Here is a 57229-nt window from a genome sequence, read left to right as displayed (position 1 = left end):
AAGTGGTACCACTGCGCGGCACCCCCACTACGAACAGCGGCTCGCGAACCGTCACCCTGCGAAAATCGGGAAACAGCACATGATCCAGCAACAGACCAATCCCGTTAATTGACTGCACCAGCAGGAACAACGGCCAGAAAAGCGCCATCAGCAGTAGCCGCTGCAGCGACACCCCCGATGTGGAGCCCTGATAATCAGGAAACCAGCTCTTCAAAAAAAACTGCCCATAGCGTGCCAGCATGCTCAAACCCATCTCCTCAATGCCCGGTTACGGGATGACAATCAGGTTACCGTGACCACAAGTCATAAAAATGACACCTTCCCTCTTGCCTGAAGGTCACAGCGCTGTCATCTTTCTCGCCAAGAATAACCAGTATGAATATTGCGATGACCCAGCCCATTTCAGTCAGCCATTCCCCAGCTCTGGTCGGCCACCGTGGCGCCCGCGGTGAAGCACCAGAGAACACTCTGGCCAGCTTTCAGGTCGCGATAGAGGCTGGTGTTACCGAGATGGAGCTGGATGTGCGGCTGTCCTCTGATGGGCAGCTGATCGTGCTGCACGACAGCGATATCACCCGCACCACAGGCATGAAAGGCAATGCCCGTCAGTACACACGAGCACAACTGGGCGTAATGGATGCCCGTCGCAACACGCCTGGCTGGCACAGTCCTACCGGTATTCCATCCTTGCAGGAAGTGGTGGATCTGTGCGGCCCGGACATGCGCTTTCAGTTCGAAGTCAAAGGCGCTGATCGGATCGTACTGCACCAACTGGCACATCACCTCACGCACATGATCCATGAGCAACAGCTGCAATCACGAGTGGTGGTGACTTCAAGCCACACCGGTTTTCTGCGCATGATGGGCACCATGGCTCCAGATATAGAGCGTGGTTATGTCTGCCAGTATCGCTACTTGCAACCCACACGAAGAGCCCAAGGGCTGGGCTGCAACTGGCTGATCGGACACTATTCGTTGATTACCCCGTCATTGATGCGCAGAGCACGTAAACGGGGGCTTAAGGTTTCAGTCTGGACGGTGAATGACCTGACTGAAGCAGACCGTCTTACCCGGCTGGGCGTCGACAGCATCATTACCGACTACCCCACCAGCTTCGTCAGCCACTTCCGACGCAAGCATCGCTATGAGGCCTCAACGCCCTCCTGATCGTTTTCTTTTTCCACGTCCAGCAGCGAATCGTGGCTGAAGAAGGCTTCAATTTCCTGCTTGCGCCCCATGGCATCCTTGTAGCCCATCTCGATCAGCGCACGGGTAAAGCCCGGCTCAAACAACAAATAGCTCATGGCGCTCGCACCAGGCGAACGCGTGGCTCCAGAGCCGCGCAGGAAAAAACGCAGAGTGCGAGGGAGCTCCTTGAGATGCTCGGCTGCGATTTCATCAATGGGGCGTGACGGGTAGATTTTCAGCACATCGACCTCCCGCAGGGTAATTCCATGCTTGCGCCGTGCCCGCTCGCCCAATGCCGCCAGGGTATGGTTGATCCGCTCCAGGCGCTCAACATCCCCTTCCAGGGTATCCACAAAAACACTATTGAGCACATGCCCCAACACCTGAGCCATGGAAGGATAACCACTCAGCACACGCTGCCGGCCGGCACTGACGTTGCCAGACACCCCGATCACCAACAGGCGCGACGCGCCGAGATGCACCGCAGGGCTTAATGGTGCCAACTGCCGCAAGGCACCATCGCCATAGTAACCACCATCCACCTTGCCAGCAGGAAACAGGATAGGGATGGCAGCTGAAGCCAAAAGATGCTCTACCCCGATGATGGATCGTTTTCCCTTTCTGCGGGCACGAACCCAATCCGCCAAGTCCCGGTCTCCCTGGAAAAAGCTTTCTGATTCACCGGTAGCATAGTTGGAAGCGGTAATCGACAAGGCGCGCAGGTGGCCCAGATCAATATTTTGCTGGATACGCTGAAAGTTCACGACCAGCGTCAACAGTCGCTGTAATGGCAGGTTATCCAGCAGCGCACTGCGCTCAGGCGTGCGCCCGGTCGTGAACCCGGAAAAGAGCCAGCGGACAATCCCTCTCAGACACGCATAGAGGTCCGTGCGATAAACCTGTTCAGCTGTCAGGTTGGACCAGACTCGCTCCAGACCACGCACCGCAGTGCGGTAATTACCCGCGTTCGCCGCCAGAGCCGCCGCGTTGATCGCACCAGCAGATGTTCCGCAGATAATGGGAAACGGGTTTGGGGTTCCTCGATCCAGCAACTCTGCAATCGCCGACAGCACTCCCACCTGATAGGCCCCACGCGCCCCACCACCCGAAAGCACCAACCCCCTGACCGGATCCTGTTGCGGCATTACGTCCCTCCTTGATGATGAGTTCAGTATGCCGTGGGGAAACGTTCGCCGCCACAGTCAGGTAAAAACGCTCGGTCTCGCAGATGCAAGTTACAACGCGGATTAAAGTCCTCAGTGACTGCCATGCCGTGCCCGCGCTCACAACATATTTCACACCGTAGCATCGTTCAGATACTCTGCAGGCACCCTTCCTGTTCATGGCAACATGGCTTCCATCCACAAATTCTCGCAAAGTCTAGGCGCAGGCATGGGCTAACAACCCCCGGAACCTCCGCCGCGTTGTAACTTGAAACTTGTCTCTTGCAACTCAAACATTCCGCTAGCCCACCATACTGCTGGTGCCTTATGCTGGGCTACTCTCAAGGAACAAGGACCATGTGCTCCGTCACCCTCCGCCCCGCCCTCCCCGCCGATCTGGATGCGCTCAGCGCATTGGAGCAACGTTGTTTCGATTCAGACCGGTTATCACGCCGCAGCTTCAAGAAATGGATCAAACGTCAGCATGACGGTCTCATCGTGGCGGAGACCCCGGAGCGGGAACTGGCCGGCTATGCGCTGGTGCTACTACAACCCGGCACCCGTCTGGCGCGCCTGTATTCCATCGCCGTGGACCCTTCCCGACGCGGCCAGAAACTGGGAGAACAGTTGATGGATGCCGCTGAAGACTATGCTCATGAGGAACGTCGCCTGTACCTTCGGCTGGAAGTGCGCAAGGACAACGCCGGGGCTATTGCGCTCTACGAAAAGCGAGGCTACCGCTTATTCGGCCTGACTCCGGACTACTACGAAGACCACGAAGATGCCCTGCGCTATCAGAAAAGACTGCATTACCAACCCGCGGATGCAGCTCGCCTGCATCTTCCCTGGGTGCAACAGAGCACCCCTTTCACCTGCGGCCCAGCCTGTTTGCTAATGGCGCTCGCCGCCCTGAAAAAACAAACACCGAACACGACCGAGGAATTACTGTTGTGGCGCGAAGCCACCACCATTTTCATGACCGCTGGCCATGGTGGCTGTCACCCCATGGGCCTGGCTATCGCCGCCAAACAGCGAGGCCTGAGTGCAGCAGTCTGGAGTAATCAGAAAGGTGCCCTGTTTGTCGATTCCGTACGTGATCCTGACAAGAAAGCCGTGATCTGTGCTCTTCACGAGCACTTTGTCAAAACCTGCAGACAGGAAAGCATTGCGGTCCACTATCAGGACTTCACCGCTACGGACTTGGACCGTGCTATCAGTAACGGCAAAATCGTACTGGTACTGATCAGCACCTGGCGACTTGATGGACGCAAGGCGCCACACTGGGTAGCCATTAGCGGCAGCGACGAAGAGTGTTTTTACATCCACGACCCTGACCCTGGTGAAGATCAGGCCCCCCTTGATTGCCAACACGTTCCCATTACCCGGGAGAAATTCGAGCAGATGCGTAAATACGGCCAGGCCAAGCTGCGCACGGCGGTGGTGCTCGGGGCATAGCACCATTCAGCGGCGCCAGGCATTCCAGAAAAAATGTCGTCCTATCCAGCAAGGTCAGCGAGTTTCGAAGAGCAAACCCGAAGTCCCGAGAGGTATCAAAGATTTTGCCTTTCGAAACTCGCACCTCGAAACTCGCCACTCCGCTGTCAGTCAACAACACCCACAAAAAAACCCGCTCAAGGCGGGCTTTTTTTGGCAAGGCGCTGAGCCTCACATCTTCATTACATCTTTACCCAGCGCGGCCGCTTTTTCGCTATTCACCTTCTTGGTGTTCTCTTCACATTTTCCACGGTCACCGCCACAGATTTCACAGCCCTCTTTCAGTCCGAGGTTTGCCAAGCCACCACAGGAGCCCTGCAGCGGTTTATTGGACAGGATCACGCCGATTGCCATGCCAGCGAAGAGCAGACCCAGAAAAATCACCGCCGCCATAATCGTCATCAACATGTCATTTCTCCTGCAAAATTGCGTCGAAGGCGGGAGTAGATATCTCCTTTACGCCCTCATCTGTTCTGACAATGAAAAATACGGCCAGTTCATGGGCCTTCGCAAAGTCCATACCCTCTTTCGGCCCCAACACACTCATCGCAGTGGCCAGGCCATCCGCCATCATTGCACTTTTATGCAGTACTGAAACGGACGCGAGAGCATGATCGACCGGATACCCGGTACGCGGGTCAATGGTATGGGAGAACAGTTTACCATCTACCTCGAAGAAATTCCGGTAATCGCCGCTGGTGGCCACTGCCATATCCTTGAGAGCCACCACCTGCTCGACCTCACGAACGCCCGGAATCGGGCGCTCAACGGCGATACGCCAGGGTTTACCGTAAGGCTTGGTTCCACGGGCACGCAGTTCACCGCCCACCTCTACCAACCAGGAACTCAAACCATGCTTGTCCATCAAACCCGCCACCTTGTCCACCGCAAACCCCTTGGCAATGGAAGACAGGTCCACATAAACCTCTCCAGGCTGGAGTAATTGTTGATCACTCAACAGCAACGCCTGCCAGCCCACCCGGCTTCTGGCGGCGTCTATATCCAACGCAAGGGGAGCTTCAAACCGATCCGGTTCCGGACCAAATCCCCACAGGTTCACCAGCGGGCCCACGGTGACATCGTAGGCCCCATCCGTCATCTCGGAAATGCGGAACGCCGCCTTGATGACCGTCAAGGCATCCTCGGGCAATTCAACCAGGGTTCCAGCGGGCGCCTGATTGAACTGACTGAGAATGGAATCTGGCCGATAGGTGCTCATCTCGGCATTCACCTGCTCCAGCGACGCTTCGATGTCCGCCTTCAACGCCTCAACACTTTCATCTGGAGTACCAGTGAACTTTACGCTCCAGGTGGTACCCATGGTCGGGCCACTAAGCACGGACAAGCGATTCTTGCTGTCATCGCAGGCGCTCAACAGCAGGGTCAGGGAAAGCACCAGCAGGGAAAGGATGCGGGTCATGGTTCAGTACCGGTGATTAAACACAGAGGTGCAAGTTTCAAGTTGCAAGTTTCAACGCGGAAGAGGCATCCGTTTTTGATACTCCGTACCCGCGACAACCTGTTATCGCGGGCAGAGACTTGCCGAACAGGGTCTCTCGTACGCGTTGCAACTTGTCACTTGTAACTTGTCACTCAAAAACAAAAACGCCGGCCCGAGGGCCGGCGTTCAGGATCAGCCGCCGAAATCATCCAGCAGGATGTTTTCAGGCTCAACGCCAAGGTCCTCAAGCATCTTGATGACCGACGCATTCATCATCGGCGGTCCACACATGTAGAACTCGCAATCTTCAGGGGCCGGATGGTCCTTGAGGTACTGCTCGTACAGCACGTTGTGGATGAAACCGGTGAGACCAGTCCAGTTATCTTCCGGTTGCGGATCTGACAATGCCAGATGCCACTCGAAGTTATCATTCTCTTCGGCCAGCTGGTCGTATTCTTCGGTGTAGAAACACTCGCGAACACTACGCGCACCGTACCAGAAGCTCATCTTGCGATCAGAGTTGAGACGCTTGAGCTGATCGAAGATGTGGCTGCGCATGGGAGCCATACCGGCGCCGCCACCGATGAACACCATCTCCGCATCGGTCTTCTTGGCGAAGAACTCACCGAAGGGCCCGAATACAGTGATCTTGTCACCCGGCTTCAGGTTGAACACATAGGAGCTCATAATACCAGGCTGGATACCCTGAGAACCCGGGGGCGGTGTGGCAATCCGGATGTTGAACTTGAGAATGCCCTTCTCTTCCGGATAGTTGGCCATGGAGTAGGCACGGATTACGGTTTCAGTATTCTTCGTTTTCAGGTCGAAGAACTTGAAACGCTCCCAGTCACCACGGTACTCGTCGGCAATATCAAAGTTGGAAAAGTTGATATCGAACGGCGGCGCTTCCAGCTGAACGTAACCACCCGCGCGGAAGTCTACGTTCTCACCTTCCGGCAGCTTCAGGGTCAGTTCCTTGATGAAAGTGGCCACATTGTCATTGGAGACAACCTCACACTCCCACTTCTTCACCCCGAAGAATTCTTCCGGCACCTGAATCTTCATGTCCTGCTTCACGTTGACCTGGCAGCTCAGGCGCCAGCCATCGCGAATTTCACCCTTGGTGAAGTGGCCTTCTTCGGTGGGCAGGATATCGCCGCCACCGTCCAGCACCTGACAGCGACACTGCGCACAGGTACCGCCACCACCACAGGCAGAAGACAAGAAGATGCCCTGATCAGCCAGGGTACCCAGCAGCTTGCCGCCAGCCGGAGCGTCAATGCCCTTGTCCGCCTCACCGTTGATATCGATGTGTACATCACCGGTGCTAACCAGGCGGGAACGTGCAGTCAGAATCACCGCCACCAGCGCCAGCACGATGGCAGTGAACATGACCACACTGAGAATAATCTCGATACTCATGATTCCACTCTCCCCTTACAGCTGCACGCCGGAAAATGACATAAAGCCCAGCGACATCAGACCTACAGTAATGAAGGTGATGCCCAACCCTTTCAGGCCGTCCGGTACATCGCTGTACTTGAGCTTTTCACGGATACCCGCCAGCAGCGTAATCGCCAGTGCCCAGCCAGTACCGGCACCCAGGCCATACACAACCGATTCACCAAAGTTGTAATCACGTTCCACCATGAACAGGGAAGCCCCCATGATGGCGCAGTTTACGGTGATCAACGGCAGGAAGATGCCCAGCGCGTTGTAGAGGCTCGGGACATACTTGTCCAGGGTCATTTCCAGGATCTGAACCAGTGCGGCGATCACACCGATATAGCTCAGCAGACCCAGGAAACGCAGATCCAGCTTGGCCAGCTCAGGAATGCCGGTCCAAGACAGAGCGCCTTCGTTGAGCAGGTAGGTCAGCAGCAGATTGTTGACCGGTACCGTAATGGTCAACACCACCACTACCGCCACGCCCAAACCAATTGCAGTAGAAATCTTCTTGGATACGGCGATAAACGTACACATACCCAGGAAGAAGGCCAGCGCCATGTTTTCAACAAAGACGGCGCGGACGAACAGGCTTAGATAATGTTCAAACATTCCTCGTCTCCGTTAAAACGCGTCGCTGACACGGGTGTTGGGCTTCATCTTGAAGTCGTCGGCTTCCACCTGGGCCGGTTTCCAGGCACGAATAGCCCAGATAAACAGACCAATCAGGAAGAAGGCACTCGGCGGCAACAGCATCATGCCGTTGGTGAGGTACCAGCCACCGTCGGACACCTTGGGAAGAATCTGGTGACCAAACAGGCTGCCTGCACCCAGCAGTTCGCGGGTGAAGCCCAGGCCCAGCAGGATCACGGAGTAACCCAGGCCGTTACCGATACCATCGATGAAAGACGGCAGTGGCGGGTTCTTCATGGCGAAGGCTTCGGCACGGCCCATCACAATACAGTTGGTGATGATCAGCCCCACAAACACCGACAGCTGCTTGGAGATGCTGTAGGCATAGGCTTTCAGGAACTGGTCTACCACGATTACCAGCGAGGCAATAATGGTCATCTGTACGATGATACGGATGCTGGACGGAATGCTGTTACGGATGGAGCTCACGAACAGATTCGAGAACGCCGTTACCGCGGTCAGCGCGATACACATGGTAACCGTGGTGCTCAGGTTACTGGTCACCGCCAACGCAGAACAGATACCCAGGATCTGCAGCGCGATGGGGTTATTGTCGAAAATCGGACCTAACAGAATGTCCTTGGTTTTCTCCGCCATTACGCGTCTCCTTCCGGCTGCTCGCTGGATTCCACAGTCTCACTGACGGCAGCTGCTTCACTGCTTTCTTCAGTGACATTGGTCGCTTGCTGCATGCGCTCCAGGTAGGGACCAAAACCATTCTCGCCAACCCAGAACCGCAGCAGGTTATTCACCCCGTTGCTGGTCAGGGTCGCGCCGGCCAGTCCATCCACCTTGTGTTCCGCATTCGGGGTGCTGGACTCCACGGTGCCTTTTACCACCTGGATTTCCACCTCACCGTTTTCGCCGAACAGTTTTTTGCCATGCCACAGTGCTTTCCATTTGGGGTTATCCACTTCGCCACCCAGACCCGGGGTCTCGGCGTGCTCGTAGAAACCGAGGCCAGCGACAGTGTTGGCATCCGGCTCAAGTGCCAGGAAACCGTACAGTGTGGACCACAGGCCATAACCGTGAACCGGCAGAATGATGCGGCTCAGTTCACCGTTGTCACCCTTGGCGAGGTAAACCTCAGCCACCTTGGCCTGGCTCTTGATGGAAGCCTTGTCCACGTCGCCACTGAGACGCACAGATTGCTTGGGATCCTTGGCAGCCTTGCGCTGGTCATAGGATTCCGGCATATCGACGTAGTCACCGGTGTCGATATCGACAAACTTGCGCTCGATAGTCGCAAACTGCTCGTTCACATCCACACCGGCCTGATACATGCCTGCGGCCTGCAGGATGTTCATGCGCTTGTCGATCAGTTTGTTTTCGTTCTGAACCGGGCGCAGGCTCACCGCAGCGGTGGCAACCACCACACCGCAGACCACACACACCAGGAAGGCGACCAGCAGTGTTTTGCCGACCGTTTCATTCTTTCCAGCCATTACGCTACTCCCCCGGTACGACGCAGACGACGACGAATGTTTGCCTGAGTGACAAAGTAGTCAATCAACGGCGCACACAGGTTACCGAACAGGATTGCCAGCATGATGCCTTCCGGGAACGCCGGGTTGATCACCCGGATCAGGACAGTCATCACACCAATCAGGGCACCGAAGATGTACTTGCCGGTGTTGGTCATGGACGCAGACACCGGATCGGTTGCCATGAAGATCATGCCGAAGGCGAAACCGCCCACGGTCAGGTGCCAGTACCACGGCATGTCGAACATGAAATTGGTATCAGAACCCACGGCATTGAAGATGGCAGACATGCCCACCATGCCCAGGAACACACCCAGCACAATGCGCCAGGATGCGATCTTGGTCAGCAGCAGAGCCGCGCCGCCAATCAGAATTGCCAGAGTAGACGTTTCACCAATGCTGCCCTGGATGTTACCCAGGAAGGTGTTCATCCATGCCAGACTGGCAGTGGCAGCAGCCGCGCCTTCGTTGAGGGCATTGGCCGTCAGGTCTGCGGCATAGTTCAGGTGACCGGATGCCGCCAGTGACAGCGAGGTCGCGCCGGAGAAGTTGTCCACCGCAGTCCAGACTGCATCACCAGACATCTGGGCCGGGTAAGCGAAATACAGGAATGCACGACCAACCAGCGCCGGGTTAAGGAAGTTCTTGCCGGTACCGCCAAACACTTCCTTGCCGATGACGACACCGAAGGAAATGCCCAGGAATACCTGCCACAGCGGAATCGCCGGAGGCAGAATCAGGGTGAACAGGATGCCCGTCACGAAGAAACCTTCATTCACTTCGTGACCACGTTTCCAAGCAAACAGCCCTTCCCAGATGAAACCACCGATGTAAACGGTGAGCAGGATCGGGATGTAGTACACCGCACCGTGCAGGAAGTTCGCCAACATGCTGTTGGGATCAAACCCGGTAAGGGCCATCACCAGATCACTGCGCCAGCCTGCAATAGGGCTTGCACCCAGTTCGGCGATTTGCATGTTGGCCTGGTAACCGGTGTTCCACAGACCAAACAGGATGGCCGGGAAGGTACAGAACCACACCGTCATCATGATGCGCTTCAGATCGAGACCGTCACGTACATGGGCGCCGGACCGGGTTACGGAATCCGGGCTGTACAGCATGGTGTCGAACATTTCATAGAAGGTGTAGTACTTCTCGTACTTGCCGCCTTCGTGGAAATGCGGAGCGATCTTCTTGTCCAGATAACTTCTCAAACCCATGCTCAGCCCTCCGCTTCAATGGTGGTGAGGTTGTCGCGCAGGATCGGACCGTATTCATACTTGCCCGGGCACACGAAGGTGCACAGGGCCAGGTCTTCTTCCAGCAGCTCCAGAGCGCCCAAAGCCGTTGCACTGTCAGTATCCCCAACGATCAGGGCACGCAGCAGCTGGGTGGGCAGAATGTCCAGCGGCATCACTTCTTCATAAGCCCCTACCGGCACCATGGCTCGCTCGGAACCGTTGGTGGTGGTAGTAAAGTTGAAGCGCTTGCTTGGCATCAGCTTGGACAGGTAGATGTTCATCAGTGAGAAGCGGTTAACGCCGGGGGAAATGTAACCCAGCAGTTCACGCTCGTGCCCTTCACGAAGAGCGGTCACTTGATTCGCGGTGCGGTTCAGCCACGCCAGAGGACCACGGGCATTGTGGCCGCTCAGTGCAGAGCCGGACACCAGACGATTGTCACCGCTTTTCAGCTCACCTTGGGCAAAATCCTCAACGCTGGCACCGACACGGGTACGCAGCAGACGCGGCGTCTTGGCCTGGGGGCCACACAGGGCAACCACACGCTCGCTGGAAATTTTACCGTTAGTAAACAGGTTGCCGATGGCAATCACGTCCTGGTAGCCCACAGACCATACGGTCTTGTTCATGCTGACCGGGTCCAGGAAATGGATCTGGGTACCCACGTTGCCGGCCGGATGCTTACCCGCGAAGGTTTCTTCGCGCACCTGACCGCCAGCGAAACTGGGCAGATCGGTCTTGGGACCACGGCCAACCCATACCGGACCGTCAGTAAGGCGGCTCAGTACCGTCAGGCCAGCACGGAACGCCTGCTCGTTTTCCTTGATCACCACAGCCGGCTCCATGGCCAGCGGATTGGTATCGAGGATGGAAACGAAAATAGAGTTCGGGGTGGAATCCAGTGCCGGCACCTTGCCAAAAGGACGAGTACGCAGCAGAGTCCACTCACCGGAATCCACCAACTGCTGCTGAACGGCAGCCCGGTCCAGACCGGATAGCTGATCAGCGCTGTAGGAGGCAAAGGTGACTTCATCTTCCTGCTCGGCCACTTCAATCACGACAGATTGAAGTACGCGCTTGTGACCGCGATTAACCGCGATCACCTTGCCAGCCGCAGGAGCGGTGTATTTCACACCCTCGGTTTTCTTGTCTGTGAAGAGCAACTGGCCTTTTTTGACCACGTCGCCTTCGCGGACTTCCATAGTGGGCTTCATACCCACATAGTCACCGCCGAGCACGGCAACAGAACGAACCTGGTGACCTTCCTCAATCTGCTGGCGCGGTGCACCAGTGATGGGCAGGTCCAAGCCCTTCCTGACTTTAATCATAGTTACTCGCCCACGTTGCGTGTTGCTGAAGTCGAGGCAAATCTCCAGAAATCACCCTGAAAACGGGCAATTACCGGGGATTCACGCAAAATCCGGAATTTGCACTTGGGAGCCAGCCAGAGCTGGCGGCGCATATTATAAAGACGCGCCACCCCGTTCGCCAGAGGCTTGGAGGCCGACTTTTGTCGCATCGCACCATGTTTGCGCATTATAGGCGCACTTTTTTGGCGCTTCCCGGGAGTCGAAAAAAAGCCCGCATAGTGCGGGCCCCTTTTCATGGATCAGGATCAATCCTTCGGATACTGCGGGAATTCCACCCCGGAGATCTGCTGAAGGATACGCAGCACCTGACAGCTGTAGCCAAACTCGTTGTCGTACCATACGTACAGTACGCAATGACGCCCGTTGACAATGGTAGCCTCGGCATCAATGACGGACGCGTGACGAGAGCCGACGAAGTCGGTGGAAACGGCATCCGGGCTGCTGACGAAATCCACCTGGCGCTGCAGCGGAGAGTGCAGACTCACCCAACGCAGGTACTCGTTGAGCTCTTCCAGGGTGGTTTCCTTCTCCAGAGTCAGATTCAGGATCGCCATGGATACGTTCGGGGTAGGAACGCGGATGGAGTTGCCGGTCAGCTTGCCCGCCAGAGACGGCAGTGCCTTGGCAGCCGCAGTAGCAGCACCGGTTTCGGTCAGCACCATGTTCAGCGGTGCAGCACGACCACGACGTGGGCCTTTGTGGAAGTTATCCAGCAGGTTTTGGTCGTTGGTGTAGGAGTGAACGGTCTCAACGTGACCGAACTCAATACCGAATTTGTCTTCCAGCGCCTTCAGTGGGGGCACGATGGCGTTGGTAGTACAGCTGGCCGCAGAGATGATCTTGTCGCTGTCTTCGATGATGTTGTTGTTCACACCGTGAACAATGTTTTTCATATCGCCTTTACCCGGCGCGGTCAGCATCACGCGGGATACACCCGGACGGTTCAGGTGCTGGGACAGACCTTCCACGTCGCGCCACTTGCCGGTGTTGTCGATCACTACAGCGTTATTGATACCGTACTGGGTGTAATCGATGGTGTTCGGGTCGTTGGCGTAGATCACCTTGATGAAGTTACCGTTGGCGATGATCGCATTCTCTTCTTCATCAACAGCAATGGTGCCGGCAAACGGGCCGTGCACAGAGTCACGGCGCAGCAGGCTGGCACGCTTCTGCAGGTCACCCTTGCCGGATTCACGCACCACGATAGCCTTCAGGCGCAGGCCATTGCCGGAACCCACTTTCTCGATCAGCAGGCGGGCCAGAATGCGGCCGATACGACCAAAGCCGTACAGCACCACGTCGGTGGGCTCGGGCGTACCCGCCTTGTTGCTGGTCGCTTCCGCCAGCTCAGCACGAACGTAGTCTTCGATGGACTGACCACGGTTGTCTTTCTTGTACTCCACCGCCAGCTTGCCGATATCAATACGGCAAGGGCCCAGATCCAGCTTGGCCACTTCCTGCAGGATCGGGAAAGTGTCTACCACAGACAGCTCGGAATCTTCTACCTGCTTGACGAAACGGTGTGCTTTCAGGATCTGGATAACAGACTTGTTGACCAGGGCGCGGCTGTAAACGGTGGTGGTCACGTTCTTTTCGCGCTGCAGGCGGCCGATGACGGGAATCATGCCCTCTGCAATTTCTTCGCGGTTTTTCCAGCGGCCGAAATGGTCTTCCAGTTTGCTCACGGAGATGCCCCTCTCAGTTTAGGTTCAGGCGACGGAAACCGTTAAGTGGCTCTGCAAGGCCCGGCTTCACTGGTCACCAGCGGTGGAGTTTGGGGCGCGGATGATACCGCCAAACGGCATGTTTATCCACCCGGAAAGGGCCAGTTGAGAGTTGCAAGTTACAAGTTTCAAGGAGCAAGGCGCGATCTGAGTCAAAACCAGCGTCCGAGCCCTGCCCGCGCACAAGCGACAATGCGCGAAAAAATACCCATTGCGGGCTGCTCCGGCCTTTATCCGCGTTGAAACTTGCAACTTGAAACTTGCTTCTCATTGCCGCCTATCCAGACAGCGCCATCCCAACCCTCTCCCGCAGCGCCGGCAGCACCTCTTCCTCGAACCAAGGGCGCTGCCTTAGCCACAAACGGTTACGGGGACTCGGGTGGGGCAAGGGAAAAAAGCCATGCGCCAGGGCCTTTTTGTATTCCTTTACGTTATCGGTAAGTGTCTTTCCTGGTTCGGACAGGTAATAGCGCTGGGCGTACTGACCCACTAAAAGGGTCAATTGCAGATTCGGCAGCTCCGCCAGCAGCTTTGCATGCCACTGGGGGGCACATTCCGGCCTGGGCGGCAGATCCCCTCCCTTTCCCCGCCCCGGATAGCAGAAACCCATGGGAATAATGGCTATGCGGCTTTCATCATAAAAAGCCTCCCGGCCCAGCTGCAGCCAATCGCGCAGACGATCGCCAGAAGGATCATTCCAGGGAATACCGGTTTCATGCACCCGGGTACCGGGGGCCTGGCCCACAATCAGCAGCCGGGCCCCCTCACCTGCTCTCACTACTGGCCTTGGGCCCAACGGAAGATGTTCCTGGCACAGCCGGCAGGCCGCCACCTCCTCGAGGAGAACAGGCAGCCGTTTCATCAGGCCGGGCTGTCGGAACGGTGCTGACGCATCAGTCCTTCCTGCGCTACCGACGCCACCAGCGTGCCGTCCTGACGATAGATCGAACCAAAGTTCATGCCCCGCGCACCACCCGCGAAGGGGCTGTCGCTGCGATACAACAACCACTCATCAATACGGAAGTCATTATGGAACCACATGGCGTGATCGATGCTGGCGCACTGGGTGTTGGCCTGCCAGAAGTTCATACCGTGGGGCAGCATGGCCGTTCCCATCAGCCCGAAGTCAGAACAATAGGCCAGTAACGCCTGATGCAGCACCGGGCTGGCATCCACGGTATCGACCACCTTGAACCACACTTCCCGCACCGGTGCCTTTGGCTCCGGGGAAATAGGATCCAGCGGGGTAACCGGACGAAACTCCACCGGCCGCTCGGTAAGGAAATCCTTGCGATACTGCTCCGGCAAACGCTCCACCAGTTTCAAGCGAATAGCCTGATCCGTATCCAGGGTCTCCGGATCGGGCACATCCGGCATAGCGGCTTGGTGGGATGCACCCTCCTCCACGACCTGATAGGAGGCGGCGAGCGAGAAAATGGGACGGCCATGCTGGATCGCTTTCACCCGACGGGTAGTGAAACTCTTGCCGTCACGAATCCGCTCTACGTCGTAAACAATCGGGACATTGAAATCACCCGGCCGGAGGAAATAGGCATGCAGAGAATGCACCGGACGCTCTTCCGGCACCGTGCGTGATGCCGCCAGTAACGCCTGCCCGGCCACCAACCCACCAAACACACTCCGTTGGCCATTGGCCTGAGTTTGGCCACGGAACAGATTGTCTTCCAACTGCTCCAGGTCAAACAAATGCAGCAGCTCCCGAACTGGTGCTTTCATAATCGATCCTCAGCGCAAATCTCGAAATCAGACAACCATGGTAACGCCTCAGCCAACGCTTTGTTCAGTCATGCCGGGACGAATGTCAGAACAGACCTGCAACAAGTCGCAAGTGACCCGGCGGGGATGCAAGCTACAAGCTTCAAGCTGCAACGCGCCTCCTGATAGGCAACCAATCGTCAAACGTCGGAGCCTCGCCGCAGAGCTTGCTACCATTACCACAGCCTCATCAGCGCGGAACACCTCCCCCCTTCAAGACACGCCGTACCATCCTCGTGTTGTAGCTAGCAGCTTGAAGCTTGTCTCTCCATGGCCCCTTGACGCCCACACCGCTACAATACGCCGCCTCAGGCACACGCTAATGACCGTAGACGGCAGGAACCGGGCTGAATGAAGTTACTCCCCGACAGCAATCTCTTCCCCAGTGGACGTGAACACTTCAAGGACTGGTCTGGCCTCGACGCCGGCAGCATGGCCGCCGTGCTGGCCGAGCTGGCACGCAGTCAGGATCACCTGTTCGTGGTACTTGCTCCCAATACCGGGCGAGCGCAACAGATTGCCGACTCCCTCAGTTTCTACCTTGCAGGCAGTGACACCTCAGTCATGTTGTTCCCTGATTGGGAAACCCTGCCCTACGATCATTTCAGCCCCCATCAGGACATCATCAGCGACCGCATTCGGGTGCTGCATCAATTGCCCAACACCCACAAGGGGCTGCTGGTAGTCCCGGTGAACACCCTGATGCAGCGGCTGGCGCCACCGCTGCATATCACCGGTAACAGCTTCCTGCTCAAGGTCGGCGACAGGTTCGACATGGAAGCCACACGCCAGCGCCTGGTAGCGAGCGGTTATCGCCAACGCGACAATGTATATGAGCACGGCGAATTTGCTGTACGTGGGGCCATCATGGATATCTATCCCATGGGCGCACCGCAGCCATTTCGCATTGAGCTGTTCGATGACGAAATCGAATCCCTGCGACTGTTCGAGGCAGAAAACCAGCGCTCCACTGGCAAGGTCGAGGACATCACCCTGCTGCCTGCGGCCGAATTCCCGCTCAGCGCCGAAGGCATTGCCCGCTTCCGCAGCAACTTCCGTGATACCTTTGACGTGGACACCCGCCATGTGCCGCTCTATCAGGATGTCACCGACGGACTCGCCGCTCCCGGTCTGGAGTACTACCTGCCCCTGTTCTTCGAACACATGGCCACCCTGTTCGATTATCTGCCCAACGATGTCCGCCTGGTGGAACTGGCCGATTGCCAGGGTGCCATCGAGCATTTCTGGGGTGATGTTGAGCAACGCTATGAATCTCGTCGTCACGACATTCATCGCCCCATCCTCGCGCCGTGGCAGCTTTATCTACGGCCGGAAGAACTGGGCGCAGCACTGAAGCAGCACCCTCGGGCCAGACAGGCTGACAGCGGCAATGCCATCCAGTTCGACGTGGCCCCCATGCCGCCACTCACTGCGGATGTACGTGCCAGCAATCCACTTGCGCTGCTGCACACCTTCTCCAACGCCCACCCGGATACGCGCATCCTGATCTGCGCAGAGACCGCAGGACGCCGCGAAGCACTGCTGGAGCTGATGCAGAAGATTCACATCCAGCCGGTGATGAAGGAGAACTGGCCGGACTTTATTGCTGCACCGGCACGCTGGAGCCTTACCCGTGGTGAACTGGACGCAGGCTTCTATGCACCCGAACACGCTCTGCTGGTCGTCACCGAAAACGACCTTTACGGCGAACGGGTACTGCAACGCCGCCGCCGCAAGTCCAGTAGCGATGACGGTGCTGCCGAGCAAGCCTTCCGCTCTCTGGGTGAACTCACCGTAGGCTCCCCGGTAGTCCACCTTGAACATGGTGTCGGCCGCTATCTTGGCCTCACCCACATGGAAGTGGATCGCCAGCAACATGAATTCCTGTTACTGGAGTACGCCGGCGGCGACAAACTGTATGTACCGGTATCCTCCTTGCACCTGATCAGCCGTTATGGCGGCGGCGACACTGCCCCGCTCAACAAGCTGGGTACCGAGCAATGGAGCAAGGCACGCCAGAAAGCCGCCGAGAAGATCCATGATGTGGCTGCGGAACTGCTCAACACCTATGCCCGCCGCGAGGCCCGCGAAGGTCGCCAGTTCGATGTGGATCTGAGTGATTACGATCGTTTCAGCGCTGGCTTCCCTTTCGAGGAAACCCCGGACCAGCAAGCCGCCATCGCTTCAGTCATTGCAGACATGCAATCCAGTCAGCCCATGGACCGGCTGGTGTGTGGCGATGTGGGCTTCGGCAAGACCGAAGTCGCCATGCGCGCCGCCTTCGTGGCGGTGGAAAACCAGACCCAGGTAGCGGTACTGGTGCCCACCACCCTGTTGGCCCAGCAGCACTATGAATCTTTTACCGACCGCTTCGCCGACTGGCCGGTGAACATCGAGGTGCTGTCACGCTTCCGCAGCACCAAGGAAAAGACCCAGGTGTTGCAGAAACTCAGGGAAGGCAAGGTGGACATCCTGGTGGGTACCCACCAGCTGCTGCAGGAAAGCGTGGAGTTCAGCAACCTGGGGCTGATCATCGTGGATGAGGAGCACCGCTTCGGGGTACGTCACAAGGAGCGCCTCAAGCAGATGCGCGCCGAGTGCGACATCCTCACCCTCACCGCCACCCCCATCCCGCGGACCCTGAACATGGCCATGAGCGGCATGCGTGATATCTCCATCATCGCCACCCCGCCGCAGAAACGTCTGTCAGTGAAAACCTTCGTGCAACAGCGCAATGACACCGCAATCAAGGAAGCCCTGCTCCGTGAGCTGCTGCGTGGAGGCCAGGTGTACTACCTGCACAACGACATCGACACCATGGAAAAGACAGCGGAGGACATCCGCAAGCTGGTGCCCGATGCCCGGGTCGGTATTGCCCATGGCCAGATGCGCGAGCGGGAACTGGAAGCGGTGATGAGCGACTTCTACCACCGTCGTTTCAACGTACTGGTGTGTACCACCATTGTGGAAACCGGCATCGACGTGCCCAGCGCCAATACCATCATCATCGATCGGGCCGACAAGCTCGGCCTTGCCCAGCTGCATCAGCTGCGTGGGCGAGTCGGGCGCAGCCATCACCAGGCCTACGCTTACCTGATCACACCCAGCCCCAAAGTGATGACCAAGGATGCCCTCAAGCGTCTTGAGGCCATCGAGCAGGCCACTGATCTGGGAGCTGGTTTCATGCTGGCCAGCCAGGATCTGGAGATCCGTGGTGCCGGCGAACTGCTGGGCGAAGAGCAGCACGGCAACATTGAGACCATTGGTTTCAGCCTCTACATGGAGATGCTGGAGCAGGCGGTTGAGGCCTTGAAACGTGGCGAACAGCCCGACGTGGAAAAACCGCTCAGTGGAGGTCCGGAACTGAACCTGCGCATTCCCGCTCTCATACCTGAAGACTACCTGCCCGATGTTTTTGGTCGTCTGACCCTGTACAAGCGCATCGCCGGTTGCAAGACCCGCGATGGCCTGAAAGAACTGCAGGTAGAAATGATCGACCGCTTCGGGCTGCTACCAGAGCCGGTGAAAAATCTGTTCTCTGTCACCGAGCTCCGCCAACAGGCTGACCGGCTCGGCATCATCCGACTTGATGCCCATGCAGGTGGCGGCAAGGTGGAATTCGGCGAGCGCACCCCGGTAGACCCGCTCACCATCGTCAAGCTGGTCCAATCCGGCCCGAATCGTTTCAAGCTGGAAGGTGCCAACATGCTGCGATTTGTGGAAGGCAGTGAAACGGCGGAGGAACGGATTGGGGTGGTTGGTGAGTTGCTCAAGCGGCTGTCAGCGCAGAGTATCAAGCGGGACTGAGTTGCAAGTAACAAGTTTCAAGTTGCAACGCGATAATGGGCTGACAGTAAACCTTCCAGGCTTTCCCCGCGCCCCAATGTCCGGGCGCGGCACAACCTTAAAAACTCATCACGCCCCTTCCCGCGCCTTGTAACTTGAAACTTGCAACTTGAAACTCACCGTCCTTCACAAATTTCCCCCGCTGACGGCTTTCGCCCGGTGAATTAGCCGGCCACAGTGGTATAGTCGGCACCGGAACAACAACCTGCCAAGGCAGGACAAGGAGTGTACGCAATGCGTCGAGCTTTACTGCTGATGATCCTGGCTTTCCTGGCCAATCCAGCTTTCGCCGGCTGGTACAAAGTAGAAGTGCTGGTGTTTGCCCGCAACCATCCGGTTTCTGAAGAAATCTGGAATACCGCTCTGCAGCCTCGCTATGCCAGCCAGTCGGTCACCATTGGTGCCCCTGAGCAGAGTGAGTACGTGAACGCCAGCGACTTGTCCCGCGGCGCCTGGCAGCCACTGTCCGAGGAAGAAACCTCACTGCAGTACATGATGGAACGCATGGCCAGCACGGGTGACTATCGTGAGCTTTATCATGCAGGCTGGCGTCAGAGCATCGGCAACAAGGCCGATACTACGCCGGTTTACTTGCGCGGCGGGCGTACCCTCTCTACTGAAGATGGCGACGTGCCCGAGTTTGAAGGCACCTTGCATTTCAGCGAATCACGCTTTGTGCACGTCTCTCCGCGCCTGTGGTTTAACACCGAGAGCAGCGGCGAACGTTTCTATGTGGACATCAGCGAAGGTCGTCGTCTCACCGGCAGTGATGTCTACTACTTCGACCATCCCATGTTCGGCATGCTGGTTCGCGTTACCCGGTAACATTCTTCCTGCCGGCAGCCCCCCCTGCCGGCATTCAGGTTTCTGCATACCCCCCAACTCGCTGTCATCTCCCCTGTTCATGCCGCTTGTCAGAAAGTCGATCTAGATACAGGCATCCTGCATGGCTCCGCGTTAAGGTAAAAGGGTGCCCTATCCGGGCCTAATCTGCTTCCCTGACGGGCTTACCCAGCTCTACGGGAAAGGAGCGTTGTCATGTTCGTTACCCTCGAACAGACCGACGTTGCCGAACTCCATCAGTTCCGGGATCCGGTAACCGGTCTTCGTGCCTTGATCGCCCTGCATTCCACCCGTCTGGGCCCTGCCCTTGGCGGTTGTCGATGCCTTCCTTACCCTGACGAAACTGCCGCAGAAATTGATGTCTGCCGCCTTGCCCGTGGTATGAGTTTCAAAGCCGCTCTGGCGGGCCTGCCACTTGGCGGCGGTAAAGCTGTCATTATCGAACCGCAAAAGACCTATGATCGCCAGGCGCTCTTCCAGTCATTCGGCCGTGCCGTTAACAGCCTCGCTGGCCGTTACCTCACCGCCATGGATGCCGGCACGGAAACGGAAGATCTGGATCAGGTAGCCACTCAAACACCCCATGTCCTTGGCTATTCCGGCGACGGCATCGACCCCTCGCCCTTTACGGCGCTGGGCGTCTATACCGCGCTACAGATCGCCAGTGAGAGACAGCTGCACCGACAGGATTTCAAGGGCCTGCATGTAGCCATTCAGGGATTAGGGCATGTCGGCAGACGCCTGGCCATGATGTTGGCCTGGGCCGGTGCCCGCTTGACCATCACCGATCTGGACCAGGCCCATGGCAAGCGACTCGCAGAACGCCTGAATGCAGACTTCGTCACCGCCGACGAGATCTATGAGGTGCCCTGCGATGCATTCATGCCTTGCGCCCTGGGCGGCACGCTCAATCCCGAAACCATCCCGAGACTGGACGCCCGCTTGATTGTGGGTGCGGCCAACAACCAGTTAGCGAGCGAAGACGACGCCCGTCATCTGCAGGACCGCCACATTCTCTATACACCGGATTATGTGAACAACGCAGGTGGCCTGATCGCTCTCGCATTGCATCGCCAACGACACAACAACGCGGCCGTCCGGAGCAAGGTGAAAGGTATCGGCTGTACCCTGAGCCACCTTCTCAACGATGCTGAACGGTTAGGAGTATCCCCTGCGCTCATGGCGGATCGCATGGCTGAGCAGAGACTGCACGACGCCCATGAGCATGCCGCATAAGGAGACAGCCATGTTTTCCAGTGCACCTTACACAATGCATGAAAGGCTGCCATCGCTGGACAGCAACAGCGACTGGTCACGCCTTATTCAAGCCTACCAGGCCATGGCATTGATCCGTTGCTTCGACAAGAAAGCCGTGAACCTGCAACGTACCGGCCAGCTAGGCACCTATGCTTCCTGCCTGGGGGCTGAAGCCATTACCGTGGGCGCAGGCCTGAGCCTCGAGAACCATGACTACTTTGTCCCCTATTACCGGGATCATGCCACCCAGTATCTGCGCGGTGTCCCCCTCTACCAGATTCTGCAGTACTGGGGAGGCGACGAGCGAGGCAATGCCTTTCCGGCCCAGACTCCCGCAGTCAGAGATTTGCCCAACTGCGTCCCTATCGCCAGCCAGCTGACTCAAGCCGCTGGCATCGCCACCAAAGCCAAGTTGTGCCATGAATCGGCAGCAGTGCTGGCCACCTGTGGCGATGGCGCTACTTCGCGGGGTGATTTCTATGAAAGTCTCAACGTGGCAGGCGTCTGGCAGCTGCCGCTGGTAGTGATGGTCAATAACAATCAATGGGCCATCTCCGTCCCTGGACGGTTGCAGACCGCCAGCCAGAGCATAGCCCACAAGGCCGAAGCCGCCGGTATAGAGGGCATCCGTGTGGACGGCAACGATCTACCCGCCATGCTGGACGTATTGGACTACGCGCTGGATAAAGCCCGGCATGGCAAGGGGGCTACGCTGGTGGAAGCCGTGAGCTATCGCCTCAGTGATCACACCACCGCTGACGACGCCAGCCGATATCGCAAGGCCAGTGAACTCCATGCGGCCTGGCAACGGGAACCCGTGGCGCGACTGCGCCAGGCGCTGGTGGATGCCGGGCATTGGCAGGCAGATCAGGAGAAGCAGTGGCAGACACACTGCCAGCAGGAAGTGGACAAGGCGGTACAAACCTATCTGCAACAGCCGCCACAGGTGCCCACGGACATGCTCGATTATCTCTACGAAACGCTGCCGGAGAGCCTGCAGGCGCAACGAACCGTGTTGTCTGAACACGCAGGAGGTCGCCATGCATAGCGCACAGCGAGATAGTCAGGTCGCGATCCCCCTCAATCTGGTGGAAGCGATCAATCGTGCCCTGCGGCAGGCCATGGAGGATGACGATAGCGTGGTCCTGCTGGGCGAGGACATTGCGACAAATGGCGGTGTTTTCCGAGCCACCGAAGGCCTGAAGGAACATTTCGGCCTGCGCCGGGTGATGGATACTCCGCTGGCGGAGAATCTGATCGCAGGGATGAGCGTAGGCATGGCCAGCCAGGGACTGAAACCGGTGGCAGAGATCCAGTTCATGGGCTTTATCTACGCTGCGCTGGAACAGCTGATCAGCCATGCTGCCCGGTTACGCAACCGCACCCGTGGCCGCCTCAGCTGCCCACTGGTGATTCGCGCCCCTTTTGGTGGCGGCATCCATGCGCCCGAGCACCACAGCGAAAGTACCGAAGCGCTATTTGCGCATGTTCCCGGCCTGCGCGTGGTGATCCCCTCTTCTCCCGCGCGTGCCTATGGCTTGCTGCGCGCCGCCATTGCATGCCCGGACCCAGTGCTGTTTCTGGAACCCAAACGGCTCTATCGGCTGCAACGGTTACCCGTCGCCATTGACGATGAGCCGTTACCGCTGGATCGCTGCTTTACCCTGCGTGCCGGAGAGGACGTGAGTCTGATCAGCTGGGGCGCGATGATTCACGAAACCCTTGCCGCAGCGGATCAGCTGGCGGAAGACGGTATCAAGGCCGATGTCATCGACGTAGCCACGCTCAACCCGCTGGACCGGGACACCCTGATTGCCACCGCCGGCAAAACCGGGCGGGTTGTTATCGTCCACGAGGCCCCGTTCACGGGAGGCTTCGGCGCGGAGATCGCCGCCACTCTCGCCAGCGACGCCCTCATGCACCTGCGCGCCCCCATTGAACGGGTCACCGGCTATGACACCCCGATGCCCTACTTCGCCATGGAGCAGCAATACATGCCGCGCGTAGAACGCATCGTGGCGGCGGCGAAGCGGTGTATGGCGTACTGAGAGCAGTTACGAGTTTCGAGAAGCGAGTTTCGAAAACCACACCTCTTTTGCTTTTCGAAACTTTCAACTCGCTTCTCGAAACTCTGTTTTTCCCTGTGGCCAGTTACGTGCGTGAAGCATGCCAGCGAGCGACGAAGGAGCGATAAAATGCCCTATTTCACCCTGCCCGATCTGGGCGAAGGTTTGCAGGAAGCGGAAGTGGTTGAGTGGCACGTAAAGGAGGGCGACACCGTCAAGGTGGATGACCTGCTGCTCAGCGTAGAAACCGCCAAAGCCATTGTCGATATTCCAGCGCCAAAGGAAGGCAAGGTTGCCACCCTGTTTGTCCAGAACGGTGATCTGATTCATACCGGTGAACCGCTGCTCGCCTTTGAAGGCGAAGAAGGCAGCGGCAGCCAGACCGTGGTCGGCAATCTGCAAAGCAAAGAGGATAGCGGTACTGATGCCGACAACCCCGACCAGTTTGTGGTGGGTGCCGTGGCCGGAAGCCCGGCAATCCAGACCACCCCGGCGATACGCTCATTGGCTCTGCACCTTGGCGTAGCACTCGAACAGCTACATGGCAGCGGCCCCGGCGGCACCATCACCATCGAAGATGTCCAGCAGCAGGCCAGCCTGAAACAGAGCCACGGCGACAGCACCCCGCTCAAAGGCGTGGCTCGCAGCATGGCCAAGGCCATGGCCGCTGCCGGCCAGCAGGTCGTTCCGGTCAGCTTGTTCGACCAGGTCAGTGTCCGTCACTGGCCGGAAGATACCGACATTACCCTGCGCCTGATACGCGCCATCGTCGCGGGCTGCCACGCAGAGCCAGCCGTCAATGCCTGGTTCGATGGTGAGCGCCTGAGCATGCGTATTGTGGAAAAAGTGGATCTCGGTATCGCTGTGGACACCCCGGATGGCCTGTTTGTCCCGGTACTGCGGGATGTAGCCAACCGTGAACCGGCCGACTTGCGCGATGGCCTCAACCATCTTCGCCGGGATGTGGAGCAACGCAAGATTCCGGCAAAGGAACTTCAGGGAGCCACTCTCACCTTAAGCAACTTCGGCACCCTGGGCGGACGCTTCGCCACCCCAGTCGTGGTGCCACCTCAGGTCGCCATCGTTGGTGCGGGAAAACGTTTCAGCCAACCGGGCATCAAAAAAGGAGAACTGTTCGAGGATGTACAGTTACCGATCAGTCTGACCTTTGATCATCGTGCCCTGAATGGGGGACAGGCCGCACGCTTTCTTGCCGCCATGCTGGCAGAGCTGGCCCGCTAGCGTATCGGCTTGTCACGATCCAGCACCCAACAGCGGTCATTGTGCTCATAACCCAACGGCTCGTAGTAATGCTGTGCAGCCGGTGCGGCAATCAGGATCAATTTACAGCGCGGGCCTAACTGCTGCTGGGTCAGCGCCTGCAGCTGCCGCCCTATTCCGGCTTTCTGATATTCACGGTGCACGGCAAGATCCGACAAATAACAAGCATAGTGAAAATCCGTCACACACCGTGAAATGCCTACCAATCGATCCTTGTCCCAGGCACTGACAACCAGGTTTGCGTTTTCAATCATCCCGGCCATGCATTCCGGATCGTCTACCGGGCGACGTTCACCCAAGAATGAGTCGTTCAGTAAACGCGTAAATTCCTGAGGCGTGACCGGTGTATTCACCCGGTATTCAATCTGCATGATGGCGCTTTCCCTGTTCTCTTTAATGCACCTCTGAAAACCGGCACGGGGTTAATTCCAGCCGTTACAATCCCAACAGTTCGTTCAGAAAATCCTTCCAGAGATCATAGATCATGAAATGGCCGTGCTCAGGAAAGCTGCGGAATCTGACATCCGGGATTTCAGCGGCCAGGGCGCGAGCACTGTCAATGGACACGATGCCATCACTCTCACCATGCCACTGCAATACAGGCAGACGAATCTGTGAGGGATCCGCCCCCAGGGGTCTCAGGTGATTCAGATATTCTTCCATCATCACCCTTGCCCCCTGAAAGTGGCTGCGACGAGTGCGACGAATGGTGCGCGCCAGATAGTCTGGATTGGCAAAAAACGCCTGATCCGGCTTGGACAAACCCCGGGCCAGCATCTTGTAGAATTTCTCCGGTGCCTTCTGCACCCCGCGTACACCCAGTTTGCCAATCAGCATGAACAAACGTGGGTCCCGACGTGAGATCTGCACACACATACGATGGATTGGCTCCAGCTTGTTCTCATCAAAATGTTCGCCAGCAAGGGTGGTACCCAGCAAGCCAAGGCAGGAGAAGCTGTCCGGATACATCACCGCCGCACACAGCGCATAGGGTCCACCACCACAGTAAGCGGCAAGGGCCGGCTTGTGGATGTTGAGGTGTTTGCAGAGGAAAAGGATGTCCTTGCCAAAGTCCCGAAACTGAAAGTTCGCCTTGTAGGTGGAAATACCATACCCCGGCCGCACCACCATCACGATGCGCAGCCCTTTCTCCCGATACCACTGTTCAAAGAGGGTGTGATCCGGCATGGAAGCCCCCTGGTTTTCCAGAGTGATGACCGGTTTCCCCTTGGGGTCGCCGTATTCATACCAGCTCAGCACGCGACCATCTGGTAGGGTGACTGTGTATTCCTCATCGTCATCGGTTTTTCTGGGCAATCTGGCCACCTGGGCCAGCGCATGTCCCATGGCATGGCTGACCAGTTGCACCTGGCTGTTGGTGTTGAGCTTGGCCATGATGGATTTCAGCTGGGAACGAGCTGTACTGATCTTGATATTCAGCAGCTGAGCACATTGCTGAAGATTTCCGATCTTACATAACAGGTGCAGCAGACGGGATTCAGCTTCCGTGATACTGAATAGCGAACGCAATAATTCCGGGGAAGGGGTCACCACACTGTGGCCATCCAATACCCATACAATGGTTCGGACCAGGCTGATCGGTCCCGGCGCATCTGACTTGCGGACAGGCAAACACAACAGAGAGATACCGGCTTCTGGGGAAGTCAGCAATTGCGGCCCCCGTCCCTCTGCCAGACGATTCACCTGTTGCAGCGATTTTTTCAACTCGCGATCCTGGAAGATCAGCTCGCGGCCCTGCAAAGAAACCGGGCTGTCCACCAGAACCTGATTGGCCACCGGATTACTTTCCAGCACCACAAGATTGTCCCCCAGCATGAGCATCGGCCAGGGCATCTGGTTGTACATGGAGTTAAGGACACTGGTGCGATCTTCGAGGGCATGCATGTAAGAGCTGGAACGCACCGCCCGTTCGAGGTGATTCACCAGCGCTTCCACTTCCTCGCGCCGTTGCGGCACGGTGCCAGGCTGCGCTAACGCTTGAGTCGCGACGCTGGCGGCCAGCTCTGGCTCAGGAGCATCCGTCCAGCCGGCAATGGTATCCAGCAACTCCACCCAATCACCCGGTGACAATGCTGTCTCGTAGATTTTGCCGATTACGTCGTTTTCATCATTCTTCAAGCGTCACCCCACCAGGGCCTGTTGGCAGTGTTAACAGGCCTTAATCAAAAATGATCATAGATTCTCATTTTGACGACAGCAAACCAGACCTACTTCAGGCACAAACAAAAACACCGCCAGCGGCGGTGTCTCTGATCAGGATGACAGAATCCCTAGAGTTCAACGTTGTGATAAACGTTCTGCACATCATCCAGGTCATTAAGCATGGCCAGAAATTTATCAAACAGCTCCCGGTCATCCCCTTCCACAGTGGTGTAGGCATGGGGGATGAACTGGATTTCTTCCACTTCGAAATCAATGCCTTCGAAAGCATCCGTCAACGCCTGCCGGGCCTTGGCAAACTCAGTATTCGGGGTGAAGACCGTAATCATGCCCTCTTCACTTTCCACGTCCGTCACATCCACATCCGCTTCCATCAAGGCTTCCAGCACAGTGTCTTCATCTTCACCGGCAAAGCGAAAAATCGCGGCATGGTCGAACATGTGGGCAACCGTGCCCTGAGTACCGATCTTGCACTTGGTCTTGGTGAAAGCCACGCGCACATCACCAAAGGTGCGGTTGGGGTTGTCCGTCAGACACTCGATGATGGCCATGGAGCCGCCAGGACCATAGCCCTCGTAGCGGGCCGGCGCAAAATCTTCACCGCCTGCCCCACTGGCCTTGTCCAGCGCTTTCTCAATCACATGGGAAGGCACCTGATCCTTCTTGGCACGCTCGATCATGCTGCGCAGGGCCAGGTTGGCTGACGGGTCAGTCCCCCCGGATTTGGCGCAGACATAAATTTCACGGCCATAGCGGCTATACACCTTGGCCTTCATGTCCGAGGTCTTGGCCATGGATTCTTTGCGGTTCTGGAAGGCGCGCCCCATAGTCTTGCTGCTCCGAATGTGAATTGAGTGGGAGATTTTAGGGTAAAATCGTCATTTTACCTAAGCCATAAGCGGTATCGTCACGTATCGCCCTCATTCTGCGGGCCACGCCTAGTCCTGTGGCGCCCCAGGAAACGCCTCTTCCAACTGCACAACAAGGCCGGCAACTTGCCGGGGGACAGGGTTATCAGACCTATTTTGTTACTGATTCATTGACCGTGAACAGGTGGCTATCAAACCGCCGTGACATTCATCACATTGACGCCTTTTTACAGTCACACAAGGAACTTCATCAGCTGAGCCTGTCGCAATAGGAGGCACCTGTAGGAATCACAGGTAAATACCGCGCTTCCCAAAGCGGATACGCAACAGGAGAACGTTCATGAAGACAACCCTTCTCGCCGCATCGGTACTGGCCAGTTTACTCGCTCTCGCAGGACCTGCTGTCGCCCAGCAGGGACAGGGCTCGGCACAGCCACCTGTGGCAACACCCCAGGCCCCGCTTCCCAAAGCTGAGGATTTTTCAGCGCAACAGCTGGAAGCTTTCGTAGATTCCCAGAAAGAGATGGGCGACATTCAGCGGGAATACGCCAAGAAACTTCAAGACAAGAAAGACAGTCCCCAGGAAGCGATGGCAATCAGGCAGGAAGCCCAGCAGGCTCTCGCCTCAGCGGTACAGGAGAGTGGTCTGGAAGTGCAGACTTACAACCAGATTATAAGACTGGCACGCAACGACGAGGCATTTAGAGCCCAACTGGAAGCGATGCTCTGACGCTACAGTAAGGGAATGCGGCAGCGCCGGCCTGACCCCGGCCTGCCGGTTCCGTAGTGCAATTCAGAAATCCACCTGCAACCCCAGCCAGTACCGACGGCCATCCTCCACGTAGCCGTATTCATCCAGGAATATTTCCTTGTCGGCCAGATTGTAGATACCGGTATTTAATTTTGCCTTGGGTGAGAGTTTGAAGCCGACACCGGCATCCACCAGGGTGGTAGACGGGGCAACAATGGCACTGCTGGATGGGCCGGTAACAGGCTGACTTTCCTCACCTCGATAACGCACTGTGGCCCAGGGAGAGACCGTACTCGTGGCCTGCCAGTCCAGTTGCAGGCTGGCCAGATGCTCCGGCAACTGGGTCAGAGGCTCGCCCTTGTATTCACCGGACTTCTGTTCAGAATCCGTGAAGGTGTAACTGAAGTTCACTGAAAGCACCTTGGCGAGGGTAGACGAGAGCGCAAATTCCACACCCTGGGTTTCCGCTTCATCCACATTGACCCGGTAGGTCGGATCCGAACCAAACTGATTGGGTCCGTCTGTGCAGATGCTGACAGGACAGGCAATCCGGGTGATCTTGTCTTCGAAATCCGTATGGAACACGGTCACATTGGCCATCAACGCACGCCCGGCATTGAAGTACAGGCCAAGCTCCTGGTTAACAGAGGTTTCTGGCTCCAGGTCAGGGTTGCCGTAAATGTTTCCGCCGCGGCTGACCTGACCCCAGTCCGGAATCACCTCACGCAAGGAAGGTGAGCGGAAGCCCGTCGACACCCCACCTTTGACCGTCCAACGAGGACTGAAGCCCCAGACACCATAGACCCTCGGACTTACATGTCTGCCATAGTTTTCGTCGTCATCCATGCGAGCTCCCACGGTAAGGAAGAAGGTATCTGTGAGCATCCACTCATCCTCCGCGAATAGCGCCCATTTGGTGTTCTCTACCTTGGTACGCTCTGAAATACGGTTCGAGGTATCGTCACGCAGCTTTTCTTCGGTGAAATCCATGCCCACGCTCAGCATGTGATTCCCGACGGGGATCAACAGCGTGCTTTTGGCCGCGTCGTTGGTGATGATCATCTCACGACCTTCGTTTTCCGCCCTCTCCCGCTGCAGATAGGTTTCCGAGGTACCGAACCCCCAACGCCCCGTGTGCTGGATCGACCAGGCTTCACGTGCATGTTCGGAGAAAGCATCGCTGCAGCCACCGCGGCCGCAGTCCGAGGTCGGTTGGGTACGGCCCATCAGACCCTGACGGGTATCTACCGAGCTGCTCGCCTCCAGCGAAATATCCTGGTTGTCTGTCGGAGTCAGCGTCAGGCGAGCATTCAGGTTCTTGAGCTCTTTCTGCTCAAAGCCATCCACAAACCCGTCTTCCTGGCGATTGTAGAAACCACCGTAAAGCTGGAGCCCTGCCATACCTTCCTTGAGCGGGCCGCTGAGACTGAAGTTACCCTGGGTGATATCCCCGGAACGGGAATCGTCATGAATCACCGTGTCCACTTGTGCCGTGCCGCCCCATTTCTCCGCCACCTTGCGGGTGATGATATTGATCACCCCGCCCATGGCATCGGAACCATAGAGTGTGGACATGGGCCCACGGATCACTTCGATACGTTCAATACTTTGTACTGGCGGCAACCAACTCTGCTCGAAACCCGCACTCCCGTTAGGTCGGGTTTCACGGGTAGACACCGGCTTGCCATCCACAAGAATCAGGGTATACGAGGCAGGCATACCACGAATGACAATGTCAGTACCGTTATCCCCGGATCCGCCACCTGTTACAACAACACCAGGAACGTCACGCAGCACATCCGTGACATCCTGATAATAGCGTTCTTCGATCTGTTCACGGTTGATCACACTAATAGATGCTGGTGCATCCTCTACCTGCTGGGCATAGCCCCCTGCGGTGACAGACACCTGTCCCAGTTCATAGGTGTCTTGCGGATTGTCTGCCCAAACCGCACCACTTACCGTGCTGGCTGCCAGTGCCAACGCCCCCAAACGTGTTACCGCCACCATATTTGCCTCCTTGAAAATTCACCACCACAAGCGGGTTTCTCGCATCAGAACCCGTTGTGAACATGATTCAACTTAGCAGATGGTATTGATTGTCATTTACAACTAAAGGAAGTTTACATTCTATACGACATCAAACGCTTTCAGCCGCATATGTATGCTCAGGCCAGGAGTGGCGTTTTCCGCCCACATCTCGCCGCCAATTCGGGTGACAGCCCGCCGGGCAATACTTAGCCCCAACCCAAAACCACTCTCATGACGGGCAGCATCCAGCCGAACAAAAGGTGAGAAGATGGTTTCCAGACTGGCACCCGGGACACCCGGCCCCTGGTCAGAGATAGTCAGGTGCCAGTTGTCCCCCTCCCTGTGCCCGGCCAGAGTAATGGTGCCCCCCTGCGGCGAATGCCGAATGGCATTACGCACCAGGTTTTCAAACGCCTGTGCCAGTACATTCAGGTGCCCATACACGACCACATTCGCAGATAGGTAGCAGGGAAATCGCCCCCGGTCCCAGCCACTTTCGAAGCTGGCATTCTCCACCACCAGATCCCACAGGGCAGAGACAGAAAGCGCCTCCAGTCTGCTGCCATCCATTGGGGTATCTTGCCAACCCAGTGCGAGGGTATCGTCCACCAGATCGCGCATCCGAACCAACTCGATGGCCAATCGTTCGCGCAGCGCCCTCTCATCCATGGGGCTTTCCAGCGCCACTGTCAGACGACTCAAAGGCGTACGCAGCTCATGGGACATGTCATTCAGCAGCTGCTTCTGGGTAGACATCATGGTCGAGACCTTATCGGCCATGCGATTAAAACTCCGGGCCAGCTCGCCAAATTCATCCCGGCGCGCCACCACAGGGGGCCCCAGCCTGGCTCCTGCATCATCCTTGAAACGAAGCACTTGATCCTGCAAGGCTCGAAGCGGTCCTCGCACGCGCCAGAATAGCAACAGCCCAAGCAATAAGGCCGACAGGGCGGGAATACCGATCAACAGCGCGTTTTCCAGGTAAGGCCAATAGGTGCCGGGACGGTAGCGGGGGGGCAGTTGGATAATCAGCCTTGCGGTATCTTTATCACCTGAGAACGGGATACCAATGTAAGGCATGCTTTTACCGTATCGGAAACTCATCATGCCATTCAGACTGCGTTGAAAGCGTAAACCGGCACGCTCTCGCTCGGTCAGAGGGCTGCCACTGAGAGACTGATCCTCGTGATCCACCACCATGATGCTTCCGGTTTCCTTCTGGCGCATCATGTCCAACCACGCCGCGACCCCCGCTTCACCATCCGTCAGCCAAGCCTGCTCCGCCTCCCAGGCATAACCCCTCAGCACCTGACGGGCTTCACTGCTCAACCGCTGAGCATCACGACGCAGCTCCCCCATCAACCCGACACCCAGCACCATCGTCATGACAGCCGTGACCACCAGCACCATTGAGAGGCGCCAGAACAGGGAATGTGGCGTCAGCAAGTAACGGCGCATTACCGGGGATCCATCACCAGAGTGTAGCCCTGCCCCCACACCGTCCGTACCGGGGAGTCAGGCATACCTGCATCACGCAGCTTGCGACGCAAATGGCTGACATGGAGGTCAAGGCTACGGTCATGGCGACCACAACCTCTGTGCAGCACCGTCTGATAGAGGAAAGGTTTGTTTAGCGTCTCGCCGCGATGCTCCATGAGAACCTGTAGCAGACGAAATTCAGTGGTGGTCAGCCCCAGATCCTGGCCATTAAAACGGCCAATCTGATCAGCATCATGCAATTGAAGCCCCCCCGCCTGTGCCAACTGTCCATGAAGGTTACGCTCCAGAGCTACCCGGCGCAGGATGGCATCCACCCTCACTCCAAGCTCGGCCATACTGAACGGTTTGGCCACATAATCATCCGCTCCACTGATCAGACCCTGAATGCGTGCTTCTTCATCACCAAGCGCCGACACCACAATCACCGGGACCGTGCAGCGCTGACGCAGACTGGCCAGCAGCTCCAGGCCATTGAGACCGGGCAGGAGGATATCCAGCAGCACAAGGTCATAATCACCGCTGACAGCCAGTTGCAGCCCTTCAAGCCCGTCACTGCAGACAGCGGTCTGATATTGCCGGCTCTCCAGGTAATCACGCAGGTGCTCACCAAGAAGGGCATCATCCTCGATCATCAAAAGCCGAGCAGGAAGGTTAGTAATAGCATTCATTCTCAAATGATAAGCATTAACAACTAGAGGTTCCAGCTTTTCTCTGACTCCCGTTCAATTTTCTTCGCCGGGTCTTACATTCTTTACGCTCAGCAACCTATATATCAATAACAATTCTCATTAACATCGCTCCTCAATCTGATATTGAGTCTGGCAGTGAACAAGAAACGTAAAGCTTTCTGGCTGAAACAGCTTCACCAGTGGCACTGGGTCACCTCCGCCCTCTGTCTGATCAGCCTGCTGCTGTTCAGCATTACCGGCATCACCCTCAACCATGCCAATGATATTGCCGCCGAGCCGGCAATCCGCAGCGTGGAAGGCCAGCTTCCAGAACCGTTAATGGCCTCCCTTTCCGGTCTGGAAAAAGGCCCACTGCCCGTCCCGGTGCAGCAATGGCTGCAGACACAATGGGACCTGGACAGTGCCCACAAGGCCGCGGAATGGGCCCCGGATGAAGTCTATGTCGCCCTGCCCCGCCCCGGCGGTGACGCCTGGCTGGCGATCACTCTGGGCAGTGGCGAAGTGATGGGCGAAATCACTGACCGTGGCTGGATTGCGTTCTTTAACGACCTGCACAAGGGACGCCATACCGGCACGGTATGGGCCTGGTTCATCGATATCTTTGCGGTCGCCAGCCTGTTGTTCGCCCTCACCGGATTGGGGCTGATGATGCTCCACGCCAAACGCCGTCCGGCCACCTGGCCGGTTACCCTCGCCGGCCTGGTGCTGCCCTGGCTGCTGATCGTTTTCTTCATGCATTAAAGGACATCAAAGGAAATGCCATGCGTGTACTACTGACTTTCTGTCTGGCCCTGGTAGCCAGTCACTCCCTGGCGGAAAGCTTCCGTGTTGAAGTGGAAGTTCCACGTCTGCGGGTAGCGGAATACCACGCCCCCTATGTGGCGTTCTGGGTAGAAAACCCAGACCGCAGCACCATCCTTCCGCTGGGACTGTGGTATGACGACCAGGAGAAATGGCTCAAGGATATCCGCCAATGGTGGCGCCGCACTGGCCGGGGCCAATCCAAACCCTACGACGGTCTGACCGGTGCCACCCGCCCACCTGGCAATCACAGCATTGATTTCGCCGAACTGAAGGCGCTGCAGGACCTGCCGCCCGGAGAGTACGAACTAATCGTCGAAGCGGCCCGTGAAGTCGGCGGGCGCGAAGTACTCCGCCTGCCATTTCAGTGGCCCGCTGAACAAGCGCAGACACAGCAAGCCAGCGGCGACAACGAACTGGGCACCGTCACGCTGACCATTACGCCCTGATTAATTTTCCCTGACACCATAAAAGGAGAGCACCATGCCTTCCCTGTTGAAACAGCTTGGTCTGGCCACCCTGCTGGCCGCTGCCCTGCCCGCTCATGCTCACAAACTGTGGCTGCTGCCCAGCCACACTGCCGTCTCAGAGCCTCAGTGGGTAACGGTTGACGCCAGTATTTCCAATGAAATCTTCGGCTTTGAACGCGCCTACCCGGTGGACACTGTGCAGGTCACCGGCCCGAGCGGCGAACGCGCCGCCGTGGACAACGCCACCCGCATGCACACCCGCAGCGTGTTTGATGTGCAGCTCGAGCAGGAAGGCAGCTATCGTATTGCCGTCGCCCAGCCTGGCTTTTTTCTGATGTACGAAGTGGATGGCGAGCGCAAACGTGCCCGTGGCAATGACGCAGCACAGATGCTCAAGGAACTGCCGGCCAACGCCAGCAACGTAAAAATGATGGAATCCCATAACCGCCTTGAGACCGTGGTCACCCTGGGCGCCCCCAACAACACCGCCCTCAACCCCACCGGCAAGGGCCTGGAAATCGAATTCCTGTCCCATCCCAATGATCTCTATGCTGGCGAAACGGCCAAGTGGCGGCTACTGGTGGACGGCAAGCCAGCCAGGAACCTGAAAGTGGAACTGGTCCCCGGCGGCACGCGCTACCGCGATAGCCAGGAAGACTGGAGCGTCACCAGTGACAAGAAGGGGCTGGTGGAAATTACCTGGCCGTCCGCCGGTCGCTACTTCCTGGAAGTCGGCACCAGCGACAAGCAAACCAGTCACCCAAAAGCAGACGAGCGACGCCTGCAGTATCTGGGGACCTTTGAAGTGTTGCCGATGTAATTCAGGAAACGCGGCGGCTGGCCGTATGCCTCAGCGGGGATAATCTGTTGAAGCACTGAAACGCAAAAGGCCGCGTCTGGAAAGGACGCGGCCTTTTGTATTTGCGAGTTTCGAGTTTCGAGTTTCGAAAAGCAAAAACCCTTAACCCCAAAGAAGAAAGTCTTTTTGCCTTTCGCTTCTCGCTTCTCGCTTCTCGCTTCTCGCTTCTCGCTTCTCGTTACTCGTTACTCAAGCAGAACGAACCTGATCGATAAGATCACGCATATCCTTCACCGCCTGATGCAACCCGCTAATCACCGCGCGGGCAATGATGCCGTGGCCGATGTTGAGTTCGTTCATGCCGGGAATTTCGGCAATGGCCTGGGTGTTGTGGTAGTGGAGGCCATGGCCGGCGTTGACTACCAGCCCCAGTTCCAGCGCCAACGCGGTTGCCTCACGAATCCGCTGGAGTTCTTTCGCCTGCTCTTCAGGTGTTTCCGCATCGGCATAGTGACCAGTATGAATTTCGATGGTGGGTGCACCACACTCGCTGGCAGCCCGAATTTGCGCCGGGTCGGCATCGATAAAGAGAGACACATCAATCCCCGCCTCTCCCAGACGTTTGCAACACTGGGCTATCCAGCTCTGATTGCCCACCACATCCAGTCCACCTTCCGTAGTCAGCTCCTCACGCTTTTCCGGTACCAGGCAGCAATGCGCAGGCTTGATCCGGGTAGCAATGGCAACCATCTCTTCAGTGGCTGCCATTTCCAGATTCATCCTCGTCTGCAGTGTCTGCGCGAGCAGCTCCACATCCCGGTCATTGATATGCCGGCGATCCTCACGCAGATGCACTGTAATGCCGTCTGCGCCGGCCTGCTCCGCCACCAGCGCTGCCTGCACCGGTTCAGGATAGCGGGTGCCACGGGCCTGACGCAGGGTGGCAACGTGATCAATATTTACGCCGAGAAGGACTCTGGACATGAAATTCACCTAGTACAATTTTTTTGAGTAAGAACATCAGGCAAGATATTGGAAGCAAGTTACAAGTTGCAAGTTACAACGCGGGCTTGCTTGCCGTGTTCCAACCTCATTACCCGCGGACCAAACATGAATCGCGGCGACAAGATTATCAAAAGGCAGAAACCATACCGCGCTTTGAAACTTGCAACTTGTAACTTGCCGCTCATCTTTCCCGGAACAACTCCCGACTCTTCAGCGGCCTGTCGCCGAGATGCGGGGCCAGTAGAGCCCTGCACAACTGCCTGGCCGTTCGGCGCGTATCCGCCTGCCAGTCACCATTCAGCATGGCCAGAAGATCTGAGCCCGGATAGCCCTGACTCGCGGCCAATAATCCCTGCTCGGGATTGAGTTGATAGTAACCGTCGGGGCGCACCGGTTCGCCCTGGATATCGTGCCCCAGATCGATACCGTAACCCATCTCTTCCAGCAAGCCGATCTCGAATTGCCGCAGCACCACATCCAACATCTCCCCCTGCTGTAGAGCATTCAGAGTGTGCTCATAAAGAGGCCAAAGATCGGGATGAGGGTCATCGCGGTGTAGTAAACGGGTCAGCAGTTCATTGACGTAAAAGCCACAATATAATGCCTTCCCTTGCAGGTGCATTGCCGGGGCCCGAGGCTCGCAGCCGCGTAGAGAGTACATCTCACCGGAGGCTTTTAACTCCACAAGCAAGGGCCGGAAAGGAGACAGGGAGGAGTCTTTGCGGCCGCCCCGCACAACGGCACCGACTCGCCCCAGAGCGGGCATGAATAGCTCGACAATCAAGCTGGTATTGCGAAATGGCCGCCGGTGCAACAACCAGGCTGGTTGCAGATCCTGCTCAACGCGGCTCATCGTAGCCGAGAGACCGCAGGGCGCGAGCATCGTCAGACCAGCCAGCCTTGATCTTCACCCACAGGTTGAGCATGACGCGGCGCTCGATCAAGCGCTCGATATCCTCACGAGCCTGGGTACCGATCTGCTTGATCCGCTCACCTTTGTCGCCAATCAAAATCTTTTTCTGCCCACGTCGCTCCACCAAAATGGCAGCGGAAATGTCCGTCACCCGCGGACCATCTTCCCAGAGCTCCACTTCCACGCTCACCTGGTGTGGCACTTCCTGGCCCAACTGTCGGACTACTTTTTCACGGATGATTTCTGCCGCCATGAAACGCAGGCTACGATCAGTGAGCTGATCTTCGTCATACCAGAAATCCCCTTCCGGTAAACGCTCGACCAGTGCCTTTTCCAGCTGTTCCAGATTTTGCTCCTTGAGCGCAGAAACCGGGATCACTGCATCAAAAGGATAGCGGGCACTCAACGATTCGATATACGGCAACAGTTCGGCTTTGTCTTCAAGGCTGTCGACCTTGTTGATGATCAACAATACCGGGACATCGGGCTTTGCCGGCAGCAAGGAAAGCACATGCTCATCACCCGGCGTCCACTTCAAACCATCCACCATCATGCAAACCACGTCTACCCCACTCAGGGTAGACACTGCCGCATCATTCATCGCCCGGTTCAGAGCGCGCTCCTGACCGGTATGAATACCCGGCGTATCAGCAAAGACTATCTGGTAATGGTCTCGGGTGTGGATACCGTGGATACGATGACGCGTGGTCTGAGGCTTGCGCGAAGTGATGCTGACTTTTTGCCCGATGAGGTGATTCATCAAAGTGGACTTGCCCACATTGGGACGCCCGACAATCGACACCATGCCACATCGGGTGGGTGTCACGGTCTGTTCAGTCATACTGCTGCTCCAGCCAGGTTAACGCTTCAGCGGCCGCCTGCTGCTCGGCCTTGCGACGACTTCCGCCCTGGGCCAAAAAGGTTTGTTGCATCTGCTCCAGCTCACAGGTCACATCGAAAGTCTGCTTGGGTGCCAGACCTTCAACGCGGGTCACCTGATAGACAGGAAGTTCAAATTTGCGGGCCTGTAACCACTCTTGCAGGCGGGTCTTGGCATCTTTCTGGGCATTCTGAGGAGTAATCGCCTGCAGTCGTTCTGCAAACCAGGAAAGCACCACCTGCCGACAAGCGTCTTCCCCACCATCCAGCAACATGGCACCAATAATGGCTTCCAACGCATCAGCCAGAATGGAATCTCGGCGGTAGCCTCCACTTTTGAGCTCGCCACCACCCAACGAAAGATGTTCCCCCAAGCCCAACTCCCTGCCTACCTGGGCCAGGGTCTGCCCCCGAACCAAGGAGGCGCGCATCCGGGTCAGCTGTCCTTCTGCAGCATCAGGGAACTGTTCAAACAAGGCAACGGAGATAATCTGACCGAGCTGGGCATCACCCAGGAATTCGAGCCGCTCATAATTACGATGGCGGCTGACACTGCGGTGGGTCAATGCCAGCGCCAGCAAATCCTGATCATTAAATCGATAGCCCAGGCGGGCCATCAAACGGTCAAGATTCTGGGTCACTGGCGAACGTCTTTGGTGAATTCATCCTTGAACGTCATCACGATGCTGACGTTATAGAACAGCGGCTCGCGCACCTCATAGTCAGTGGCAATCTTGAGCACCCCGCCTTCTTTAGTCATCACCAAATCGTCTACCTTGATCACATTGACCTGATTGATCATGAAACGTTTACCCAATGTTTCGCGAATTTCAGATCCAGACATCAACGCAACTTTATTATCTTGAAGCAAGTTGCTGATCGCGGTTCGGATAGTGTTGTGTTCCATGTAGGCAGGTACCATCCGGAATGCGGCCGTACCAAGAATGGCCACCACAACAAGAACCACCATCCAACCGATCAGGGAAAGTCCGCGCTGCTGAGAGGGCATTTTCATCATTTTAATTCGCCTCCACCTTGTCTATGGCACCGTTACGGGAAAAGCTGGGCAATGAGAATATCGGTTTCCAGTGCATCCAGATCAGGAAGGCCTCTCCCATCACCAGCTCATCCGGCACTATACCCCAAACCCGGCTGTCATTACTGTTATCACGATTGTCTCCCATCACAAAGAATGCGTTCTCCGGCACGGTCCACTCACCTTCGATGGCCATGTTGGAGACTTTCTTGCCTGTGAACGGGTTAACCTTCCCTTCCTGCCAGATGAAATGATCTACCTCACCCAGGGTCTCAATGTACTCTGACTGCCAGAATCGACCATTATCGCCCTCACGGACCAAATTGCGGGTAATCAGCTCGCCATTGATAAACAGACGATTATCCCGAATCTTTATCTCATCACCCGGCAGTCCCACCACCCGCTTGATGAAGTTCTGGTTCCGGTTTTCCGGAAACTTGAAAACCATGACATCGCCACGCTCGGGCTGACCTGTCTCGATGATTTTGGTATTGGTTACCGGCAAGCGCAGTCCATAGGCGAATTTGTTCACGAGAATGAAGTCATTCACCTGCAGGGTAGGCAACATGGAGCCGGACGGAATAGTGAATGGCTCGACAATGAACGAGCGAATAACCAGCACCACCAGGAACACGGAAATCAGGGAATTGGATCCCTCTACCACACTGGCTAGCCGCCCTTCCTGCTTTGACAGCTTCAAGGCCTTGTCCAGGCCCCAGATAACCAGTGTTATCGCCAGTGCCAGGGAGAGCCAGAAGCCAATATCAATATCCATTAATCATCCACCTTGAGTACAGCAAGGAAGGCTTCCTGGGGAATCTCCACATTACCCACCTGCTTCATCCGTTTTTTACCTTCTTTCTGCTTCTGCAGCAGTTTTTTCTTACGGGAAACGTCGCCGCCATAACACTTCGCGGTCACGTTCTTGCGTAGCGCCTTCACCGTCTGACGGGCAATGATCTTGCTGCCGATTGCAGCCTGAATGGCCACATCGAACATTTGCCGTGGCACCAGTTCCTTCATCTTTTCGCAGAGAGCACGGCCACGATAAGCGGACTGATCCATGTGGCAGATCATGGCCAGGGCATCCACCTTGTCACCATTGATCAGCACATCCACCCGCACCAGCTTGGTGGCTTCGAAGCGCTCGAATGCATAGTCCATGGACGCAAAGCCACGGCTGACTGACTTGATGCGGTCAAAGAAATCCAGCACCACTTCCGCCATCGGGATGTCATAGGTCAGCGCAACCTGCTTACCAAGATACTGCATGTTGATCTGCGAACCGCGACGTTCCACGCACAGGGAGATCACATTACCCACGTATTCCTGGGGCACCAGAATATTGACTCGGGCAATCGGCTCGCGGAACTCTTCGATCTTGTTGCCTTCAGGGAGTTTGGAGGGGTTATCCACATAAATGGTTGCGCCATCAGACAACAGCAGTTCGTATACCACTGTCGGAGCTGTGGTGATCAGATCCAGATCGTATTCGCGCTCCAGCCGCTCCTGGATAATCTCCATGTGCAGCATGCCGAGGAACCCCACCCGAAAACCAAAACCCAGTGCATCAGAGGTTTCCGGCTCATAAAACAGGGAGGCGTCATTCAGGGTCAGCTTGGCCAGCGCATCGCGGAAGTCTTCATAATCGTCCGCACTGACCGGGAACATGCCCGCATAGACCTGAGGCTTGACCTTCTTGAAGCCCGGCAGGGCGTCGACGTTCGGTGTCTTGGCCAGCGTCAGGGTATCGCCCACCGGCGCACCATGAATATCCTTGATGCTGCCGCTCACCCAGCCCACTTCACCCGCTTCCAATTGCTTGGTTTCGGTACGCTTTGGGGTAAAGATGCCCAACTGATCCACCACATGGGTCTGACCGGTGGATTTCACCAGAATCTTGTCGCCCTTCTTGAGCACACCGTGCTTGACCCGCACCAGCGAGATCACGCCAAGATAGTTGTCAAACCAGGAATCGATGATCAGGGCCTGCAAATCACCATCACGATTGCCTTCCGGAGACGGAATGCGCTCAACCAGCTGCTCGAGTAGATCATCAATACCAACGCCCGTCTTGGCAGAGACGCGACAAGCATCCATGGCATCCAGACCGATAATCTCTTCGATCTCGTTGATCACCGCTTCCGGTTCCGCCTGGGGCAAATCGATCTTGTTCAGCACCGGCAGCACCTCAAGATCCTGCTCGATGGCGGTGTAGCAATTAGCCACAGACTGGGCTTCCACGCCCTGAGCAGCATCCACCACCAGCAACGCCCCCTCACAAGCAGACAGGGAACGTGATACCTCGTAGGAAAAATCCACGTGTCCAGGCGTATCAATGAAATTCAGCTGATAGGTTTCCCCATCTCTGGCCTTGTAATAGAGCGTGACGCTCTGGGCCTTGATGGTGATACCGCGCTCGCGCTCCAATTCCATGGAATCCAGCACCTGCTCCTTGAGCTCACGCTCAGAGAGCCCGCCGCAAACCTGAATGAAGCGGTCCGCCAGGGTGGATTTGCCATGATCGATGTGGGCGATGATGGAGAAGTTGCGAATATTCGAGATGTCAGTCATAGGGCCTGTAAGCAATCAGTCGCTGCCGCACCGGCCCAAAACACAGGGCCTCACACCACCGAACCACCGGTGGCACCAGAAATCAGAAAACGGCAAACACGGGCCGCGATTCTAGCGGATAACGGGGGGTAGTTGCACGACGCAGCCACGCTGCGTCGTGAAATTATCCCCAAAGCTTGCCTTATTTGAGCTTAAGGGCCAGGAACCGTGGGTTACCATCCCGATTGATCAATGCTGCCACCGTGCCAGATTCCGGCAAATCGGCCACCGCTTCGGCAAAAGCCTCAGGACTATCTATAGGCTGGTTATTGAGAGTGACCAGTACATCGCCTGTCGCAATTCCGGCCTGCCGCGCAGGGCCATCCTTGACCTCGGTCACCACCACACCCGCTTTAAGGTCCAGCCTCGAGAGCTCCGCCCCGGAGGCTGCCCGAACCTGCAAGCCAAGGGCATCAGCCCCATCCGGGCCGGGAGCAGCACCATTGCGCATGGCAAGAGCCGGGTCATCGGGCAACAAGCCGATGGTAACGGTCAGGGTTTTCTCATCACCGTCACGAATCACGGTCAGCTCCGCATCCTCTCCCGGCTTCACCAGGCCCACCCAACGCGGCAGCTCGGAGGAGCGATAGATCGCTTCGTCATTGAAACGGGTAATAATATCGCCCGGCTGCACACCCGCCGCCTCCGCCGGAGAACCTTTGAGCACCTGGGATACCAGGGCGCCCCGAGGCTGATCAAGACCAAAGGACTCCGCCAGATCGCGATCCACTTCCTGAATCAGCACCCCCAACCAACCACGGCTGACCTTGCCGTGCTCCTTGAGCTGGGACACCACGTCCATGGCCATATCGATAGGAATGGCAAAGCTCACACCCATGTAGCCGCCTGAACGGCTGAAGATCTGGGAATTGATACCCACCACCTGACCACTCAGATTGAACAAGGGGCCACCGCTGTTGCCCGGGTTGATGGCCACATCGGTCTGAATAAAGGGCACATAACTGTCGCTGGGCAGACTGCGGCCCTTGGCGCTGACAATCCCCGCGGTCACGCTGCTATCGAAACCAAAAGGCGCACCAATCGCCAACACCCACTCCCCGACTTTCAGATTCGCCGAGGAGCCAATATCCGCCACCGGCAGCGCTTCTGCCTCCACCTTGAGCAGCGCAATATCACTCTGCTCATCGGCACCAATCAATTCGGCTTTCAGCTCACGGCGATCCTGCAGGCGCACCATGATTTCATCCGCCTCTGCCACCACATGATTGTTGGTCAGCACATAACCGTCTGAAGAAATGATAAAACCGGACCCCAAAGAGCGCGCTTCCCGTTCCTGAGGCAACTGGGGAGCCCCCTCGCCACCAAACTGCTCAAAGAACCGACGGAAAAACTCGGGAATTTGCTCCATCTGTCCTTTGAGATCACTCTCATCCTGATGGGTGACCGTACTGATATTCACCACCGCTGGGCCCTCTTTCTCTACCAGCAGGGTAAAGTCGGGCAACCCGGTCACCAGAGGCTCAGGACGATCGGAAGAAGGGGAGGAAGAATCGGAACAGCCAGCCAGAATCCCGATCATCACCAACAGCCAGAGTGAGGCCACAAGGTGCAATCTTCGCATGGAGTTCTCCTTATTTTTTGGCGGGTTGGACCTGGATCACCTGGCAACCATCATCCCCTGATGGCACCAACGCAGGTTGATATGCCTGATTATGGCCATTTCGGCCACTTAAAACACGGTTAATCACGAAGCCAAGGATTAGCCCGCTCACGCCCAGCACCGCTGAGGCATCGAAACGGGTAACAGGGAGAGAGGTACCCAACAGCGCCCCGAGAAAAAGTAGTAATAACGGCAGACCATACACCCAGAGCGCACCGCGCATCAGCGCACCTTCCGGTAACCCCAGAGTCACCGCATCACCTACCTGATAGTGGGATGTGGACAGCACAGGCACTCTCAGTCGTGCCCGCTGCCCGGATTGCTGCTGATTGATCAGATGATGGCCACAGGCCGATTTAGCCTGGCAGGCACCGCAGGTTGAGGCGCGAACGGTTTCTACCCAGAGTGCATCCGGGGCAACAGCAACAACCACTCCCTGCTCATAGAGCATTAGTGACGGGCATCCCTGACACTAATGCCCTGAATCACCCGCTCGGCTGTAGATTGGGGCACTTCCCCCACCAGGGTAATCAGGTAGGCTCCGCTGGGAGCCGTCAGACGTCGACTCACCGCTACGGTGGGACCAAGACGGCTCACGCCCTCTTCCACGGCCCCTTCCTCCAGGGGCTCGACAAATACGGTAAAGGCCGCCAGCCCATCAGAGTAGCCCTGGGCCGCAACAGGCTTGCGCTTGCCATCCCCGCTGCGCCAGTCCTGATCGGCAGCATCAAACCCTGTGGGCAGCCAATCTGCCTCAACCCGCATACTGCTCGCCGCATGACCTGTAGGCAGCGGCTGCAAAGCGCTTTCACGTACCGTCTCAGGCACCTCGAAATCCGCCAGAGTCAACCCGGGTGCCAGATCGATACTGACGAATTCAACGCGTTCCAGCGCAACCCCACTGCCATCAACCACCTCGGATTTCAGCAGCAGCCTGGATTCATTATCCAGCCATAACCGATAGCCATACCGGTGAGTGTCCAGCGGAGCCACACGCACACGGGTTGTATTGCGGCCAGCGACTCGACCGTCACCGTCGACCAGGATGTTGTATTGGGCAGGTACATCATCAGCCAAACGCTGGGCCAACAACATCGGGCCACCCTGCTCTTTCTGCATGCGAGTCAGGGTACGATCCGAATGGATACAGATGACCTCATCGCCACGGCGCAACACCTCTACCAGGCGGCCATCCAGATGAGTCAGGCGCTGGTATTCCCGGCCATCAAAAACGGCGTGATTGACTTCCATGGTGCTGACTTCGCCACCGAACTGGTAAAGAAAGCGACCACTATATTCGAGGGAGCGATTGGCCTGGGACATGGCCTGGAGCTGGGCATGCGCCGGGGTCTCATCCGCCGGCGCTGCCACGGGGGCAAAAAGGGTCAGGGAAAGAGCAAAGGCACGCAACTTCATCCGTTAATTGGCTCCGTTACGGGCATCCATGCTGACCAGGCGAGCAAAAGGCATCATCCCCTGGCCACTGTTACGGGCAGCAAAGTCGCTATGCCGCAATAACATGTCATTCACCCGGGGGGATGCAGACACAGAAACCGCAGGCGATGCACTGGAGCCAAATGACTGGGAAACCAGAGAGGCTTCAGCGAACGGGCGATTCAGACGGGTATCCTGAGCGGCAGCCAGTGCAGGTGTTGCCTCACCGGTTGCGGAGAGATTCCCCTCCCAGCTTTGCCAACCCACCACTGTGGCCGCAGCAACAGAAGCTGCCACCGCCAACCGGGCCATGCCACCCAACCAGGCAGGACGTTTTGCCGGAGCACCTTCCTCTGCCAACGCGGCAGACAGGCGGGCGTTAAAGGCTGCAGGAACAGCCATGGACGACTGACCATGCATGACATCCTGCGCCAAGTGCCAACGCGACAGTGTCTCCAGCTCGGCATCGTCGATATCGCGCATCACTCGACGGGTTTCCAGCTCACTGGTTTCCCCGTCAAGGAATGCAGACAGCGTTTCCAAATCCCAGTTCATAGACTCACCCATTATCGCCTCGCTGCGTGCCCAAGAGGGGCCGAACAGCTGCATCAATCGCTTCCCTAGCCCGGAAGATGCGCGAGCGCACCGTGCCGACCGGGCATTCCATCACTGCCGCGATGTCCTCATAGCTGAGGCCCTCGAACTCACGCAGGGTCACGGCGGTCTTCAGTTCCTGGGGCAGCGCCTCAATGGCTGAGTGAATCACTGCCTCCAGTTCCTCTGACAACACCATGGACTCCGGGGTTCCAATTTCATGCAGCATTTCTGCACCCGCATACTGCTCAGCTTCGGCAGCATCCAGATCTGACCCCGGCGGCCGCCGACCAGCGGCCACCAGATGATTCTTGGCGGTATTCACCGCAATGCGATAAAGCCAGGTGTAAAAGGCGCTATCCCCTCGAAAACGGGGCAACGCACGCCAGGCTTTGATAAAGGCTTCCTGTGCCACATCCTGCACTTCGTCCGAGTCACGCACATAACGACTGATCAGCGCGAAAATTCGCTGCTGATACTTGCGCACCAGCACCTCAAAGGCACGCTGGTCGCCGGATTTGGCTTTTTTCACCAACTGTTCGTCTGACACCGATCCCCCGGATCTTTCTCGAAGTGCGTGAGTCTGCGGCTACCCGGCTTGCGGGTTCCTTAAACACGCCATTGTAGCAGGTGTTATCTCAACGGCCACTTTTCATGCTACGGATGCCGTTGATTTAGCAAGCTTTTCACATTGCCTGCACAATTCTTGACGATTTCAGACCCCCTCGCTGACAAAGAGTTCAAAGGTCTCGATGGGAAATCGCCAAATCCACGCTTTCCGTCATTTAGTCATCTGTGGATTCACCGCTATACTGGCGCCGTTTTCCGGCCATTCACACAGGACTTTCCATGGCTACCTACCGACACGATGTACTCATCATTGGTTCTGGCGCGGCCGGACTCACCGCCGCACTGCGGTTACCTGATGAGTGTCAGGTTGCCCTGCTCTCCAAGGGAGAGCTCACCAGTGCCAGCACCTACTATGCCCAAGGGGGTGTAGCTGCAGTACTGGACCAGCAGGATTCACTGGAAAGTCATGTGGCCGATACCCATGTGGCTGGCGCAGGCCTCTGTCGTGACAAGGCAGTACGCTTCACTGTGGAAAATGGCCCGGATGCTATCCGCTGGCTAATCGATTTGGGCGTAGACTTTACCCGGCTGGATAGCGGCGACGACAGCGCCACCCTTCCCTATCACCTGACCCGCGAAGGCGGTCACAGTCACCGCCGCATCATTCATGCAGCAGACGCTACCGGAAAAGCCATTTCCCGCACCCTGATCGGACAGGTCAAGCAGCGCGACAATGTCACATTATTTGAACACCGGGTAGCCGTAGACCTGATCCTGCAGGAGCATGATGGCGAGAAACGCTGCTGCGGCGCCTACATTCACAACATCAAAACCGGTGAAACCGACGTTATTCTGGCCCGCTCGGTGATCCTGGCCACCGGTGGCGCTTCCAAGGTATACCTTTATACCTCCAATCCGGATGTGGCCACCGGTGATGGCATCGCCATGGCCTGGCGGGCGGGCTGCCGGGTGGCCAACATGGAATTCATGCAGTTCCACCCCACCTGCCTGTACCACCCGAAGGCAAAAAGCTTTCTGGTCACCGAAGCAATCCGCGGCGAAGGGGGGCACTTGCTCCTACCTGATGGCAGCCGTTTCATGCATCGTTTCGATGAGCGCGGTGAGCTGGCCCCCCGGGATGTGGTGGCGCGCGCCATTGACCATGAAATGAAGCGACTCGGTGCCGACTGTCTGTACCTGGACATCAGCCACAAGCCTGCTGACTTCATTATCGAGCACTTCCCCACCGTATATGCCAAGTGCCTCCAGCTAGGCATCGACATCACCCGGGACCCCATGCCCGTGGTGCCCGCCGCCCACTACACTTGTGGCGGCGTGATCATTGATGAACACGGCCAGACCGATCTACCCGGCCTCTACGCCATTGGCGAAACCAGCTTCACCGGCCTGCACGGTGCCAACCGCATGGCCAGCAACTCCTTGCTGGAGTGTTTTGTCTATGGCAAGGCCAGCGCCGACCATATCAGCGCCAGCCTCGCCGACACTCCCTTACCCCGCGATGATGCTGAGTGGGACGAGTCCCAGGTGACTGACTCGGATGAGGATGTAGTGATCAGCCACAACTGGGATGAGCTGCGCCGCTTCATGTGGGATTACGTCGGCATCGTGAGAACAGAAAAACGCCTCCAACGGGCGCTACACAGGGCGGAACTCCTGAAGAATGAGATCACCGAGTACTACAGCAACTACCACATCAGCAATGACCTGCTGGAGCTGCGTAACCTGGTGGTGATAGCCGAACTGATCATCCGTTCAGCCTTGTCACGTAAAGAGAGTCGCGGCCTGCACTTCATGCGGGATTACCCGGACAGCGTCGAGAACCCGGTGGATACCATTCTGGTGCCGGGGAGTTTCTAGCGCCCCGAAAAACGCCCTTCGAAGCCAGCCTCCAGGCGATGCGGGCGACAGTGAGTTTCGAGTTTCGAAAAGCAAAACCCCAAACCAGCAGGGTTCCAAGGTTTTTCTTCGCAACTCGAAACTCGTTGCTCGCTCTTATCCCTTGACCCGATTCACCCAGAGCCACAGATAAATCGGCTGAAGCTGCTCGCGCGAGCCCTGGTCCTCGAACAGATGCAACCAGCCCTTGGGGGTCTGCAGAGCCAACCAGGGACCAACCCGGTAGACCCGACCAGGTTTTTCCAATGACTGCACCTGGTCGCCAATCACCGTCAGTACACTGTCACGCAGTTCCAGCTCGGTAATCTGCGCCAAACGCCAACGTTGCAGCAGCAAGACGATAGCCAGCAACAGCACGCCTTTCCCCCACCAGGGCCAGCTCACCAGCCAGACTACCGGCAGCAGACTTGCTCCTGCCAGCCAGCGGAATTGACGGGGGTAACGGGAAGGTTCGAGCTTAGCCCTTACCGTGGGCGACAAGCTGGAGGACATGCTTCACATACTCACGCATTTCGTCATCCTGAGGCTCACTGCGGTAAGTGAACCACTCGAACATATCCGCATCCTGGCAGGCCAACAGGCTTTCAAAACGGGCCTGATTTTCAGCACTGTCGTCATCAAAGTGATTGTCCAGGTAGGCATACAGCACCACCTCGACCTCGGAGGCACCCCGTCGGCACTGCCAACGATATTTACGTTTCAGTTCTTCGTTACTCATTGCATCCAGACCCTGCTTGCTCGCTGATGACTTTCGGACTGCGCGCGCATTATCTATCATGCCCGCTGAATTCTCGACACTTCGTTCACCCAGGTTCCTACAGGAGTCCCATGAGCTGGTCTGCGTTTCTTGCCAAGCAATCCCTGCCCCCGGCCACTGAAGCCCCATATCTGGCACCGGCATCGCACCTGACCGTGGTTCGCGCCCGTGGCGAAGAGGCCGGCCATTATCTTCAGGGACAGCTGTCCTGCGACCTGCGCGAAGTGGATCTGGGAGCACACCTGACAGGCATGCACCTGAGCCTGAAAGGTCGCGGACTGGTCAGCGTCCGCGTGGTCCGTGATGGCGACGATTACCTGCTACTCACTCCGGCCGGACAAGGCGAGGCGCTGATCAAGGCGTTGCTGAAATACCGACTGCGCGCAAAGGTGGAGTTCGAACAGGCGGACGATCTGACCCTGCTGCTGCTCGCCGGCAACTTGCCAGAGCATCTGCCCACATCAGGCCAGACACTGCGTACAGAGCAGGGGGTGTGGCTGCACTACCCCAACAGTGAACACGCCCTCCTGATTGTCGATGAGAATCGGGCCGAATCCATCTGGACAGCACTTGCCGGTGATCGGCAGGCAGTAGCCGCCAGCGGAGCCTTGCTGGCCGATATCGATGCCGGCGAAGGCATGGTCTACCCGGGAGCAGAAGATCTGTTTTTGCCCCAAGTGCTCAACTACGACGTGACCGGCGGCGTCAACTTCAAGAAAGGCTGTTACACCGGCCAGGAAGTAGTGGCCCGGATGCACTTCAAGGGCAAGCTGAAACAACGCATGCAGCGCATCAATTTCACTGCCAACCTCGCGCTGCAACCCGGCGAAGTCCTCCGCGATGCCGCCGGCAAGGCCGCGGGTGAAGTGGTCATCAGCGCCACCACACCCCACGGCTCCGCCGCCCTTGTGGTACTGCGCCGCGACACCGACGGCGAGCTGTTTAAAGAAGACACCCCCCTGGACAGCCAACTCGGTGAACTGCCCTACGTCCTCCCCTGGAAGGATTGAATTGATGCGGGCCGAAGGGGTGAGCGCAGCGAATAACTTGCCTGCAAGCGATCCGGGCCCCAAGCGAGGGAAATAGTTTCGAGTCGCGAGTAACAAGTTGCGAAAGGCAAAACCATAACCCTATGCCAGGTCGACGGTTTTACGCTCTTCGTAACTCGTAACTTGTCCCTGGAATCCTTACCGTTGGGACAGAACTGTAGGAGCGGACGTTTCTGGAATCCTTGCCTCGCGTGGGCTCGGATCGCCCTGTAAGCATAGCTCCTACAGAGGCATCAGATCCTACGGATCGCCGAACTCGACGAGTTGGAAGGCGTTTCCATTAACCCAAAATCCGGAGAACTATTTCGGGCTTTCCTTTCCAATCGAGCGTAGCTCGTAGCTCGTAGCTCGTAGCTCGTAGCTCGTAGCTCGTAGCTCATGCCTCTTATGCCTTTCCCAAGGAAGCCAGCGGGTGGACCGGGGCCGGACACTCGAAATAGCCATCGATGTAATCACGGGGAACATCGGCGATGCTGCGATGACGGAAACCCGGCTTGCCATCCTTGTCGATCAGCAAGGCGCGTACTCCTTCGCGGAAGTCACCGTGCAACGAACACTGCACAGCAAGGCACCACTCCATGCGGAACACATCAGCCAGCGAAAGGTAAGTAGACCGCGCTAATTGCTCCCACACCAGGTGAGCCGTCTGCGGACACCCTTTTTCAAGGTTGCCCAGTGCCCGATCCAACCAACTATCACGATCCTTCGCAGACAACATCTGTGTCACCACGGTCTGCAGATCCTCTCCATCACACAGCGAATTGATCAAAGACAAATGATCCACCAGCGGATGTGGCAGTTCCGCCATATCCGCCGCCTGTTGCTTGAAGAGACGATACAGTACCGCCCGGTTATCTCTCGGTTGCCCGGAATAACGTTGCTCAGCAAGCAGCGCCAACAAGGCCTCTGCATCCCCTTCCACCATCCGGTCGGCCAGCCCCACTTCCACCGCCTCACGGCCATTAATGTGGACGCCGGTCAGACCGAGGAACAGCCCCACCTTGCCTGGCAAACGGTTCAGGAACCAGCTGCCGCCCACATCCGGGAACAGGCCGATGGTAATCTCTGGCATGGCCATGCGGGATCGTGCCGTGACCAGTCGGAAGTCCGCGCCCTGCAGCAAGCCCATACCCCCGCCCATAACGATGCCGTCGCCAAATACCACCACGGGGATCTGTGAGCGATGCAGCCGATAATCCAGCGCATATTCTTCCGCGAAATACTGTTCGGTGAAGGGGTTACGGCCTTCTCCAGCATGCTTCACCATGGACTTGTGCATCTGCACGATGTCGCCGCCGGCACAGAAGGCCTTGCCGCCGGCACCATCCAGCCACAGCGCCACGATATCCTCCCGCTGCTCCCATTCGTCCAGCTTTGCAGCCAACGCCTGGATCATATCCAGCCCCAGTGCATTCAGTGCCTTGGGGGCATTCAGGGTAGCCCGGGCAATAACACGACCACAGGCGGTGGGAATTTCGGAAAACAACACGCAATCAGACACTTTCTCTCCATAGCCAACACGGCGCGAATCAATGCTCAAGGATACTAGCAAAGGGAGACGAAGCCTTCATTGGTGATTTGCGACGGTTGAATGCCTGACGCCTTTTTGCGTCGGCAAAACACTCGCTAAAACATGCTGTGGGAGCTTGCCTGCAAGCGATCCGAGCCTTGGCGAGGTAAGGATTCCAGAAGCGAGTGACGAGTAACGAGTTTCGAAAATCAAAGAGCGTCGGTCTTGTGCGAGTTTTAGGGTTTGGCCTTTCGAAACTCGCTTCTCGTAACTCGAAACTGATTACCTCGCTTGGGCTCGCATTGCCTGCAGTCAGGTTATTCGCTCCGCTCACCCTTCGGTCAGCACTCCGTGCGTTACTCCGCTGCGCTACGTTCCTGCGGTAGGGTTAGCTACGTGTTGCGCGGTGCGAGTGCGGCCGCAGAGCGGCCAAAAAAAACGGGTACCCAAGGCGGGTACCCGTCAAAAGACACCACTAAGGGGTTAGCGGTGTGCGCTACAACACTGTTGGAATCACTCGCCCTTTTTGCGCGAGCGTTTCGCCGGGGACGCTTTCTCTTCAGCGCTATCCAGGGCTTGTGTCAGCTCCTGCACCCGTTTTTCAAGCTCTTCGACTTCGCGCTTGTTCGGCAGGCCCAAGCGGGACAATGCCTTGTTAAGCCGATCATCGAAGGCCCGTTCCATCTTTTCCATGGTTTCGCCGGTATGATGGCGAACCCTTTCCTTGATCTCTTCAACCCGGGACTCGGTCTTGTCCTTGGTCTGCTTTTCCACTTCGCGACCAGCTTCTACGAGGGCATCAAAAAAACCACTACCCTCTTCTTCAGCGCGAGCGAAAGCACCCAAGCCAGCCAGCCAAATCTGGTGGGTATACTTGCGAATATCTCTGGAAGCACCGGTCAGTGCTTTCAGCGGGCTTACGCGCCCATCTTTGTCATTCTGGTTTTCATCGGACATGGTCCAAACTCCCGAAGGCAATTCCACGAGCGAATGCAGCGGGAACAACACACAACATCATCAACGCGTGGGGTGAATTATAGAAGAAGGCTAACAAATCGGATCCTGCCGCTTGTAGAACAATTGGGCACGAAATGTTTATGTGATCAATTTCTCATCAGATCAGCGATCCAGATCATCCTCTGAATCATCCAGCGGATTCCTGCGGGTCCCACCAATCAGACCAATCCCCCTGGCCAGATCACGAGCACGGTCCCGAATCACCTCTCTGGATTTGCCCGTAAGCAGGTCCACAATCCGCCTTCTGAGATTTTCCTCAAGACGCTGTGCCCCTTCTTCCAGGCGACGATCAATCTTGCGCTCTACTCTCGGTCCAACAACAAAGTGCCCAAGCAGGGCAACGACTATCAAGGTAAGCAGCGAAGAAGCACCCGCCGCTGCAAACAACAACCACCCCAGAGTGGCAATGTCTATCTGCAGCGGCTCCATGTTAACTGGCTCCAAACATGAAAATCAGCTGGAAGAGACCCGCCATGGCGCCAAGGAAGCCCCCTACCACAATCAGGATCCATTCATCTTCCTGGAAGGCCGGGCGCAAGAGATCCTGAAACTCTTCAGAACTGAGCGCCTGCATCCGGTCGGACATGATTTTCTCAACCAGTGCACCACGCTCCCTGTTGAACCCCTGATCCTCGAAAGGCTCCACCGCCAGATCCACCGCCTTCTCTTCTACGGCTTTTTTCAGATCCGCATACCCTTCCGGGCCTACGGTGAGCTGAGCAGCAGTTCGTACCACCCCACCATTCAGCAGCGGCTTCAAGTGACGCTTGATCAAGGCCTTGGTGCGATCACCTCGTGGCCCGTTGACCACCTGGTACATGATATTGCGCAGCGTAATGACTTCTTCGGTAGACAGACGCGCAAAGGTTTCTGCCACATCCTTCTGCCGCTTCAAGAACAAGCCCTGAATGCGGAACGGACCCACTTTTACCGGATTGAGCGGACGGAAGATCAAGTTGAGCGCCAGCCAGTTAGTCGCCACCCCAACAATAAAACCAAACAGCGGCAGCACCCAGTTTTCCGGCATCAAGATGAACACAGGAACCTGAATAAGACCAAACAGAAAACCAAAATAGAGGCCGGAGTTGGTCACAAAGCGGAATTCAGGATCCCCAACCTCGCGGAACATTTGCACCATCAGCTGCTTATCTTCGCTCATCTGGGTGGTGACCATGTGTTTCATGTCTACCAGGCTATCCAGATTGCGGCTGATATCGTCCACCACACTGTCCATCACAGACGGGATAGCGCGACGGGCACGGCTGTAGACCCGCTTGCGCACCAGCAACGGGAGATTCTCCCACAACACGGCATTGCGCTCGGTCATCACCTCATCGGTGTATTCTTCAATACGGCCCTGAATGGTACGAGTAAGATGCGCCGAGATTTTCTCCGGCTCCATCTCCCTGAAGAACTCATCCAGGCTGCCCAGCTTGGAAAGGGCCTTGTCGACCACAATCCCCGCCATCTTCTCGACTTTGGAAGGGATAATGCCCTGCCAACCAAAAATCGGTCTGACCCCGACAAACTCAAGGGGATAGAAGGTCATCTGAACTGCCATCCAGTTGGTAGTCCAGCCAACAGCACCTGCAATAAAAGGAATACTGACGTACTTCCAGAAATCCGGGTACGCAAGCAACGATTCCAGCATTTATAAACTACTCCCCTCCAAGGGCTGTCTCACAATAACAAGCGCGACAGAACGTAAACAGATCGCGTGTTCACCCATCCCGGTCAAATAAGTCAATGTTGTCTTGTTATGAAAATGCATAGTATAGGGAGCCACGATTCCAAATATAAGCAAGATAACGTAATTTTTGGCAACAGAAAGAAGACCGAACTCAACAATGCGGTCGCAATAGAGACAGGAACCGTCAGTATTCATGGCTCAAACCGGTAGCTTTCCCCAATTGATTGTGCTTGGCGGACTCGAAAGTGCGCTCAATCAGGCACTCACCGCCAGCCCGTCAGGACAACAGCATCTGGCGGACCTGCACGGTACCGTGGTGCGTATCCGCGCGGAACGCCCCATGTGGGTGCTTTATGTGCTCATCTACGAGGATGGCATTGAACTGCTGCCCGAGTATGAGGGCAATGTGGACGTACGCATCCGGGGCCCGTTGGGCGGCATGCTGCATTGGCTGTTCTCCAGCACCCCCCTGGAGGACCAGGAAGCGCTGCGAGTATCCGGTCACGAGGACCAGATACGCCAGCTTACCGCGCTGATTGAACAATTCAGCCTGTGGCCACTGGTTCGCAACTGGCTCGATGACCATGTTCGTCTCAAGGAATTGCTCGCCGTCCTGCGCCGGGAAGACCCGGTCTGGCTGGAAAAGCTGGCCACCCTGCCTGAGCAAATGGGGCAACTGGCCGAGCAGGTGGCCCACCAACAGTTACTTCAGGAAGATATTCTCGAAGAGTTGAAGCAACTGCGGGGCGAGCTTCGTCGCAACCGCAAAATGGATCTTTTCTTTACCCTCACCGGCACCCTGCTGGTACTCCTCTCTGTGCTCAAGGCAGCCAATCTATGGAGCCTCACGTGGCACGCCTTGCAGCAAGATGTCCTGTCACTGGCCATGCTCAGCCTGGGCATCGCCTGCCTGGTAGCACGGCTTTTGCCCGCCAGAAATTAGGGCCTGTTACCACTACCCAAACACCCCCATCACCGGATTCCAGAAGTCACATGCTTCAGGCGTCCGGCATCGGGCTTCAGGCGATCAATCTTTGCGCTCTTTTTTGGGGCCACCAAAAATCTGGCCAAGCCGGTCACTCACCAACTCGGCTCCGGTACGAGCCAGGCTGCGGCTGGCGCCTTCCAGCACTTCCCGGGATGGCAGGTTTCTGACCCCTTCCACCAAACCACGGCGCACCCCTTCTTCCACCCGTTCGGAGATGACCTGGGCTGCAGCTTCAACCTGCTCATCCAGTTCACGCTGCAGGGTATTTCGCAAACGGGGCTGAAAGTAAAAATGCGCCCAGGCAGCCACCACAACCAGGGTAAACACTGAGCTCATCACCGCTGTGGCAATCATTGCAAAGGTATTCATCACATGCCTCATACAGATCCGTGTTACGACTTGCTGCCCCGCCCACAGAGGGCCTTGAGCGTTACAAACACAGACATTGTTGTTAAATAAAGTATTCGCTGACTGTCAGGGTACAGGGAACTGGATACGATAACCTGAATGGGCAGGACGCCACACTCAAGCAGGGATTGCATCTTACCGATTTGATTCGAGGTGCCAATGACTGCCGCGACACCCCAAAGCCGTGCAGACAGTCACAACCAGCAGGCCATCGAGCGGGCCCTTTCGCTATGCCTTCGCCACCGACATCCTGTCACCCTCCTCGCCATCGCTATCGCGGAAAAGGATTCGCTACAAGCCGATATTGGCGAAGACCGGATGGAAACGCTGATCGCATTGCTAGCCGAACAACTTCATCACGACAAACGCTGCGAAGACTTACTCATTTCCAATCCGGATGATCACCTCATGCTGGTGGTGCTGCCTGCCACCGACATGCGAGGAGGACACCGGCTTGCCGAGCGGCTATTGGCCCGCATTGCCCGTCAGGCATTCAGACTGGATGAATTCGAAGTGGATGTCAGGATCCGTATCGCTCTCCATGGTTGCGAGATACTGGAACATACCAACGCCCAGCCACTTATCGACGCCACCCTAGCCATGCTGCAACAATCAGGGAATGCGGAACCCTTGATACTTTCCAAAGAGGCGCAGCAAGCTCTGTCCTTACCAGCCGTGCCTGCTGGCGACTCGCTCGCTTCCGACCTGGTAACCAGAGTCAGGCGTCAGGGAGAGCAAAGTCTGTTGAACACACTGAAACCGGCCCTGTCCCGTATGCCAGAAAGCGAAAGGATGAAACTGGTGGATCACCTGCTGGACCTCTCCACCCAGATGGAATCAGGGCTTGCGCGCCACTAGCACAGCCCTGCGCGGAGCCGGGTAACCTTCACGCGTCAACGCGGGGTTATCCGGGTCCAAAAAATCGGGCAATGACTGGAAGCGCATCCAGTCGGTAGCACGCTGTTCTTCCATTGTGGTGGTGGATTCGTCAACACAGCGCACATCCACAAACCCGCAGCGCTGCAGCCAGATCGTCAGCATTGCCACTGACGGCAGGAAGAACACATTACGCATCACCGCGTAGCGATCCTCCGGCATCAATACCGTTTGGGCATCGCCCTCCACTACCAGCGTTTCCAGTACCAGCTCGCCACCACTGGCAAGAGCCCCTTTGAGCTCAAGGATATGATCCAGAGGGGAACGACGGTGATAGAGCACCCCCATGGACAGTACCGTATCGAAGTTCTGCTGCTCTGCTGGCATCTCTTCCATTCGCACGGGAAGAAACCAGGCAGGCACCTGCTGGGCGAAACGCTTTACCGCCAAAAACTGAATCAAAAAGAGAATGGTCGGATCAATCCCAACAACCTGGCTCGCCCCCTCAGCCGCGATTCGCCAGCAGTGATAACCACTACCGCAGCCCACATCCAGCACCCGCCGCCCCGCCAATGGAGACAGATGCGGCGCTACGCGCTGCCACTTCCAGTCAGAACGCCACTCGGTGTCCACCTGCACGCCAAAAAAATCAAACGGCCCCTTACGCCAGGGAATCAACCCTTCCAGGGCAGCCCGTACAGCCTGTAAATCCTGCTGGCCCGGCTCACCAATTCTTAGCGCATCAGCCCCCAGATCACAGCTGGCAGGCCCTGCCGGCAAGGCTTCAAGTGCGGCCATCCAGCGCGACAGATCACCATGGGGGCGATCAATCAACCGCTCGCGTGTCAGTGCCATCAAAGTCTGCCGGGAAGCATCAGCAAAGTTGGTCGCCAACGCCGTCTCACACTGCAAAATATACTGTTCCAGCATCAGCGTACCGCCAGCAAGGACATAAAGTTAAAGCAACGAAACCAGACATGAATATGCTGGTATCCCGCCTTGCGCAGGCGCGCCTCATGAGCAGCAAGCGTTTCCGGTATCAACACGTTTTCCAGCGCGGTGCGCTTCTGGCTGATCTCCAGATCGGAATAGCCGTTATTGCGCTTGAAGGCATGGTGCAGTTCCGTCTGCAGTGCATTCTCTGCTTCATCCTCGAAACGAATCTTCTCGGATAACACCAGAATTCCGCCGGGCACTGTCGCCGCCGCAAGGCGCTCAATAAAGGCATCACGCCGCTCCGGCGCAATAAACTGCAGGGTGAAATTCAGCACGGCCATGGAACAAGGCTCAAAATCCATCTCCGCCACATCCCCCTCCAGCAGCCGTACCCGCTCACTCAGCCCCGCATGAGCCAGTAAGGTTTCCGCCTGATGAATCATTGCCGGGGAGTTATCCACCGCAACCACCGGATTGCCCTGCTCCGCAGTCAGCGCTGCCATGGCGGTGGTCGCCGCCCCCAGAGAGCAGCCCAGATCGTAGAGACACGTGTCCGGCTGTGCATAGCGGGCCGCCAGCACCCCAATCATGTCGATAATGGAGGGGTAGCCGGGCACCGAGCGACGAATCATGTCGGGAAAGACCCGCACCACCGTCTCGTCAAACGAAAAGCGTGCCACCTGCTGGTGCGCAGTGGCGTAGATGTTGTCCTGCTGATCAGACATGAGCTTCCAGGTTGGCAAATTGCGGTCGTGATTATAGCGGCGGGAGGGGTGGGAGAGAAACGGGCGCAGCGAGGCAAGGGCGGAGTAGTGAGTTGCGAGTTTTTGGTATCCCTCCTCGCCGAAGCTCGGATCGCGGTCGGACGACCGTTATTCGCTTCGCTCTCCCCTTCGGGGCCGCACTCCGTGCGTTACTCCGCTGCACTACGTTCCTACAGCAACCCTTAGCGTTTGCGCGAGAAAGAACGCCAATGCCATCAGCACGACATCTTCCCCGTTAGAGTGAGTCG

General features: G+C 57.0%; 56 protein-coding genes (1 of these 56 cut by a window edge). 16 read left to right on the top strand and 40 right to left on the bottom strand.

All coding sequences use genetic code 11. The features are described from left to right. On the bottom strand, positions 1 to 241 hold the 5' end (the start) of the coding sequence (locus tag Y5S_RS14465) for a sulfotransferase (protein WP_231552706.1). The gene continues 914 nt to the left of window position 1, outside the view; 241 of the gene's 1155 nt are visible here — the first part of the coding sequence; the start codon lies at positions 239 to 241; its stop codon lies beyond the left edge, outside the window. A 134-nt stretch (positions 242 to 375) separates the two neighbouring features. Between Y5S_RS14465 and Y5S_RS14460 the strand changes: the two genes are divergently transcribed. Continuing rightward, positions 376 to 1167, top strand: coding sequence for a glycerophosphodiester phosphodiesterase (locus tag Y5S_RS14460; RefSeq protein ID WP_231552704.1), 792 nt, complete (start codon positions 376 to 378; stop codon positions 1165 to 1167). Here the strand turns inward: Y5S_RS14460 and Y5S_RS14455 are convergent. Continuing rightward, a complete protein-coding gene (locus Y5S_RS14455; RefSeq protein WP_052041624.1) occupies positions 1143 to 2333 on the bottom strand; it encodes a patatin-like phospholipase family protein in 1191 nt (396 codons plus the stop codon). The genes Y5S_RS14460 and Y5S_RS14455 overlap by 25 nt on opposite strands. Before the next feature lie 375 nt (positions 2334 to 2708). Between Y5S_RS14455 and Y5S_RS14450 the strand changes: the two genes are divergently transcribed. After that, complete coding sequence (locus tag Y5S_RS14450) at positions 2709 to 3806, top strand: GNAT family N-acetyltransferase/peptidase C39 family protein (RefSeq protein WP_035233940.1); 1098 nt, start codon at positions 2709 to 2711, stop codon at positions 3804 to 3806. Positions 3807 to 4016: 210 nt separating this feature from the next. Here Y5S_RS14450 and nqrM read toward each other — a convergent pair whose 3' ends face one another. From nqrM to Y5S_RS14390, 11 genes are all read right to left on the bottom strand, one after another. Continuing rightward, a complete protein-coding gene (nqrM, locus tag Y5S_RS14445) occupies positions 4017 to 4253 on the bottom strand; it encodes a (Na+)-NQR maturation NqrM (RefSeq protein ID WP_197055157.1) in 237 nt (78 codons plus the stop codon). A gap of 1 nt (position 4254) precedes the next feature. Further along, positions 4255 to 5265 (bottom strand): FAD:protein FMN transferase, encoded by a 1011-nt coding sequence (locus Y5S_RS14440; protein WP_035233939.1) that lies wholly within the window; start codon positions 5263 to 5265, stop codon positions 4255 to 4257. Positions 5266 to 5478: 213 nt separating this feature from the next. Further along, a complete protein-coding gene (gene nqrF / locus Y5S_RS14435) occupies positions 5479 to 6708 on the bottom strand; it encodes an NADH:ubiquinone reductase (Na(+)-transporting) subunit F (RefSeq protein ID WP_035233938.1) in 1230 nt (409 codons plus the stop codon). A gap of 15 nt (positions 6709 to 6723) precedes the next feature. Then, positions 6724 to 7344, bottom strand: a complete 621-nt coding sequence (nqrE, locus tag Y5S_RS14430) for an NADH:ubiquinone reductase (Na(+)-transporting) subunit E (RefSeq protein WP_035233937.1) — start codon at positions 7342 to 7344, stop codon at positions 6724 to 6726. Positions 7345 to 7356: 12 nt separating this feature from the next. Continuing rightward, on the bottom strand, positions 7357 to 8022 hold the full coding sequence (locus Y5S_RS14425) for an NADH:ubiquinone reductase (Na(+)-transporting) subunit D (RefSeq protein ID WP_035233936.1): 666 nt from the start codon (positions 8020 to 8022) through the stop codon (positions 7357 to 7359). Then, on the bottom strand, positions 8022 to 8870 hold the full coding sequence (locus tag Y5S_RS14420) for a Na(+)-translocating NADH-quinone reductase subunit C (protein WP_035233935.1): 849 nt from the start codon (positions 8868 to 8870) through the stop codon (positions 8022 to 8024). The genes Y5S_RS14425 and Y5S_RS14420 overlap by 1 nt, the downstream gene beginning before the upstream one ends. Then, complete coding sequence (locus tag Y5S_RS14415) at positions 8870 to 10129, bottom strand: NADH:ubiquinone reductase (Na(+)-transporting) subunit B (RefSeq protein ID WP_035233934.1); 1260 nt, start codon at positions 10127 to 10129, stop codon at positions 8870 to 8872. The genes Y5S_RS14420 and Y5S_RS14415 overlap by 1 nt, the downstream gene beginning before the upstream one ends. Before the next feature lie 2 nt (positions 10130 to 10131). Continuing rightward, the gene (locus Y5S_RS14410; protein WP_035233933.1) at positions 10132 to 11478 is read right to left on the bottom strand and encodes a Na(+)-translocating NADH-quinone reductase subunit A; all 1347 of its coding nucleotides are present in this window, start codon (positions 11476 to 11478) and stop codon (positions 10132 to 10134) included. Positions 11479 to 11765: 287 nt separating this feature from the next. Continuing rightward, positions 11766 to 13205, bottom strand: a complete 1440-nt coding sequence (locus Y5S_RS14400; protein WP_081939787.1) for a glyceraldehyde-3-phosphate dehydrogenase — start codon at positions 13203 to 13205, stop codon at positions 11766 to 11768. A 316-nt stretch (positions 13206 to 13521) separates the two neighbouring features. Further along, complete coding sequence (locus Y5S_RS14395; RefSeq protein WP_035233931.1) at positions 13522 to 14106, bottom strand: uracil-DNA glycosylase family protein; 585 nt, start codon at positions 14104 to 14106, stop codon at positions 13522 to 13524. Next, positions 14106 to 14981, bottom strand: coding sequence for an acyl-CoA thioesterase (locus Y5S_RS14390; protein WP_035233930.1), 876 nt, complete (start codon positions 14979 to 14981; stop codon positions 14106 to 14108). The genes Y5S_RS14395 and Y5S_RS14390 overlap by 1 nt, the downstream gene beginning before the upstream one ends. Positions 14982 to 15371: 390 nt before the next feature. On the opposite strand from Y5S_RS14390, the gene mfd reads away from it, so the two are divergent. The 6 genes from mfd to Y5S_RS14360 all read left to right on the top strand — a co-directional run bounded on the left by mfd (position 15372) and on the right by Y5S_RS14360 (position 24274). After that, positions 15372 to 18827: a transcription-repair coupling factor gene (gene mfd, locus Y5S_RS14385; protein WP_035233929.1), complete on the top strand. Its 3456-nt coding sequence runs from the start codon at positions 15372 to 15374 to the stop codon at positions 18825 to 18827. Between the two features lie 273 nt (positions 18828 to 19100). After that, complete coding sequence (locus Y5S_RS14380; RefSeq protein WP_035233928.1) at positions 19101 to 19691, top strand: CsiV family protein; 591 nt, start codon at positions 19101 to 19103, stop codon at positions 19689 to 19691. 213 nt (positions 19692 to 19904) lie between these two features. Beyond that, complete coding sequence (locus Y5S_RS14375) at positions 19905 to 20945, top strand: Leu/Phe/Val dehydrogenase (protein ID WP_035233927.1); 1041 nt, start codon at positions 19905 to 19907, stop codon at positions 20943 to 20945. Between the two features lie 10 nt (positions 20946 to 20955). Next, positions 20956 to 22014 (top strand): pyruvate dehydrogenase (acetyl-transferring) E1 component subunit alpha, encoded by a 1059-nt coding sequence (pdhA, locus tag Y5S_RS14370; RefSeq protein ID WP_035233926.1) that lies wholly within the window; start codon positions 20956 to 20958, stop codon positions 22012 to 22014. After that, positions 22007 to 23014: an alpha-ketoacid dehydrogenase subunit beta gene (locus tag Y5S_RS14365; protein WP_156107789.1), complete on the top strand. Its 1008-nt coding sequence runs from the start codon at positions 22007 to 22009 to the stop codon at positions 23012 to 23014. Before pdhA ends, Y5S_RS14365 begins: the two co-directional genes overlap by 8 nt. Before the next feature lie 147 nt (positions 23015 to 23161). Then, positions 23162 to 24274 carry a dihydrolipoamide acetyltransferase family protein gene (locus Y5S_RS14360; RefSeq protein WP_035233924.1) on the top strand — a complete coding sequence of 371 codons (1113 nt, stop codon included), beginning with the start codon at positions 23162 to 23164 and terminating at the stop codon, positions 24272 to 24274. Here Y5S_RS14360 and Y5S_RS14355 read toward each other — a convergent pair. The 3 genes from Y5S_RS14355 to Y5S_RS14345 all read right to left on the bottom strand — a co-directional run bounded on the left by Y5S_RS14355 (position 24271) and on the right by Y5S_RS14345 (position 27321). Further along, positions 24271 to 24684, bottom strand: a complete 414-nt coding sequence (locus Y5S_RS14355; protein WP_035233923.1) for a GNAT family N-acetyltransferase — start codon at positions 24682 to 24684, stop codon at positions 24271 to 24273. The genes Y5S_RS14360 and Y5S_RS14355 overlap by 4 nt on opposite strands. 64 nt (positions 24685 to 24748) lie before the next feature. After that, positions 24749 to 26452, bottom strand: a complete 1704-nt coding sequence (locus tag Y5S_RS14350) for an alpha/beta fold hydrolase (protein ID WP_035233922.1) — start codon at positions 26450 to 26452, stop codon at positions 24749 to 24751. Between the two features lie 152 nt (positions 26453 to 26604). Continuing rightward, the gene (locus Y5S_RS14345) at positions 26605 to 27321 is read right to left on the bottom strand and encodes a YebC/PmpR family DNA-binding transcriptional regulator (protein WP_035233921.1); all 717 of its coding nucleotides are present in this window, start codon (positions 27319 to 27321) and stop codon (positions 26605 to 26607) included. Between the two features lie 382 nt (positions 27322 to 27703). Between Y5S_RS14345 and Y5S_RS14340 the strand changes: the two genes are divergently transcribed. Next, positions 27704 to 28093: a DUF4168 domain-containing protein gene (locus tag Y5S_RS14340; RefSeq protein WP_035233920.1), complete on the top strand. Its 390-nt coding sequence runs from the start codon at positions 27704 to 27706 to the stop codon at positions 28091 to 28093. A 63-nt stretch (positions 28094 to 28156) separates the two neighbouring features. Here the strand turns inward: Y5S_RS14340 and Y5S_RS14335 are convergent, their stop codons facing one another. From Y5S_RS14335 to Y5S_RS14325, 3 genes are all read right to left on the bottom strand, one after another. Next, complete coding sequence (locus tag Y5S_RS14335) at positions 28157 to 30124, bottom strand: ligand-gated channel protein (RefSeq protein WP_035233919.1); 1968 nt, start codon at positions 30122 to 30124, stop codon at positions 28157 to 28159. A gap of 120 nt (positions 30125 to 30244) precedes the next feature. Then, the gene (locus Y5S_RS14330; RefSeq protein ID WP_035233918.1) at positions 30245 to 31603 is read right to left on the bottom strand and encodes a sensor histidine kinase; all 1359 of its coding nucleotides are present in this window, start codon (positions 31601 to 31603) and stop codon (positions 30245 to 30247) included. Beyond that, positions 31603 to 32313, bottom strand: coding sequence for a response regulator transcription factor (locus Y5S_RS14325; protein WP_156107787.1), 711 nt, complete (start codon positions 32311 to 32313; stop codon positions 31603 to 31605). The genes Y5S_RS14330 and Y5S_RS14325 overlap by 1 nt, the downstream gene beginning before the upstream one ends. A 156-nt stretch (positions 32314 to 32469) precedes the next feature. Between Y5S_RS14325 and Y5S_RS14320 the strand changes: the two genes are divergently transcribed. From Y5S_RS14320 to Y5S_RS14310, 3 genes are read left to right on the top strand one after another with little or no spacing between them, the layout of a single operon-like run. Beyond that, positions 32470 to 33075 (top strand): PepSY-associated TM helix domain-containing protein, encoded by a 606-nt coding sequence (locus Y5S_RS14320; RefSeq protein ID WP_035233917.1) that lies wholly within the window; start codon positions 32470 to 32472, stop codon positions 33073 to 33075. Positions 33076 to 33095: 20 nt separating this feature from the next. Continuing rightward, complete coding sequence (locus Y5S_RS14315) at positions 33096 to 33584, top strand: DUF2271 domain-containing protein (RefSeq protein WP_035233915.1); 489 nt, start codon at positions 33096 to 33098, stop codon at positions 33582 to 33584. A 34-nt stretch (positions 33585 to 33618) separates the two neighbouring features. Continuing rightward, entirely contained in the window at positions 33619 to 34425 is an 807-nt protein-coding gene (locus Y5S_RS14310; RefSeq protein WP_197055156.1) for a DUF4198 domain-containing protein, read from the top strand. Between the two features lie 228 nt (positions 34426 to 34653). On the opposite strand, the gene pdxJ is transcribed toward Y5S_RS14310, so the two are convergent. From pdxJ to rpoE, 12 genes are all read right to left on the bottom strand, one after another. Beyond that, positions 34654 to 35388, bottom strand: coding sequence for a pyridoxine 5'-phosphate synthase (gene pdxJ, locus Y5S_RS14305; protein ID WP_035233914.1), 735 nt, complete (start codon positions 35386 to 35388; stop codon positions 34654 to 34656). A gap of 202 nt (positions 35389 to 35590) precedes the next feature. Further along, positions 35591 to 36262, bottom strand: coding sequence for a DNA repair protein RecO (gene recO / locus Y5S_RS14300; RefSeq protein WP_035233913.1), 672 nt, complete (start codon positions 36260 to 36262; stop codon positions 35591 to 35593). Continuing rightward, complete coding sequence (gene era / locus Y5S_RS14295) at positions 36249 to 37163, bottom strand: GTPase Era (RefSeq protein ID WP_035233912.1); 915 nt, start codon at positions 37161 to 37163, stop codon at positions 36249 to 36251. The genes recO and era overlap by 14 nt, the downstream gene beginning before the upstream one ends. Continuing rightward, positions 37156 to 37818 carry a ribonuclease III gene (rnc, locus tag Y5S_RS14290; RefSeq protein ID WP_035233994.1) on the bottom strand — a complete coding sequence of 221 codons (663 nt, stop codon included), beginning with the start codon at positions 37816 to 37818 and terminating at the stop codon, positions 37156 to 37158. The genes era and rnc overlap by 8 nt, the downstream gene beginning before the upstream one ends. Before the next feature lie 20 nt (positions 37819 to 37838). Beyond that, entirely contained in the window at positions 37839 to 38219 is a 381-nt protein-coding gene (locus Y5S_RS14285; RefSeq protein ID WP_231552703.1) for a DUF4845 domain-containing protein, read from the bottom strand. 1 nt (position 38220) lies between these two features. Continuing rightward, positions 38221 to 39012: a signal peptidase I gene (lepB, locus tag Y5S_RS14280; protein WP_052041622.1), complete on the bottom strand. Its 792-nt coding sequence runs from the start codon at positions 39010 to 39012 to the stop codon at positions 38221 to 38223. Further along, positions 39012 to 40811 (bottom strand): translation elongation factor 4, encoded by a 1800-nt coding sequence (lepA, locus tag Y5S_RS14275; protein WP_035233911.1) that lies wholly within the window; start codon positions 40809 to 40811, stop codon positions 39012 to 39014. The genes lepB and lepA overlap by 1 nt, the downstream gene beginning before the upstream one ends. A 181-nt stretch (positions 40812 to 40992) precedes the next feature. Continuing rightward, on the bottom strand, positions 40993 to 42432 hold the full coding sequence (locus Y5S_RS14270) for a DegQ family serine endoprotease (protein ID WP_197055155.1): 1440 nt from the start codon (positions 42430 to 42432) through the stop codon (positions 40993 to 40995). A 10-nt stretch (positions 42433 to 42442) separates the two neighbouring features. Continuing rightward, the gene (locus Y5S_RS14265; protein ID WP_231552702.1) at positions 42443 to 42904 is read right to left on the bottom strand and encodes a SoxR reducing system RseC family protein; all 462 of its coding nucleotides are present in this window, start codon (positions 42902 to 42904) and stop codon (positions 42443 to 42445) included. Between the two features lie 17 nt (positions 42905 to 42921). Next, positions 42922 to 43887, bottom strand: a complete 966-nt coding sequence (locus Y5S_RS14260) for a MucB/RseB C-terminal domain-containing protein (RefSeq protein WP_035233909.1) — start codon at positions 43885 to 43887, stop codon at positions 42922 to 42924. A 3-nt stretch (positions 43888 to 43890) separates the two neighbouring features. Further along, positions 43891 to 44460 carry a sigma-E factor negative regulatory protein gene (locus Y5S_RS14255; RefSeq protein ID WP_052041621.1) on the bottom strand — a complete coding sequence of 190 codons (570 nt, stop codon included), beginning with the start codon at positions 44458 to 44460 and terminating at the stop codon, positions 43891 to 43893. Between the two features lie 4 nt (positions 44461 to 44464). Beyond that, complete coding sequence (rpoE, locus tag Y5S_RS14250; RefSeq protein WP_035233907.1) at positions 44465 to 45049, bottom strand: RNA polymerase sigma factor RpoE; 585 nt, start codon at positions 45047 to 45049, stop codon at positions 44465 to 44467. Between the two features lie 299 nt (positions 45050 to 45348). Here rpoE and nadB point away from each other — a divergent pair, with 299 nt between their 5' ends. After that, positions 45349 to 46947 (top strand): L-aspartate oxidase, encoded by a 1599-nt coding sequence (gene nadB / locus Y5S_RS14245; protein ID WP_035233906.1) that lies wholly within the window; start codon positions 45349 to 45351, stop codon positions 46945 to 46947. A 135-nt stretch (positions 46948 to 47082) separates the two neighbouring features. Here nadB and Y5S_RS14240 read toward each other — a convergent pair whose 3' ends face one another. Together Y5S_RS14240 and Y5S_RS14235 are read right to left on the bottom strand one after the other, a co-directional pair. Further along, positions 47083 to 47478 carry a hypothetical protein gene (locus Y5S_RS14240; protein WP_231552701.1) on the bottom strand — a complete coding sequence of 132 codons (396 nt, stop codon included), beginning with the start codon at positions 47476 to 47478 and terminating at the stop codon, positions 47083 to 47085. Continuing rightward, on the bottom strand, positions 47444 to 47704 hold the full coding sequence (locus Y5S_RS14235; RefSeq protein ID WP_035233905.1) for an FAD assembly factor SdhE: 261 nt from the start codon (positions 47702 to 47704) through the stop codon (positions 47444 to 47446). Before Y5S_RS14235 ends, Y5S_RS14240 begins: the two co-directional genes overlap by 35 nt. Before the next feature lie 110 nt (positions 47705 to 47814). On the opposite strand from Y5S_RS14235, the gene ygfZ reads away from it, so the two are divergent. Further along, positions 47815 to 48753, top strand: a complete 939-nt coding sequence (gene ygfZ / locus Y5S_RS14230) for a CAF17-like 4Fe-4S cluster assembly/insertion protein YgfZ (RefSeq protein WP_035233904.1) — start codon at positions 47815 to 47817, stop codon at positions 48751 to 48753. A gap of 424 nt (positions 48754 to 49177) precedes the next feature. On the opposite strand, the gene Y5S_RS14225 is transcribed toward ygfZ, so the two are convergent. From Y5S_RS14225 to Y5S_RS14210, 4 genes are all read right to left on the bottom strand, one after another. Further along, complete coding sequence (locus Y5S_RS14225; RefSeq protein WP_231552700.1) at positions 49178 to 50293, bottom strand: enoyl-CoA hydratase/isomerase family protein; 1116 nt, start codon at positions 50291 to 50293, stop codon at positions 49178 to 49180. Positions 50294 to 50815: 522 nt separating this feature from the next. Beyond that, positions 50816 to 51259 (bottom strand): phasin family protein, encoded by a 444-nt coding sequence (locus tag Y5S_RS14220; protein WP_035233903.1) that lies wholly within the window; start codon positions 51257 to 51259, stop codon positions 50816 to 50818. Between the two features lie 162 nt (positions 51260 to 51421). Beyond that, positions 51422 to 51748 (bottom strand): hypothetical protein, encoded by a 327-nt coding sequence (locus Y5S_RS14215; RefSeq protein WP_035233901.1) that lies wholly within the window; start codon positions 51746 to 51748, stop codon positions 51422 to 51424. A gap of 1 nt (position 51749) precedes the next feature. After that, positions 51750 to 52970, bottom strand: coding sequence for a hypothetical protein (locus tag Y5S_RS14210; protein WP_081939784.1), 1221 nt, complete (start codon positions 52968 to 52970; stop codon positions 51750 to 51752). 232 nt (positions 52971 to 53202) lie between these two features. On the opposite strand from Y5S_RS14210, the gene Y5S_RS14200 reads away from it, so the two are divergent. Further along, positions 53203 to 53952, top strand: coding sequence for an SCP2 sterol-binding domain-containing protein (locus Y5S_RS14200; protein WP_035233899.1), 750 nt, complete (start codon positions 53203 to 53205; stop codon positions 53950 to 53952). A gap of 84 nt (positions 53953 to 54036) precedes the next feature. Here Y5S_RS14200 and Y5S_RS14195 read toward each other — a convergent pair whose 3' ends face one another. Next, positions 54037 to 54366 carry a hypothetical protein gene (locus Y5S_RS14195; protein ID WP_035233898.1) on the bottom strand — a complete coding sequence of 110 codons (330 nt, stop codon included), beginning with the start codon at positions 54364 to 54366 and terminating at the stop codon, positions 54037 to 54039. Between the two features lie 198 nt (positions 54367 to 54564). Between Y5S_RS14195 and Y5S_RS14190 the strand changes: the two genes are divergently transcribed. After that, complete coding sequence (locus tag Y5S_RS14190; RefSeq protein ID WP_035233897.1) at positions 54565 to 55263, top strand: diguanylate cyclase; 699 nt, start codon at positions 54565 to 54567, stop codon at positions 55261 to 55263. On the opposite strand, the gene cmoB is transcribed toward Y5S_RS14190, so the two are convergent. After that, positions 55243 to 56211, bottom strand: a complete 969-nt coding sequence (gene cmoB / locus Y5S_RS14185; RefSeq protein WP_035233896.1) for a tRNA 5-methoxyuridine(34)/uridine 5-oxyacetic acid(34) synthase CmoB — start codon at positions 56209 to 56211, stop codon at positions 55243 to 55245. The genes Y5S_RS14190 and cmoB overlap by 21 nt on opposite strands. Continuing rightward, the gene (gene cmoA, locus Y5S_RS14180; protein WP_035233894.1) at positions 56211 to 56942 is read right to left on the bottom strand and encodes a carboxy-S-adenosyl-L-methionine synthase CmoA; all 732 of its coding nucleotides are present in this window, start codon (positions 56940 to 56942) and stop codon (positions 56211 to 56213) included. The genes cmoB and cmoA overlap by 1 nt, the downstream gene beginning before the upstream one ends. Positions 56943 to 57229 lie beyond the last annotated feature (287 nt).

It is taken from the genome of Alcanivorax nanhaiticus (assembly GCF_000756665.1).
GTDB lineage: Bacteria > Pseudomonadota > Gammaproteobacteria > Pseudomonadales > Alcanivoracaceae > Alcanivorax > Alcanivorax nanhaiticus.
Note: the sequence above shows the minus strand (reverse complement) of the source record. Positions and strands in the feature narration are given on the sequence as shown.

Bases quoted from the DNA above. Each gene is read 5' to 3' on its own strand.
- Y5S_RS14460 (WP_231552704.1), top strand. From the start codon at position 376: ATGAATATTGCGATGACCCAGCCCATTTCAGTCAGCCATTCCCCAGCT.
- Y5S_RS14455 (WP_052041624.1), bottom strand. From the start codon at position 2,333: ATGCCGCAACAGGATCCGGTCAGGGGGTTGGTGCTTTCGGGTGGTGGG.
- Y5S_RS14450 (WP_035233940.1), top strand. From the start codon at position 2,709: ATGTGCTCCGTCACCCTCCGCCCCGCCCTCCCCGCCGATCTGGATGCG.
- nqrM (WP_197055157.1), bottom strand. From the start codon at position 4,253: ATGTTGATGACGATTATGGCGGCGGTGATTTTTCTGGGTCTGCTCTTC.
- Y5S_RS14440 (WP_035233939.1), bottom strand. From the start codon at position 5,265: ATGACCCGCATCCTTTCCCTGCTGGTGCTTTCCCTGACCCTGCTGTTG.
- nqrF (WP_035233938.1), bottom strand. From the start codon at position 6,708: ATGAGTATCGAGATTATTCTCAGTGTGGTCATGTTCACTGCCATCGTG.
- nqrE (WP_035233937.1), bottom strand. From the start codon at position 7,344: ATGTTTGAACATTATCTAAGCCTGTTCGTCCGCGCCGTCTTTGTTGAA.
- Y5S_RS14425 (WP_035233936.1), bottom strand. From the start codon at position 8,022: ATGGCGGAGAAAACCAAGGACATTCTGTTAGGTCCGATTTTCGACAAT.
- Y5S_RS14420 (WP_035233935.1), bottom strand. From the start codon at position 8,870: ATGGCTGGAAAGAATGAAACGGTCGGCAAAACACTGCTGGTCGCCTTC.
- Y5S_RS14415 (WP_035233934.1), bottom strand. From the start codon at position 10,129: ATGGGTTTGAGAAGTTATCTGGACAAGAAGATCGCTCCGCATTTCCAC.
- Y5S_RS14410 (WP_035233933.1), bottom strand. From the start codon at position 11,478: ATGATTAAAGTCAGGAAGGGCTTGGACCTGCCCATCACTGGTGCACCG.
- Y5S_RS14395 (WP_035233931.1), bottom strand. From the start codon at position 14,106: ATGAAACGGCTGCCTGTTCTCCTCGAGGAGGTGGCGGCCTGCCGGCTG.
- Y5S_RS14390 (WP_035233930.1), bottom strand. From the start codon at position 14,981: ATGAAAGCACCAGTTCGGGAGCTGCTGCATTTGTTTGACCTGGAGCAG.
- mfd (WP_035233929.1), top strand. From the start codon at position 15,372: ATGAAGTTACTCCCCGACAGCAATCTCTTCCCCAGTGGACGTGAACAC.
- Y5S_RS14380 (WP_035233928.1), top strand. From the start codon at position 19,101: ATGCGTCGAGCTTTACTGCTGATGATCCTGGCTTTCCTGGCCAATCCA.
- Y5S_RS14375 (WP_035233927.1), top strand. From the start codon at position 19,905: ATGTTCGTTACCCTCGAACAGACCGACGTTGCCGAACTCCATCAGTTC.
- pdhA (WP_035233926.1), top strand. From the start codon at position 20,956: ATGTTTTCCAGTGCACCTTACACAATGCATGAAAGGCTGCCATCGCTG.
- Y5S_RS14365 (WP_156107789.1), top strand. From the start codon at position 22,007: ATGCATAGCGCACAGCGAGATAGTCAGGTCGCGATCCCCCTCAATCTG.
- Y5S_RS14360 (WP_035233924.1), top strand. From the start codon at position 23,162: ATGCCCTATTTCACCCTGCCCGATCTGGGCGAAGGTTTGCAGGAAGCG.
- Y5S_RS14355 (WP_035233923.1), bottom strand. From the start codon at position 24,684: ATGCAGATTGAATACCGGGTGAATACACCGGTCACGCCTCAGGAATTT.
- Y5S_RS14345 (WP_035233921.1), bottom strand. From the start codon at position 27,321: ATGGGGCGCGCCTTCCAGAACCGCAAAGAATCCATGGCCAAGACCTCG.
- Y5S_RS14340 (WP_035233920.1), top strand. From the start codon at position 27,704: ATGAAGACAACCCTTCTCGCCGCATCGGTACTGGCCAGTTTACTCGCT.
- Y5S_RS14335 (WP_035233919.1), bottom strand. From the start codon at position 30,124: ATGGTGGCGGTAACACGTTTGGGGGCGTTGGCACTGGCAGCCAGCACG.
- Y5S_RS14330 (WP_035233918.1), bottom strand. From the start codon at position 31,603: ATGCGCCGTTACTTGCTGACGCCACATTCCCTGTTCTGGCGCCTCTCA.
- Y5S_RS14325 (WP_156107787.1), bottom strand. From the start codon at position 32,313: ATGAATGCTATTACTAACCTTCCTGCTCGGCTTTTGATGATCGAGGAT.
- Y5S_RS14315 (WP_035233915.1), top strand. From the start codon at position 33,096: ATGCGTGTACTACTGACTTTCTGTCTGGCCCTGGTAGCCAGTCACTCC.
- Y5S_RS14310 (WP_197055156.1), top strand. From the start codon at position 33,619: ATGCCTTCCCTGTTGAAACAGCTTGGTCTGGCCACCCTGCTGGCCGCT.
- pdxJ (WP_035233914.1), bottom strand. From the start codon at position 35,388: ATGTCCAGAGTCCTTCTCGGCGTAAATATTGATCACGTTGCCACCCTG.
- recO (WP_035233913.1), bottom strand. From the start codon at position 36,262: ATGAGCCGCGTTGAGCAGGATCTGCAACCAGCCTGGTTGTTGCACCGG.
- era (WP_035233912.1), bottom strand. From the start codon at position 37,163: ATGACTGAACAGACCGTGACACCCACCCGATGTGGCATGGTGTCGATT.
- rnc (WP_035233994.1), bottom strand. From the start codon at position 37,818: ATGGCCCGCCTGGGCTATCGATTTAATGATCAGGATTTGCTGGCGCTG.
- Y5S_RS14285 (WP_231552703.1), bottom strand. From the start codon at position 38,219: ATGATGAAAATGCCCTCTCAGCAGCGCGGACTTTCCCTGATCGGTTGG.
- lepB (WP_052041622.1), bottom strand. From the start codon at position 39,012: ATGGATATTGATATTGGCTTCTGGCTCTCCCTGGCACTGGCGATAACA.
- lepA (WP_035233911.1), bottom strand. From the start codon at position 40,811: ATGACTGACATCTCGAATATTCGCAACTTCTCCATCATCGCCCACATC.
- Y5S_RS14270 (WP_197055155.1), bottom strand. From the start codon at position 42,432: ATGCGAAGATTGCACCTTGTGGCCTCACTCTGGCTGTTGGTGATGATC.
- Y5S_RS14260 (WP_035233909.1), bottom strand. From the start codon at position 43,887: ATGAAGTTGCGTGCCTTTGCTCTTTCCCTGACCCTTTTTGCCCCCGTG.
- Y5S_RS14255 (WP_052041621.1), bottom strand. From the start codon at position 44,460: ATGAACTGGGATTTGGAAACGCTGTCTGCATTCCTTGACGGGGAAACC.
- nadB (WP_035233906.1), top strand. From the start codon at position 45,349: ATGGCTACCTACCGACACGATGTACTCATCATTGGTTCTGGCGCGGCC.
- Y5S_RS14240 (WP_231552701.1), bottom strand. From the start codon at position 47,478: ATGTCCTCCAGCTTGTCGCCCACGGTAAGGGCTAAGCTCGAACCTTCC.
- Y5S_RS14235 (WP_035233905.1), bottom strand. From the start codon at position 47,704: ATGAGTAACGAAGAACTGAAACGTAAATATCGTTGGCAGTGCCGACGG.
- ygfZ (WP_035233904.1), top strand. From the start codon at position 47,815: ATGAGCTGGTCTGCGTTTCTTGCCAAGCAATCCCTGCCCCCGGCCACT.
- Y5S_RS14220 (WP_035233903.1), bottom strand. From the start codon at position 51,259: ATGTCCGATGAAAACCAGAATGACAAAGATGGGCGCGTAAGCCCGCTG.
- Y5S_RS14215 (WP_035233901.1), bottom strand. From the start codon at position 51,748: ATGGAGCCGCTGCAGATAGACATTGCCACTCTGGGGTGGTTGTTGTTT.
- Y5S_RS14210 (WP_081939784.1), bottom strand. From the start codon at position 52,970: ATGCTGGAATCGTTGCTTGCGTACCCGGATTTCTGGAAGTACGTCAGT.
- Y5S_RS14200 (WP_035233899.1), top strand. From the start codon at position 53,203: ATGGCTCAAACCGGTAGCTTTCCCCAATTGATTGTGCTTGGCGGACTC.
- Y5S_RS14195 (WP_035233898.1), bottom strand. From the start codon at position 54,366: ATGAATACCTTTGCAATGATTGCCACAGCGGTGATGAGCTCAGTGTTT.
- Y5S_RS14190 (WP_035233897.1), top strand. From the start codon at position 54,565: ATGACTGCCGCGACACCCCAAAGCCGTGCAGACAGTCACAACCAGCAG.
- cmoB (WP_035233896.1), bottom strand. From the start codon at position 56,211: ATGCTGGAACAGTATATTTTGCAGTGTGAGACGGCGTTGGCGACCAAC.
- cmoA (WP_035233894.1), bottom strand. From the start codon at position 56,942: ATGTCTGATCAGCAGGACAACATCTACGCCACTGCGCACCAGCAGGTG.